The organism is Streptomyces sp. DI166, assembly GCF_900091315.1.
GTDB lineage: Bacteria > Actinomycetota > Actinomycetes > Streptomycetales > Streptomycetaceae > Streptomyces > Streptomyces fuscus.
This window is the reverse complement of record NZ_FLSP01000045.1, coordinates 1-56,239: the sequence shown is the minus strand read 5'-3', so window position 1 is coordinate 56,239 and position 56,239 is coordinate 1. Positions and strand designations below refer to the sequence as shown.

The following is a 56,239-nucleotide window of genomic DNA, read 5'->3' as shown; positions in this document are numbered from 1 at the left end:
AGTTCGTCCATGGCCGTCAGCGCGCCTTCCGCGTCGGAGGAGCGCAGCGCGGCCCGGGCGTCGGGGCGGGGCAGCAGCCAGTACAAGGCGTTGCCGATGGACTCGGCCAGCGGCTGCCAGCCGCCGACCACGGCGAGACCGAGCACCCCGAGCATCTCCTGCCGGGTGAGCCGGGGGTCGGCGGCGAGCCGGGCGAGCGGGGACGGCGGGGCCTGCTCGGCGTGCGCGTCGAGGAACCGGGTCAGCTCCCCCATCGCGGCCCGCCCCAGCCGGGCGACGGGCGGCGGCGCGAGCGGGTCGAGGTTGACGGAGACGGCCCGGGCCAGCTGGGCCAGCGTCCCCCAGTCGTCCTCGCCGAGCCCGAACAGCCGCCCCAGTACGGCCGTGGCCAGCGGTACGCCGAGCTGCTCCACGGCGTCGTCGAGGGTGCCCGCGCGGGCCGCCCGGTCGAGCACCGCGTCGGCGTCGGCGGCGACGGCGTCCTCGACCGAGGCCAGCGCGGCCGGTCCGAGCAGCAGCGCGCCCGGGGCCCGCAGCCGGGCGTGGTCGGCGCCGTCGGTGGTGAGCATGGAGACCGGCAGGTCGTCGTCGCGGGCCCGCTCGCGCTGGCCCGCGGCGGCGGAGAACGCGGGGTCCTTCAGCAGCGCGACACAGTCGGCGTGCGAGGTGACCAGCCACATCCCGCTCATCGGGTCGCGGTGCACCGGCGCGTGGGCGCGCAGCCAGTCGTACGCCGGATACGGATCGATGCGCCCGGCCGGGGAGAAGGGGTGGGCGATGCCGGAGGGCAGCCCGGGTGTCGTCGTCATCGTCGATTGCTCCTTCCCGGACTCAGCGCACCCGCGGGCCGCGCCAGCCGAAGGTCAGGGTGGTCGCCACCAGACCGCCGACCGCCCACAGGGCCAGCACGAGTGCCACGCGCCCCAGTTCCCAGGAACCGGCCGGTTCCACGACGGTGAAGGAGTCGGGCAGGAACACCGAACGGAAGCCCTGCGCCATCCACTTCACGGGGAACAGCGCGGCGGTGTTCTGCATCCACAGCGGCAGCTTGTCGAAGGGGTAGAACACGCCGGAGATGAACTGGAGCACCATGAACACCGGTGTGACGACGGCGGACGCGGAGCGGCTGTTGGGGATGACCGCGCTGTAGGCGGTCCCGGCGAGCGCGCAGGCCGCGGTGCCCAGCGCCAGGCACCAGCCGAGGGTGGCCCAGCGCTCGGCGGTGTGCGGCAGTTCGAGGTCGAAGGCGGTGGCGGCGATGCCGATGAGCAGGACCGTCTCCAGGGCCGTGGTCACCACGACCCGGACGATCTTGCCGATGAAGTAGGCGGTCTTCGGCATGGGCGTGAGCGCGAGCCGCCGGACCAGTCCGGTGTCGCGCTCGACGGCGATGTTGATGGCGAGCCCGGAGAAGGCGGTGCTCATCACGCCCGCCGCGATCACCCCGGACATGAAGACCTGCCGGAAGTCGGTGTCGGTGCCCTCCACCTTGCCGGAGAAGATCGACGCGAAGACGACGAGCAGGATCACCGGGAAGAACAGGGTGAACACCAGGGACTGCTTGTTGCGGAAGAACGCCTTCAGTTCGACGCCCGACCGGGCGGCGCTCGCTCTGACCAGGGCCCGCGCCCCGAAGGTCACGGCACCTGCCCCGGGCGGCCCGTCGGCGGACGGCGCCGGCGCGGCGGGCTGAGCGGTGGCGGCGGCCTCGGTCAGGGGCATGCGACGGTCTCCCTGTCGATGAGGTTCAGATAGATCTCTTCGAGGGTGGGCCGGTGCACCCGCAGTTCGGGCAGTTCCGGGCTGCCCGCCTCGCGCGCCCAGGGCAGCAGCACGGAGAGCACCCCGGAGGGTTCCGAGGTGCGCAGGGTGACGGTGTCCGACGTGTCGTCGTGGGCCGTCTCGGTGCCGGGCGGCAGCGCGGGCAGCGCGCGGTCGCGCAGCGCGGCCGTACGGCGGAAGGAGACATGGGTGCGGGTGTTGTCCCGGCCGCCCAGTTCGGACAGCGGGGCGCAGGCCGCCAGCCGTCCGCCGACGACGACTCCGGCCCGCTGGGCCAGTTCCTCCGCCTCGTCGAGGTAGTGCGTGGTCAGCACGGTGGTGCGGCCGCGGTCGGCGAACCAGCGGACCAGTTCCCACGCCTCCCGGCGGGCCACCGGGTCGAGCCCGGTGGTGGGCTCGTCCAGGAAGATCAGTTCGGGGTCCCCGACGACGCCCACGGCGACGTCGAGGCGACGCTGCTGGCCGCCGGAGAGCGCCAGGGCCTGGGTGCGGTGGTGCCGGCCGAGACCGACCATGTCGAGCACCTGCTCGGTGCGCAGGGGCGCCGGGTACATGGCGGCGAAGTGGCTGACGACCTCCCGCACGGTCAGATCCGCGTAGGCGCCCGCCGTCTGGGGCACCACGCCGATCCGCGCCCGCCATTCCCGCGGGTCCTCGGCCGGGTCGTGGCCGAGGACCCGCACATCTCCGCTGGTGCGCTGCCGCACGCCCGTCAGGATGTCGACGGTCGTGGTCTTTCCCGCGCCGTTCGGCCCGAGCAGTGCGAACACCTCGCCCCGATGGATGTCGAGGCTGATGTCCCGCACCGCGTGGACGTCACCGTAGTCCTTGGAAAGACCGCGGACGGAGACGGGATGTCCCGTCGGCGCAGTGGGCATGGAACCCTCCAGCGAAGTGGGAACGGTTGCGTGGGGCTGCCGATCAGGTGCAGCAGCAGCAGGGGCAGCAGCAGTAGTTGCAGCCCGCGGCGACGTCGGAGAGGTCGCCCTCGCTCAGTTCGGCGGCGTCCACGGCCGGGGTGGCCGGGACATGGAACTCGTAGCGGCCGGTCTCAAGACCCTGCTCCCAGAGGCCGACCTGGACGTCCAGGTTGCCCTCCTCGTGGCCCTCGGGGGCCTGGGTGACGATGACGACCTCGGCGTCGGCCGGGAGTTCCAGGCCGGCCTCGGCGAGCGCCGTGCGCGGCTCGGACTGCAGCCGGGCGGCGAACGACTCGTCGGACCAGGAGCTGATGAGGACGCGGGTGTAGGCGTTCACGAACTCTGCCCGCTGCTGCGGATCGAGGGCCATGTGAACTCTCCCTTCCTTACGTTTTTCCGCGCTTGGTCGGCGCGCTTTGCGATTCGGTCGTTGTGCCGGCGACGAGAAAAGATTCACACGCTCCGAATCGCCCCGCCAAGACGCAAAGAGACGTAATCCAACCCTCCTGGAAATGTGAGTACTTCGGCCGCGGAAACGTGAGTATCGCGCCGTTTCGGGTAAGCATTGAGCCTGTCCGGTACGGGAGTTACTGTGGCCCCGACCGGCCGTGTCACCGAAGCGGTCGGCGCCACCAGGCGAAACGCATACTCTCATGCCGCGCCCCGTCCGGAAGGCAGGCGGAGCGGGACAGCGGGAATTCGCCCACCGATTACGGAATTACGCACGCCGATACGTACTGCGGAACCGCACATACGTAATGGGGCCTACGTATCCCGGGCCCACCATCCACGGAGGTTCACGTGAAACCCAGCACCGCCGCCGCGGGAACTGTCCCGCCGGGGCCCGAGAAACCCGTGGACATGGCGCGCATGCGGGCCGACCCGCTGGAGTTCGTGACCCGCATGCACCGCGAGTACGGCGACATCACCAGCCATCTCGGCGACGGCGAGCGGGTGTTCATGCTCCACCGCCCCGATCTCGTACGGCACGTACTGAAGGACAACGTCGCCAACTACACCAAGGCGAACACCCCGGACGACGCGATGCTGCGCCCGCTGCTCGGCAACGGTCTGCTCACCAGCAACGGCGAGGAATGGGCCCGCCAGCGCAAGCTGTGCGCACCGGCCTTCCGCCGTACCGCCGTCACCACCTTCGACGGGATCATCACCGAGGAGACCGAGGCCCTGGTCCGGCGCTGGCGGCCCGCCATGCGCGAGGGCGCCGTCCTGCCCGTCGAGCACCACCTCACCTCGCTGACCCTGGCGATCCTCACCCGGGCGGTGCTCGGCGTGGACCTGGGCACGGCGGGCGAGGGCTTCGGCCGTGCCGTGGACGCGGCCAACCGCTTCATGGGCCACTACGTACCCGACCCCGACCCGGACCCCGAGGACACGGCGCTGCGCCGCCGCGGATACGTACAGGCCCGCACCTTCCTCCAGTTGATCGCCCGCACGGTGATCGCCTCGCGCCGCGCGGCCGGAGCCGGGGCGGCCGACGCCTCCCTGCTGGACGCGATGATCGGGCAGCTCGACGACGACGCCCTGCGCGACCAGGTGCTGACGCTGGTGATGGCGGGCCACGAGACCACCGCCAAGGCGCTGACCTGGACCCTGTACCTGCTGGACCGGCACCCGGAGGAGGCCGACCGGGTCCGCGCCGAGGTCGACCGGGTGCTCGGCGACCGCACGCCGACCGCCGCCGACCTGCCCGCCCTGGAGCACTGCCGGCGGGCCGTGGAGGAGGCGATGCGGCTCTACCCGCCGGTCTGGCTGATCTCCCGCCGCGCGGTCGGCCCGGACAGCATCGAGGGGTACGACATCCCGGCCGGGGCGCTCGTCTGCGTCAGCCAGTGGGTCCTGCACCGCCACCCGGACCACTGGGAGCGGCCCGATGCGTACGTACCCGACCGGTTCGCCGGCACCTCCGCCCTGCCGAGCCATCTGTACCTGCCCTTCGGCGGCGGCGAGCGCACCTGCATCGGACGCCATCTCGCCCTGGTGGAGGCCACGTTGGTGCTGGCCGTCCTGATGCGTTCGGCCCGGCTGGAAGTGGAGCCGGGCTTCCGGGTGGAGCCGGAGGCCCTGGTGACCCTGCGCCCCAAGTACGGCATGCGAATGACTGCGAGGCCCCGATGACCACCACTCCCGCCCGTCCCGCCGCCGGTTCCTACGATCCCGCGGCCACCACCTCCGGCGGCCTGGCCGGTGAACTGGCCCGGCTGGAGGCGCAGGCCGCGCTCTCCTTCGACGAGGAGCTGCGGGTCCTGCGCGAGTCGGGCGTCGACGAGTCGTGCGGCCCCCTCGTCGAGATCGGCGCCGGGTCCGGGGCGGTCACCCGGCGGCTGCGCGCGGCGCTGCCCGGCCTGCCGGTGACCGCCGTCGACGTCGACGGCGACCTCCTCGCGCACGCCGAGGGGTGCGGCGCCGACCTGATCGTCGCGGACGGCGCCGACCTGCCGCTCCCCGACCGCTTCGCGGGCTGTGTGCTGCTGCGGTACGTACTCCAGCACCTCGCCGACCCGCTCCCGATGCTCACGGAGGCGCTGCGCGTGCTGCGTCCCGGCGGCCGCATCGTGGTCACCGAGGTGGACGCCTCCTGCTGGGGGCTGGCCGACCCGGCCTTCCCCGAACTCGCCTCCGTGCACGCCAAGCTGACGCAGGCCCAGGCGTCGGCGGGCGGCGACCGCATGATCGGGCGGCGGCTGACCCGGCTGCTGCGCTCGGCCGGGTACGCCGAGGTGGCGCTGCGTCCCTTCGCGACCACCAACGACGACCGGCCCACCGAGGACTTCGCCCCGCACCTGGGCCCCGGCCGTCTGCAGCCGCTGGTGGCCTCCGGGGCGCTGACCCTCGCCGAGTTCGCGCTGGCCGCGGACCGCTGGAACCGCTTCCGCAAGGACACCGACGCCTACGTGATGCTGCTCGGCCTGACGGCCACCGGCATCGCACCCCGCTGACCACTGCACCACCGCCCACGCACACCACGGATTGGACCAAGCCCGCCATGAACCCCAACCTGCGCATCTTCCTGACGATCTTCTGCTACATCAGCGCCGTGATGGGCGTGGTCACCGCGGTGCTCAACGCCAGCCAGAAGCCCGCCGAGACCACCGCCGCCGTCGTCTCCGGCGTCATCGGCGTGGTGTTCCTGTTCGCCGGCCTGGCCCTGAGCCGCCGACCCCGGCACTGACTGCGACCCCCGGACGGGACGGCGTGATGTTCTCCTTGGACGCGGTGGGCCACTTCTTCCTCGCCGCCGCCGTCGTCCTCGCCGTGTCACGGGGCGCCGGAGCCCTCGTGGCACGGGCGGGCCAGCCGCGGGTCATGGGCGAGGTGGTGGCCGGCATCGCCCTGGGCCCCTCGCTCCTGGGCGCGGTGAGCCCGCGCCTCGCGGGCCTGCTGTTCCCGCCCGAGGTGCTGCCCATGCTCTTTGGCCTGGCCCAGCTGGGGCTGGCCCTGTTCATGTTCGCGGCCGGTCAGGAGCTGTCCACCGCGCGGCTGCGGGGCACCGGCAGGCAGGCCCTGGCGATCAGCCAGGCGTCGCTGCTGGTGCCGTTCGCGGCGGGCGCCCTGGTGGCGCTGCCGCTGCACGGCAGGTACGCGCCCGACGGGGTGCCCCGGGCCGCCTTCGCGCTGTTCGTCGGCTGCGCGCTCAGCATCACCGCGTTCCCGGTGCTGGCCCGCATGCTGGAGGACCTGGGCCTGACCCGTACCCGCCCCGGCCGGCTGAGCCTGTACGCGGCGGCGGTGGGCGACGCGGGCGGCTGGCTGGCGCTCGCGGCGATCCTGGCCTTCTCGCAGGGCTCCGGCCTCGGCCAGGCCCTGGCGCGCACCCTGGCGGCGGTCGCCGTCGTCGCCGTGTTCCTGGGACCGGTGCGCCGTCTCGCCGCGGGCCCGCTCGCCCGCTGGACGGAGCGGGCCGAGCCGGGCGCGGCCGGCACCGCGCTGGTGGTGGCGGTCGGCTGCTCGGCGGCGCTGACCGCGGCCGTGGGGATGCACCAGCTCATCGGCGCCTTCCTGGTCGGCCTGGTCTGGCCGCCCGGCCACCGCCCCGGCTCCCGCGCCGCCGCCACGGCCCTGATCGACACCGCCAGGACCGTCCTGCTGCCCTTCTTCTTCCTGGGCTTCGGACTGGGCGTCGACCTGGGCGCGCTCCGGCCGACCGCGGGCACCTGCGCGGTCCTGGGCCTGCTGCTGGCCGCGGCGGTGCTGACGAAGACCGGCGGTCCCGCTCTGGCGGCACGGCTGACCGGTCTGCCGCGCCGGGAGTCCTGGGCCGTCGGCATCCTGCTGAACACGCGGGGCCTGACCGAGCTGGTCGTCCTTGAGATCGGCCACGAGGCCGGGCTGATCGACTCCAGCCTGCTGGCCCTGCTCACGGCGGTGGCCCTGCTCACCACCGCGATGACGGCACCGCTGCTGGCCGGGACGGGAACGCGTCCGGACCCCGCCCCAGCGCCCCGCGGGGCCCGCGGCACGGCGAGAGCCCGCCCCGGCACCCGGCGCTGACGGCCGGTGCCCGGACGGGCTCTCGTGGGCTTGCGCGGGGCGTGCCGGTTACTCCTCGTCGCCCTCGGGCTTGTCGGCGTCGTTGATCTCCTGCTCCAGGCCCAGCTGCTCGACCAGCCACTTGTCGAACTCGATGGCGGCGCGCACCCAGCTGACCGTGGAGGACACGAAGTGCTCCAGGCTGACGCCGGTGCCGATCAGCATCTGCGCCTCGCCGATCAGGCGGACGGTGCCGTCGTCGTGGGTGTGGGTGTAGAGCTTGGGCCACAGGGTGCGCCGGTTCCAGTCGTCGATGGACTCCAGCAGCTGCGGCTTCTCGTCGATCTTGTGCGGGCGGTCGTAGAAGGTCCGCACGGAGAAGACCTGCTGCTCTCCCTCTCCGCGGAACATGAAGTAGGTGCGGAACTGCTCCCACGGCGCCGCGAGGTCACCCTCGTCGTCGACGACGTACTTCAGCTCCATCTGGTCGAGGAGCTGCTTCACGAGGTCCTGATCCGGGACGACGGGGCCCGCCGGTCCTTGGGGCTGCGGCTCGGGCTGGCCCCCGAAGTTCGGAATCGAGGACGGGTCGATGCTCACCGTGTTTTTCCCTTCGTACGGATCCCGCCATCCTCCCCCATGCGGGGAGGGGGTGGCAAGCCTTGACGGGGCCTGTCAGCCTTCGGCTGACAAGATCTGGCCGGTATGGAGGGCGGGGGACATGTACAGGACACTCAAAACGGGGCCCGGACGGACCAGATGGGGGATCGTGGCCGGGATCCTGGCGCTTCCGGTCCTGGCCATCGGCGGGCTCATCGCGCTGATCGTGTTCTACGTACTGTTCCAGGCCGACCACGACGGATACGCGGGGCAGAACGTCCCCTGCGCCGACGTGCTGCACTTCGGCGGCGCCGAGCTGCCCGAGAGTGCCGAGAACATCGGCCCCTGCACGGAGCAGGGATTCCAGGAGCTGCGCTACGTCGCCCGCTTCCGCATGCCCCGCGCCGAGGTGACGGACTGGCTGATCTCGACCTACGACGCCGTCCCCCAGCAGGGGCCCTGCGGGTCCCTGGAGGCGGATCTGTGCCTGACCGAGGAACACCCCGACGGCCACCCCGACGCCGGGGCGGGCACCGTCACCGTGCAGGTGAAGTACAAGGACTCCGAGACCGCGCGGGTCAGCTTCCTCGCCTCCACCGAGTGACGGCGCCCGGCCGTGTTACAGCGTCTTCCCGGTCGCCGGGCCCACGATCAGGCCGTCGCCGAAGGTGTCGACCCGGACCGTGTCCCCGTCCTTGATCTCGCCCGCCAGGATCTCCTTGGCGAGCCGGTCGCCGATGGCCGTCTGGACCAGGCGGCGCAGCGGGCGGGCGCCGTAGGCCGGATCGTTGCCCTCGTCGGCGAGCCAGGCCAGGGCCGCGTCGGTGACCTCCAGGGTGAGGCGGCGCTCGGCGAGCCGCTTGGCCAGCCGGTCGATCTGGAGGCGGGCGATACGGGACAGCTCGTCCTTGGTGAGCGCGGAGAAGACCACCAGGTCGTCCAGGCGGTTGAGGAACTCCGGCTTGAAGGACGCGCGCACGACCTCCAGCACCTGCTCCTTCTTCTCCTCCTCGCTGCTGATCGGGTCCACCAGGAACTGGCTGCCCAGGTTGGAGGTGAGCACCAGGATGGTGTTGCGGAAGTCGACCGTGCGGCCCTGGCCGTCGGTGAGCCGTCCGTCGTCCAGCACCTGGAGCAGGATGTCGAAGACCTCGGGGTGCGCCTTCTCCACCTCGTCCAGCAGGACCACGGAGTACGGGCGACGCCGCACCGCCTCCGTCAGCTGGCCGCCCTCCTCGTAGCCGACGTAGCCGGGCGGGGCGCCGACCAGGCGGGCCACGCTGTGCTTCTCGCCGTACTCGGACATGTCGATGCGGACCATGGCCCGTTCGTCGTCGAAGAGGAAGTCGGCGAGCGCCTTGGCCAGTTCGGTCTTGCCGACGCCGGTCGGGCCGAGGAAGAGGAAGGAACCGGTGGGCCGGTCCGGGTCGGCGATGCCGGCGCGGGTGCGCCGTACCGCGTCGGAGACGGCCTGCACGGCCTCCGACTGGCCGATCAGGCGCTTGCCCAGCTCCTCCTCCATGCGCAGCAGCTTCTGCGTCTCGCCCTCCATCAGGCGCCCGGCGGGGATGCCGGTCCAGGCGGCCACGGTGTCGGCGATGTCGTCGGCGCCGACCTCCTCCTTGACCATGGTGTCCTTGGCGGCCTCCTCCTCGGCCTGCGAGGCGGCGGCCAGGTCCCGTTCCAGGGAGGGGATCTCGCCGTACAGCAGCTTGGAGGCGGTGTCGAAGTCGCCGTCGCGCTGGGCCCGTTCGGCCTGGCCGCGCAACTCGTCGAGCTTCTCCTTGAGTTCACCGACCCGGTTGAGGGACTGCTTCTCCTTCTCCCAGCGTGCGGTCAGGCCGCGCAGCTCCTCCTCCTTGTCGGCGAGGTCGCGGCGCAGCCGCTCCAGGCGCTCCTGGGAGGCGGGGTCGGTCTCCTTGCTCAGCGCCAGCTCCTCCATGCGCAACCGGTCGACGGCGCGCTGGAGTTCGTCGATCTCCACGGGCGAGGAGTCGATCTCCATACGGAGCCGGGAGGCGGCCTCGTCGACCAGGTCGATGGCCTTGTCGGGCAGGAAGCGGGAGGTGATGTACCGGTCGGAGAGGGTGGCCGCGGCGACCAGCGCGCTGTCGGCGATCTGCACCTTGTGGTGGGCCTCGTAGCGGCCCTTGAGCCCGCGCAGGATCGCGATGGTGTCCTCGACGGTCGGCTCGGCGACCAGCACCTGCTGGAAGCGCCGCTCCAGCGCCGGGTCCTTCTCGATCCGCTCGCGGTACTCGTCGAGCGTGGTGGCTCCGACCATGCGCAGCTCACCGCGGGCGAGCATGGGCTTGAGCATGTTCCCGGCGTCCATGGCGGAGTCGCCGCCCGCACCGGCGCCGACGACGGTGTGCAGCTCGTCGATGAAGGTGATGATCTGCCCGTCGGAGTCCTTGATCTCCGCGAGCACGGTCTTCAGCCGCTCCTCGAACTCACCGCGGTACTTGGCGCCCGCGACCATCGCGCCGAGGTCCAGCGCGACCAGCCGCTTCTCCTTCAGCGACTCGGGCACGTCCCCCTTCACGATCCGCTGGGCGAGCCCCTCCACGACGGCCGTCTTGCCGACGCCGGGCTCGCCGATGAGCACGGGGTTGTTCTTCGTACGGCGCGACAGCACCTGCACGACCCGGCGGATCTCCTGGTCCCGGCCGATGACCGGGTCGAGCCGGCCCTCGCGCGCGGCGGCCGTCAGATCGGTACCGAACTTCTCCAGGGCCTTGTACTGGCCCTCCGGATCGGCGGTGGTCACCCGGCGTCCTCCCCTTGCCTTCCTGAACGCCTCCAGCAGCTTCTCCGCGGTGGCCCCCTGCCGGGAGAGTACGTCCCCGGCCTGGCCGCCCTTGGCGGCGATACCGATGAGCAGGTGCTCGGTGGACAGGTACTCGTCACCGAGGTCCTTGGCCCTGGCCTGCGCGTCGGCGATCACGGCGAGCAGTTCCCGGTTGGGCTGCGGCGGGGCGACGGTGGACCCGGTCACGCTGGGCAGCCCGGCGAGCACCTTCTCGGCGCCGGAACGCACGGCGGCCTGGTCGGCCTCGACGGCGGCGAGCAGGTCGGTGATGTTCTCGTTGTCCTGGCCCTGGAGCAGAGCCAGCAGCAGATGGGCCGGCGTGAGGTCCGGGTGCCCCTCGGTCAGCGCCCGGTTACCGGCCGCGTTGATCGCTTCCCGGCTCCTGTTGGTCAGCTCTGCGTCCACGTGTGCGCTCTCCTCCTGTTCGACAGCCCTGTCCACGCTGACTCATCCAACGTACACAAAGTTGAGTCTATTCCACTCAAGTATGTGCCGGGAGGCTTCCGCGGACTAAGTTCCGGCACCATGACTCACTCCGTGGACCCGGGCGCGCCCGACACCCCGTTCCTCAGCTTCTGGCGGGAACGGCACCTGTGCACGCTGACGACGCTGCGACCGGACGGCAGCCCCCATGTGGTGCCGGTGGGCGTGACCTACGACCCCGGGGCACGGCTGGCCCGGGTGATCACGAACAAGAACAGCAGGAAGGTGGCCCATGTCCTGGCCGCCGGGCCGGACGGGGCACGGGTCGCGGTGTGCCAGGTGGACGGCGGGAGGTGGGCGACGCTGGAGGGGCGGGCGCGGGTGCGCACCGAGCCGGAACGGGTCGCGGACGCCGTGGAGCGCTACGCCGAGCGCTACGAGCGCATGCCCGCCCCCAATCCGGACCGCGTGGTGATCGAGATCGAGCTGGAGCGGGCCATGGGACGCGGCTGAACCGCCCGCCCGTCGACTTCCGGCCACCGCGGATTTTGGTTGATAACCGGAAATGTCCCGCAAAACACAGCGGCGTCACCGTGTTCAGGTCACGGTGACGCCGCTGCGGGGGGAAGCACCTGAGCGATCTTTTACGACGGGGGAATCGCGTCAGGCACTGCGGGGGGTGGCTGAGATGGTCCGGGGTGCCGGGACCCCCGGGTCCACCACTTGCTGGTGGTCCCGCTGGTCCAGGTTCACAAAGATCATTCCGTAGCGGATGGCGCATCGCACGGGCTGCGGCGCGCCCCGGGGCCGGCGCAGGCACCGGTAGGCCCGCACGTCCTCGTCCTCGTCCCGGGTGACGACGACCGGTTCTCCGAAGACGGTCACCATCAACGAGTCACCGGGGTGGGGGATCGCGGTGACAAGATCGATGAAGTGCCATCCGGAGCGGTAGGCGGTGGCCATTTCGCGACGGAAGGTTCGGTCGTCGGGTGGGGTGGTCATGCCGGAGCACTCCAGCTGCTGTCGTCCGTGCTCCAGGAGCTGTCACCGGGCGCCTTGGAGGAGCTCCACGAGCTGTCACCCGGCGTCTCGGAGGCCGCGACGACCCAGCTACTGTCCCCGGCGACGGTCACAGTCGCGGTACGCCAGCTGCTGTCCGCCCGGGCATCGCCCTTCGCCCCGGCCAGGCCACCCAGCACTCCAACAGCCACAACGGCGGAGAAGGCGGCGGCAAGCGCCGAGCGAAGCATCTTCTTATGCATAGTCGGCTTCGTCCTCATCTGAAGGTCACCTCTCCCCCGTCGTTTAAGACGATGGCCCATTCCGGCACGTCATGGCCACACGATCGGTGCATCATGTTCCTGCACGTTCAGGACCCTGGGGGGTGGAGAATTGGCCACGAATGAGACTAAGGGGACACATCCTCACGCGCTGACGGAGCTTTGCGACGAAGGCCGTCGTCTCTACGGCAACGCACTCCGGACGGGACGGATCACCCGCGCGGACGTCGAACCCGCGCCCTGTCTGATGGAGTTCGCCCTCCTTCATCCCGACCCCGATGACGCGAACTGGCTGCGCCCGGTCCCCCCGTCGGTCGCGCTGGCCCAGCGGATGAACCCGATCGAGCGCGAGATCAGCGCACAGCGCCGGCTGTCGATCGAACTCGCCGAAGCATTCGAGCCGTTCATGACGCTCAGCGCGCAGGCACCGGCCACCACCCACTCCATCACCGTGCTGGAGGGCATCGAGCGCATCAACGCCGCCCTCGACCTGGCCACCGCCCAGTGCACCACCGAGATGCTCACGGTCCAGCCGATGCGCCGCCGCCCCGAGCACACCCTGAACCAGGCCCTGGAGCGCGACCGCCCGCTGATCGAGCGCGGCTGCCGCATCCGCACCCTCTACCAGCACCCCGCCCGCTACAGCCCCGAGACCCTCGCCTACGTCTCCCAGTTCACCGACGGCAAGGTGGAGTACCGCACCATCGACGAACTCGTCGAGCGGCTGATCATCTGCGACGAGACCGTCGCCTTCATCCCCACCCGCTCCGACGGCGAGGTCGCGCTCGAACTGCGCCACCCCGGACTCGTCCGCTACCTCATCAAGGTCTTCGAGTTCATGTGGGGCCGAGCCGTCCCGCTGAGCACCGGCGCCCCCTACGAGACCGACACCGACGGCATCACGGAGATCCAGCACTCCATCGCCAAGCTGCTCGTCGAGGGCCACGTCGACGAGGCCATCGCCCGGCGCCTGGGAATGAACGTACGCACCTGCCGCGCCCACATAGCCAAGCTCGCCACGGCCCTCGGCAGCGGCAGCCGCGCCCAGCTCGGCTATCTCATAGCCCAGTCGGGCATCCTCGACCAGGACCGCACGGTGCCGGGACAGGACAGCCACCTGTGATGGTGGAGCACCGGCACGCCGCGCAGGAGGACATCTGCGCCGAGGGGGTGGCCCTGTACAGCCGTGCGCTGCACGAGGGCCGGGTCCCGGCGGGCGAGGCGGCGGACCTGCCCTGCCTGCTGCGGGCCGGGCTGCTCCACCCCGACCTCGACGACACCCGCTGGTTACGCCCGGTCGCGCCCGTACTGGCCCTGCCCCGCCTGCTGCACACCATCGCCGAGGACGTCGCCCGGCAACGGCGGGCCGAGGCCCGGCTGGTGGAGGTCTTCGCACCGCTGGTCCGGATCGACAGCAGACGCACCGGAGCGCAGGGCACCCCCACCATCAGCGTGCACAGCGGGCTCGACCGCATCCGGCAGACCATCACCGCGATAATGGCCGACAGCTCCGGCGAACTGCTCGCCATCCAGCCGCACATCAGCCACACCCAGGCCGCGCCCGACTCCCGGGCCGACGCCCTCACCCGCGACCAGGAGTTCCTCGACCGCGGCGGCCGCATCCGCACCATCTACCAGCACACGCTGCGCCACTCGCCCTCCGTCCGGGCCCGCTACGAGCAGCTCAAGGGCGACGCGGAGGCCCGCACCCTCGACGAGGTCACCGACCGTCTGCTGATCATGGACCGTTCGGTGGCCTTCATCCCCGCGAACGCCAACCGCTCGCTCGCCCTGGAGATCCGCCAGCCCGCGCTCGTGGAGTTCCTCGCCACCGCCTTCGACCGCCTGTGGCGGCTGGCCACCCCGCTGTACCCGGAAGGGTTCCCGCAGCGCCCCCCGGACGGCATCACACCCCGCCAGCGGGCCATCGCCCGCCTCCTGGTCGAGGGGCACACCGACACCGTCGTCGCCGACCGCCTCGGCATGAACGTCCGTACCGCCCGCGTCCACATCGCCAAGCTCGCCTCCGCCCTGGGCAGCGACAGCCGGGCCCAACTCGGCTACCTCATCGCGACGTCGGGCATCCTCGACCAGCAAGGAGTGGCCGAATGACCGCGGCGCCGCACCCCGAGCACGGCGTGGAGGACCTGTGCGACGCGGCCGCCGAGCTGTACGAACGGGCCCTGCGCGAGGGCCATGTCGGCATCGCCGACGCGGCGGGCGCCCCCTGTCTGACCGAACTGGGGCTGCTCTACCCCGGTATGACGGCCCCCGGCCGCCTGGAGCCGCTGTCCCCGGCGGTGGCCCTGCACCAGATGCTGCGTACGGCCGAGGAGCGGGTCGCGGAGGAGCGCCGCAGGGAGGAGCGGCTGGCCGCGCTGTTCGAGCCGCTGATGCGCGTCGACGGCCCTCCGGGGCGTGCCTCGGACCTGCCCTCGGTCACCGTCCTGAGCGGCCTGGACCGTATCGCCGGGACCATCGCCGCGGCCATGGCCGCCGGAGCCATGGAACTGCTCGCCGTACAGCCGCACGTCACGCACACCCAGTCGCCGCCCAGCGCGCACGCCGAGGCCATGGCCCGCGACCAGGCGCTGCTGGACCGCGGCGGCCGTATCCGCACCCTCTACCAGCACACCCTGCGCCACGCGCCCACCGTCACCGCCCGGTACGAGCGGCTGCGCGGGAACGTGGAGGCGCGCACCCTGGACGAGGTGACGGAACGTCTCATCATCCTGGACCGCACGGTCGCCTTCGTCCCGGCCAGCGCCGACCGCACCCTCGCCCTGGAGATCCGCCACCCCGCGATCGTCGCCTTCCTCGGGACCGTCTTCGACCGCCTGTGGCGGCTGGCCACGCCCATGTACCCGGAGGCCGTCCAGCAGCCCGTCCACGACGGCATCACGCCCCGCCAGCGGGCCATCGCGGCGCTGCTCGTGGAGGGCCACACGGACGAGGTCATCGCCAACCGGCTCGGCATGAACGTGCGTACCGCCCGGGTGCACATCGCCAAGCTGGCGGCGACGCTGGGCAGCGACAGCCGGGCCCAGCTCGGCTATCTCATCGCCCGGTCCGGGATCCTCGGTCGGGCAGGCTCATAGCGGGCGAGGGCAGCCCGTCCGCGGCCTGCGCCGGTCCGTCCGCGGCCTGCGCGGGCCCGACCAGGCCCACCTGTGCGATCCGCACGCCCAGCTGGGTGCGGCTGGCCGCGCCGAGCGTCTCGGAGAGCCGGGCGATATGGGCCCGGCAGGTGCGCACGCTGATGCCGAGGCGCTCGGCGATGACCGCGTCCTGGTGGCCCTCGGCGAGCAGCGCGGCAATCGAGCGCTCGCGGTAGGAGATGCCCTCGATACCGGTGTCCGGCAGCGGCGCGGTGAGCGGGATCGCCAGGCGCCACAGCCGCTCGAAGACCGTCACCAGATACTGCACGAGCGCCGGCTGGCGGATCTCCAGGGCGAGGGTGCGGTCGGCGTTGGCCGGGATGAAGGCGACCGTGCGGTCGAAGAGGATGAGCCGGTCGATGACCTCCTCCAGGGTGCGGGCCTCCACGGCGTCGCCCATCAGCTCCAGGTAGGTGAGCAGTCCCTGCCCGTGCCGGGCCACATGCGTGTACAGGTCCCGCATCCGCACCCCGCGGGCGCGCAGCGCCATCGCCCGGTGCAGGCCCTCGGTCAGCTCGTGCTCGGGGCGGATGCCGCCCGGCTGCACGGTGAGCACCTCGGTGGTGCAGGCCTCGGTGGCCGCGTCCATCGCGGCCTGGATCCGGGAGAGCCCGTCCAGGACCCGGATGGCGCTGCCCTCACCGGCGGAGTTCTGCGGCAGCGGGCCGAGTCCGGCGTACCACTCGAAGGCGGCCACCGCCGAGCCCATCCGCCGCTGGCTGGCGCTGACCTCGTCGTACACCCCGCGCAGCAGCCGGGTCATCACCTCCTGCGGGGAGGTCGGCAGCAGCCAGGCCATGTCGTCCGGGTCCGGGTGGAGCAGGGCCAGCTCCACCAGACAGGGCACCTCTTCCACGTCCGCGCGGGGCACCCGGCCGCGCCGCACGGCGCGGGAGTACACCCGGTCCCCGACCTCGCACAGTCGGTCAGCACCGTGTGGGTGCTCGTCCATCCCGTGCCCGGCCATCGCCCATCCCACCCCCGGTTTCCGCGTGTTCCGCAGCGCAACTATGCGCGGACGAAGCGTGCTCCGCAACACGCCTCAGGGACTGAGTCAACCCAAATTCGGCCGCTTTGCCAGGGTTTGGCGCCGGACATGTGATCACGCATTCCGGACATGCCGAGGGGGCCCGGTCCGAAGCGGAACCGGGCCCCCAGGCGTGTCCGGGGCGACCGCGGGCTACTTGAGGTCGATCGCCTCGCAGGCGGCCTTGTACTTGCCGGCGCAGATCTCGCTCAGCTTGTAGATGCCGTCGTTGACGACGGTCTCGCTGATGTTCTCCGTCGTCAGCGCGACCACGGGGACGAGCTGGGCGGGGATGTCCTTGTGCGTGGGGCTGTCGACGCGGTCCGCGGTGAGCGAGTCGAACTTGATGTCCTTGCCCTGGACCTTGGCGACGGCCATCTCGGCGGCCGCCTGGGCCTCCTCGGGGTAGGACTTGTAGACGCTCATGTACTGCTCGCCGGTGATGATGCGCTGCACGGCGTCGAGTTCGGCGTCCTGGCCGGTGATGGGCGGCATGTCGGTGACACCGGCGGCCTTGAGGGCCTTGATGACACCGCCGGCCATGCCGTCGTTGGCGGCGTAGACGGCGGCGATGTTGTCGACACCGATCTTCGCGATGTCCTGGGTCATGTGCTCCTGGGCGTTCTCCGGCTTCCAGTCCTTGACGTCGTGCGTCGCGGCGATGGTGACCTGGCCGTTGAGCTCGGAGAGCGCGCCCGACTTGAACTGCGCGGCGTTCGGGTCGGTGGGCGAGCCGTTCATCATGACGATCTTCGTCGAGGTGTCGACGTCACCGCCGAGCGCGGCCATCAGGGAGCGGCCCTGCACCTCGCCGACCAGCTCGTTGTCGAAGGAGATGTAGGCGTCGATCGGGCCCTGGGCCAGGCGGTCGTAGGCGATGACCGGGATCCCGGCCTGCTTAGCCTTCTCCACCGTTCCGGCGATGGACTCGGCGTCCACGGCGTCCAGCAGGATGACGTCGACCCGGTCGTCGATCATCTTCTGCATCTGGTTGGTCTGGGTGGCGGCGCTCGCGTCGGCGTTGGAGTAGACGACCTCGCCCTTGTTCTCCGTGAGCTCGGCCACCGTGGCCCGGACGATCGGGTGGTCGAACTTGTCGTAGCGCGTGTTCGCCTTCTCCGGCAGCAGCAGCCCCACGGTGATGTCATCACCCTTGGTCGGGCTCGCGTCCGCACTGTCGCCCGTCACACCCAGGGCGCCACAGGCGGAGAGCGAAAGGGTCAAAGAGGACGCGGCCACGCATATGGCGATACGACGCATTGGGGAGCTCACTTCTGGTGCCTTCCGGACGCGGGCGCAGCATTGCGACCCAGGTGACTGAAAAGCCAACGCGGCACCGCCCCCCAGCGTCAAGCGGAATCACTTAACGAGTGCGCAACACCACGCTCCGCTTGGCTTGTGAAGGTCTGACGGAATCCCCTCCAACTGGCCTTTACCTCCCCTCCGTACAACCATCGCGCCCCCTCGGGAGTCGTGATCACGTCAGTGCACGACCTCCAGAGGACCGAATGAACCCAGCCAGAGGCACGGCGGCCGTCGCCGTGCTCGCCACCGCGGCCGGCCTGATGACCGCCGCCGCGGCCCCCGCTTCGGCGGCCGTCACATGCGCCTCACCGGTGTTCAAGCGGACGTTCTACGCGAACACCACCTTTTCCGGCACCCCGAAGAAGACCGACTGCGACAGCGCGATCGACCAGAACTGGGGCACGGGCGCCCCGGCCTCCGGACTGCCGGGCAACTCCTTCGGCGTCCGCTGGACCGTGACCCGCGACTTCGGCTCCGGCGGGCCGTTCCGGATCAGCGCGTCGGGCCTGGACGGCATCCGCGTCTACGTCGACGGCACGCGGAAGCTCAGCCTGTGGAAGAACGGCTCGGCCACGGTGTCCAAGAACGTCGACCTGACCCTCGCCAAGGGCAAGCACACCCTGCGGATCGACTACGTCAACTGGACGGGCTCCGCCAAGGTCAAGTTCTCCTACGCCCCGCGTACCTCCGCCTCCGTCGACAAGGTCGCCCCGCTCAAGCCCACGGGCGCGGCCGTCGCGTACGACAGGGCCACCGGCAAGGCCAAGCTGACCTGGGCGAAGAACAAGGAGATGGACCTGGCCGGGTACCAGGTCTACCGCCGCGAGAAGGGCGGCACCTACCCGTCGGCCCCGCTGGCGACGACGACCTCCGCCTCGTACACGGACAGCACGCTGCCCGTGACGGGCGCCGCCTACGAGTACACGGTCCGCGCCCACGACAAGGCCGGCAACAAGTCCTCCGCAACGGCGTCGCTCCCGGTCACCACGGCCGACCGGACGCCGCCGGCGGTACCGGGCGGCCTGACCGCGGGGTCCGAGGCCGAGGGGCTGAGCCTGAACTGGTCCCCCGTCACGGGCGCCGCGTCCTACCGGGTCTACCGCTCCACGACCCCCGACGGCACGTACACGCGCCTGGCGACCACCACCGCGGCCACCCACATGGACACCACGGCCGCGGAGGGCTCCGCCTACACCTACCGGGTCACCGCCCTGGACTCGTCGGGCAACGAGTCCGCCCGCTCCGCCCCGGTCACCGCCCGGCGCGCCGACCTGACACCGCCACCGGCGGTCACGGGCGTCCAGGTCACCCCGACCGAGTACGGCTTCCACATCACCTGGCACCCGAACCCGGCCCCGGACCTGGCGAACTACGTGGTCCGCCGCGGCGAACTCCTGGGCGACGAGGAGGAGCAGGTCTGCTCCCTCTACCCCGGCTACTACGTCGGCCCGGACACCACGTCGTACCGCTACGAGACCGTCCCCGACGGCGACGTCTCCTGCTTCATCGTCGACGCCATCGACGACGCCGGGAACTCCTCCTTCACATGGACGGGCGAGGCCCAGATCGTCGTGGCGACGGAACTGGACCTGACGCGGTAGAACCCTGACGTCGTGGAACGACGGGAGGCCGGGCCCGCTCGCGCGGACCCGGCCTCCTTTCACTGTCCCTGCCTCACCACAGCGACACGTAGGGCGACATCGCCGGGTACCAGGCGAGCGCCAGACACGGCAGCAGACACACCCGCACCGCCGTCAGCGACCAGCCCACCCGCCGGGGCCACAACTGCTCCCTCGACACCAGCGCAAGGGTCAGCACCAGCGACAGGGCGAGTCCTATGCTCGACCACTTCATGTAGGGCACGTCCGCGAGGAACACATACGGGTCGTCCCGCCAGGTCCACAACGTCCTGGCCACGAGCAGGGTCGCGATCGCCTCCGCGGCGACGATCCACACCCTGGGTCCGGGGCGCATCAGTACCACCGCGGCTTCGGCCGGTAGATCCAGATCTTCATCTTGGGCTCGGCGTTCTTCTGGGCAGACAGGCTGCGGTACTTGTAGTTCTTGTTGTGCTGGGTGACGTAGATCTTGCCGTTGCTGATCTTGCTGATGATCGAGGCGTGGTCGATCTTCCCGTCGTTCTTCCAGTCGTAGAAGACGATGTCCCCGGTGAACGCGTTGCTCGTGTTCCGCTTGGAGTCCAGCATGTGCCGTTCCATGAACGTTTTGAGATAGGCCGCGTTGATCCAGGTGTACGTCTCGTCGTGGAACCAGTTGCTCGGCTTGCGCCACCAGTAGCTCTTGCTCTTGTGGTCCTCGTCCCCGGAGCCCTTCATCTTGACGCTGCCGCCGTAGTGGATCGCCCGGGAGACGAAGTTGGTGCAGTCCTGGCTGTACATGGCCGGCGCGTTCCAGTTGCTCACGGCCCAGGTGGCCGCTCCCGTGCGCAGGTAGGTACCGGTCTGCAGGGCGTCGGCGGAGACCGTGGTGACCCCGGTCTCGCTGCCGTCGTCCGTGGAGTCGCCGTCGAACTCCGAGGCGTCGAGCCCGTCCGGCAGGACGTCCGTCTCGACGGAGTGGGCGAAGTCGGCGAGCGCGGCGGGCGTCGGCCGCACCACCGCCTCCTTGGCCGAGGCGACGACCGCGGAGAGCAGCACCGGCTTGGTACCGGCCGAGAAGGTGTAGCGCACCTCGGTCACGCCGGTCTGCTCGGTCGGGTCGGCGGTCTCGGTGCTGACGTCGGTCACGATGGTGTCCCGGGTCTGCACCTTCGCCCGCAGCACGACGGTCTGGCCGTCGGCGGACGGCATCGCCAGGACGTCGCTGAACGTCGCGTCGGGCGCGACGTTGTCCGAGTCGTCCTCCGAACCGGACACCCGCTCGCGCAGCAGCAGTTCCTGCTCTGCGGCGAGGCGTGCGACGAACTGGGGGCCGTACGCGCTGCTCGCCGCGGCGGTGTTCGCGTCGACATGGCTGCCCTGGACGAGACCGCCCCTGGCGGCGTAGTAGGCCTCCAGAACCGCCGCGTACGCGTTCGTGCCGCCCGGCACGGCCGCCGGGACGATGCCGGCCGAGGTGGCTGTCGCGCCGGTGCCGTAGGTGTTCCGGCCGGTCACCTTGAAGGTGTACGTGATGTCCCCGGCGTCCGCGTCGAGGCCGTCGAAGACCGCGGACAGGCCGGTCGTGGTCTTCGTGCCCACGGTCGTCCCGTCGGAGGCCACCGCGGTGACCGTGTAGGTGACGGTGTCGGTCGGCTCGCCGACGAACTCCGCCGCGGACCAGGTCACCAGGGCGCCGTTCTCGCCGGGCACCGCCCTGAGGTCGGTCACCGCCTCGGGCGGGGTGCCGGTGGTGCCGGAGGGCGCGGGCTCCTCGGCCACGTCGACGGTGAACGTCTGGAGCGCGGTGTACGCGGAGCAGAGGCCGTCCGCGCAGGCCCGCATCTTCCAGCGGTAGGTGGAGCCGTCGGCCAGCAGACCGGACGGCACCTCGGCGACGGCCCGGTCGCCGTCCTGGACGGAGGCGGTGAGCGGCTCGCCCACGGGCGCGCCCGAGGCGTCGTAGAACAGGTACTCGGCCGACACCGAGCCCCGGCCCGCGGCCGTGACGACCCCGGTGAGCAGCGGGGTGGTGGTCTGGGTCGCGCCGGTGGCGAGGTCGCCGGGGACCTCGGGCACAGGGGCCTTGGACGTGTCGACCGTGAAGTTCTTCCAGGCGCTCCAGGCCGTCGAGTGGTCCGTGCCGTCGAAGCTCCGGGCCCGCACCCGCAGGTGCTTGCCGTTCGGCAGCGGGTTGGAGTCCGGTACGGCGAGCGCGGCGGTCTCCCCGGTGTCGACGTACGGCGTGTCCGCGGTGAGCGTGTACGTCGTGTCGTTGTACGCCGGGTTCGGCTCGATGGCGTACTGCGCGCGCACCCGCTGCGGCTCGCTGTCGTCGACCAGGGCCGAGAGCACCGGAGTGGTCGAGGTGACCACGCTGGTGCCGGTGACCGGTGCCAGGGACGGTGCGGCGGGCACCTCGGGGTAGGTGTTGTAGGTGATCGTCAGATGCGGTTCCGTCGCGCCGTTGCCGCCGGAGACGTAGTTGGCGGAGTGGAAGCGCCGCCAGGTGTAGGAGTCCTTCTCGTCGACGCCGCGGACCAGCAGCCCGTGGTTGGCCGTGCCGCTCGTCCACGCCTGGACGATGGCGTCGATGTCGAAGTTCAGGTTGCCCGCCGGGCAGTCCGCCGAGAAGCCCTTGGCCCCGGTGTTGACGACCTGTCCGGTGGTGGTGGACGCGGGCGGGTCGGCCCAGGTCACGGCGGACGGCGTCCATGCCTCGGTCACCCGGCGCACGGCGGTCCCTGAGCCACCAGTGCAGGAGGAGGACCAGTACGAGTACAGGGCCAGGTTGGTGTCGATGACGTGGACGCCCTGGTACGCCGACACGTCGAACTTCAGGAACGAGCGCGCGACGGTGGAACCGCCGTTGTACGTGCCCGACTTCAGCTCGGTCGAGGAGACCTGGGAGTCGGGGTAGTTGGTGGCCACCCAGGTGTCGGTGGTGGCCGACAGCGTGCTCGTCGGGTCGACGGTGACCGGGTAGGTCAGGTCCTGCGCGAAGAAGCCGGCGTCCGGGCGCAGGACGAGGGTCTGCGAGCCGTCGGCGGCGGTCTCGATCTCGGTGTCCACGGGTGCGAGGTGCTTCGGCTCCCCGGACCGCTCGTCCACCGAGGAGTCCCACATCATCGGTGCCGGGGCCTCGGCGACCAGCTTGCCCGCGCCGTTCTTCAGCAGCAGGTGCCCGGAGTCCGCCTCGGAGAGGGTGAGGCCCTTGAGGGTGACCGGGATGCGGTAGGTCAGGTCCTCCGTCGGCGCCTCGTCGAGGAGCACGTTCTGGGAGAAGCCCTGCTTGAGGGCGGTGACCGTGAGGGTCTGTCCGTCGCCGAGGTCGTAGGAGGCGGTGTCGTCCTTCACCGTCGGCGTGGGAAGGGTCTCCTCCCATCCCAGCGCCATGACGGCGCTCCCCTTGGCGACGGAGGCGAGCTTGCGGTCACCGCCGTCGGAGACGGTGATGTCGGCGGCCGCCGCCTGCGGCTCCAGTGCCGGGCCCTCGTCGGCGAGTTCGGTGTCGATGGGGCTCCAGGAGCCGTCGGCCTCCTGGATCCGCACCGGTCCCGCGTAGGTCTCGGCGGTCAGGGTGCCGTCCGGGTTCACGTACACCGAGGAGGTCTCTGTGCGCTGGGAGAGCAGCTCGATGCGGCGGTTCTGTATGTGCGCGTTGCGCCGGGCCGCCTGCTCCTCGCTCAGCCCGAGCAGCTCGGCTATGTCGGGCTCGCTGTCGCCGAGCGTGACGGCCGTGGCGGGGCTGTTCACGATCTGGTCGGTGTCCGGCGCCGGCGGGGACGCCAGGTAGGGGTCACCGGTGAGGAAACCGGCGAGGGTCAGCGCCGCGGTGGCCTGAACCCACCGTCTTCGGCTGGTGCGTTGCACTCCAACTCCTTTTCAGAGCCCCCGTGTTCCCGAGGGGCGGAGTGCGAGGTATACCGGTGATCTTGGCCGGATGGTGATCCCGTGACTGAAAAGTGATCATGATCGGTGGGAGTCGTGGAGAAAACATGACGAAGGGGCCGCGGGTCACCAAGACCCGCGGCCCCTTGCGCGTACCGTACGCGCGTCAGTCGTTCTGCTGGCGTTTGGGGCGCCAGACCACCAACGCGCTGGTCTGCTGGACTTCCTGATACGGCACCAGATCGCGGCGGTACGAGGCGTGCACCGCCGCCTCGCGCTGCTGCATCGCCGCGGCGGCGCCGTCGAGCGCCGACTGGAGTTCGGCGACCCGGGCCTGGAGTGCGGCGACCTGGTTCTGCAGTTCGATGATCCGCTTGATGCCGGCCAGGTTGATGCCCTCGTCCTGCGACAACTGCTGCACCGTGCGCAGCAGTTCGATGTCGCGGGCCGAGTAGCGACGGCCCCGTCCGGCCGTGCGGTCCGGAGACACCAGGCCCAGTCGGTCGTACTGGCGCAGCGTCTGCGGGTGCAGGCCGGAGAGCTGGGCCGCCACCGAGATGACGTAGACCGGGGTGTCCTCGGTCAGTTCATACGGATTGCGTCGACGGCCGTCCATCTGGCATCAAGCTCCCTTCGCGGCCTGGAACAGCTCCGCCCGCGGGTCCTCGCCCGCGGTCGCCTCGCGATACGCCTCCAGCGCGTCACGAGCCTTCCCCGTCACGTCCTTCGGGACACGCACCTCCACGGTGACCAGCAGGTCCCCGCGTGTGCCGTCCTTGCGGACCGCGCCCTTGCCGCGGGCGCGCATGGTGCGGCCGTTGGGCGTGCCCGGAGGCAGCTTCAGGGTGACCGGCGGCCCGCCCAGGGTGGGCACCCTGACCTCGCCGCCGAGCGCCGCCTCCGCAAACGTCACCGGCACCGTCACCGTCAGGTTGTCGCCCTTGCGTCCGAAGACCGGATGGGAGTCCACATGCACCGTGACGTACAGGTCACCGGACGGACCGCCCCGCTCGCCGGGCGCGCCCTTGCCGCGCAGCCGGATGCGCTGGCCGTCGTTGACCCCGGCCGGGATGCGCACCTGCATGGTCCGCGAGGACTTGGCCCGGCCGCTGCCCTTGCAGATCTCGCAGGGGTTCTCGGCGATCAGGCCGCGGCCCTTGCAGTCCGGGCAGGGGTCGGTCAGCGAGAAACCGCCGCCCGAGCCCCGGGCGACCTGTCCGGTGCCGACGCAGGTCGGGCAGACCCGGGGGTTGCCGTTCTTGTCGCCGGTGCCCGAACAGGCCTTGCACGGAGACTGCGAGGACATCCGCAGGGGCACCGTGGCGCCCTCGATGGCCTCGGTGAAGGTGAGCGTGACCTCGGTGTCGATGTCCTGGCCGCGCCGGGGCTGCACCCGGCCGGTGCCGGACGAACCCCGGTTGAACAGTCCCCCGAAGACGTCACCGAGCCCGCCGCCGAAACCGCCGGCGCCCGCGCCGCCGCCGCCCTGGGCACCCCCGAAGAGGTCGCTCAGGTCGAAGTTGAAGGAGCCGCCGCCCGCGCCCGGCCCCGGCCGGAAGCCGCCGTTGCCGAACAGGGCGCGGGCCTCGTCGTACTCCTTGCGCTTCTTGGGGTCGCCGAGGACGTCGTTCGCCTCGGAGATCTCCTTGAAGCGCTCCTCGGCCTTGGCGTTGCCCTTGTTGGCGTCCGGGTGGAACTCGCGCGCGAGCTTCCGGTACGCCTTCTTGATCTCGGCCTCGGTGGCGTCCTTGGGGACGCCGAGGACCTTGTAGTAGTCCTTCTCGATGAAGTCCTTGGTGCTCATCCCCGACGTCCCTCCTTCCTGCTGTGATCAGCCCTCTTCAGAGCCGTTGTCCTTCTCCTCGCCGGCCTCGGAGGCGTCCTCGGCCTTGACGTTCTGCGCGCCCGGCTGGGGCTCGGCGACAGCCACCCGCGCGGGCCGGATGGTGCGCTCGCCGATGCGATACCCCGGCTGGAGGATCGCGACGCAGGTCGTCTCGGTGACGTCCGGCGCGTAGGAGTGCATCAGCGCCTCGTGGATCGTCGGGTCAAAGGGCTCGCCCTCCTTGCCGAACTGCTGCAGACCCATCTTCGCCACGACGGTCTCCAGCGACTCCGCGACGGACTTGAATCCGCCGACGAGCTCGCCGTGTTCCCGCGCGCGGCCGATGTCGTCGAGCACGGGCAGGAGTTCGGTGAGGAGGTTCGCGATGGCGATCTCCCGCACCGTGATCCGGTCCCGCTCCACGCGGCGGCGGTAGTTCTGGTACTCGGCCTGGAGCCGCTGGAGGTCCGCGGTGCGCTCACCGAGCGCGGTACGGACCTGGTCCAGCTGGGCGATCAGACCGGGGTCCGGTGTGGTCGTTGCTGCTGCGTCCCCGGCCGGGGCCGCCCCCTCGGGGGTGGCGGCCTTCGGCTCGGCGTCGTCGGGGGTCGCGCCGGAGGGGACGTCGGGCTTCTCCTCGAAGCCCGGGGTCTCCTCGGTCACGCGGCACCGTCCTTGCGCTCGTCGTCGACGATCTCGGCGTCGACCACATCGTCGTCGGCTGCCTTGGCACCGGCGTCACCGCCGCCGGGGGCGGCCTGTCCGGCCTGGGCGTCGGCGTACATGGCCTGGCCGAGCTTCTGCGAGACCGCGGCGACCTTCTCGGTGGCGGTGCGGATCTCGGCGGTGTCCTCGCCCTTGAGCGCGGCCTTCAGCTCCTCGACGGCGCCCTCGACCTCGGTCTTGATCTCGCCGGGGACCTTGTCCTCGTTGTCCTTGAGGAACTTCTCGGTCTGGTAGACGAGCTGCTCGCCCTGATTGCGGGTCTCGGCGGCCTCGCGGCGCTTGTGGTCCTCCTCCGCGTACTGCTCCGCCTCCTGGCGCATGCGGTCGACCTCGTCCTTCGGCAGCGAGGAGCCGCCGGTGACGGTCATCTTCTGCTCCTTGCCCGTGCCCAGGTCCTTGGCGGTCACGTGCATGATGCCGTTGGCGTCGATGTCGAAGGAGACCTCGATCTGCGGGACGCCGCGCGGCGCCGGCGGCAGACCGGTCAGCTCGAACATACCGAGCTTCTTGTTGTACGCCGCGATCTCGCGCTCGCCCTGGTAGACCTGGATCTGCACGGACGGCTGGTTGTCCTCGGCCGTGGTGAAGATCTCGGACCGCTTGGTCGGGATCGTGGTGTTGCGCTCGATGAGCTTGGTCATGATGCCGCCCTTGGTCTCGATACCGAGGGACAGCGGGGTCACGTCGAGGAGCAGGACGTCCTTGACCTCACCCTTGAGGACACCGGCCTGGAGCGAGGCGCCGATGGCGACGACCTCGTCCGGGTTCACACCCTTGTTGGCCTCCTTGCCGCCGGTCAGCTCCTTGACGAGCTCGGCGACGGCGGGCATACGGGTGGAGCCACCGACGAGGACGACGTGGTCGATCTCGTTGATGGAGACACCGGCGTCCTTCATGACGTTGAAGAACGGGGTCTTGCAGCGCTCCAGCAGGTCCGCGGTCAGCTGCTGGAACTGAGCGCGGGTCAGCTTCTCGTCGAGGTGCAGGGGGCCCTCGGCGGAGGCGGTGATGTAGGGCAGGTTGATCGAGGTCTCGGTGGACGAGGACAGCTCGATCTTGGCCTTCTCGGCGGCCTCGCGGAGGCGCTGGAGGGCCATCTTGTCCTTGGACAGGTCCACGCCGTGACCGGACTGGAACTGCTTGACCAGGTAGTCGACGACACGCTGGTCCCAGTCGTCACCACCGAGGTGGTTGTCACCGTTGGTGGCCTTCACCTCGACGACGCCGTCGCCGATCTCCAGCAGGGACACGTCGAAGGTGCCGCCACCGAGGTCGAAGACGAGGATCGTCTGGTCGTCCTTGTCGAGGCCGTAGGCGAGCGCGGCCGCGGTGGGCTCGTTGACGATACGAAGGACGTTCAGACCGGCGATCTCGCCGGCCTCCTTCGTCGCCTGGCGCTCGGAGTCGTTGAAGTAGGCCGGGACGGTGATGACCGCGTCGGTCACCTTCTCGCCCAGGTAGGCCTCGGCGTCCCGCTTCAGCTTCTGGAGGATGAACGCGGAGATCTGCTGCGGGTTGAAGGGCTTCCCGTCGAGCTCGATCTTCCAGTCCGTGCCCATGTGGCGCTTCACGGAACGGATGGTCCGGTCCACGTTGGTGACCGCCTGGCGCTTGGCCACCTCGCCGACGAGCACCTCACCGTTCTTGGCGAAGGCGACGACGGACGGCGTGGTCCTGGCGCCCTCGGCGTTGGTGATGACGGTGGGCTCGCCGCCCTCCAGAACGCTGACGACGGAGTTAGTCGTGCCCAGGTCGATGCCGACCGCACGTGCCATGGTTGATTCCTCCAGCTGACTTGAGTGGAACGGACTCAAGTGTGCATGAGCCGTCGAGCGCGGTCAACAGACCTGAGTCTGTGAGGCTCAACTCTTATCCATTCCTTACACGCAACTGGGCTCCGACCTGCACGGACGCGGTCCGCCGAGACTGCGGACGCTTCACTCTCAAGAGCAGAATCACGACGATCAGGGCACCCGCCGCCACCCACAGCACCCCCGTGGGAGCCATCCGGCCGAGGTGCACCAGCACGCCCACGACCACCGCGGCCGAGGCCGCCGCGCCGAGCACCACGGTCGCGCCCTGCGGGGTCAGCCCGAGCCGCCGCAGCCGGTGCGCGAGATGGTCGGGGCCGCCGCGCAGCAGCGGGCGCCCGCCGAACCGCCGGGCCAGCACCACCAGCAGCACATCGGCGCTCGCCACCGCCGTCAGCGCGAACAGCACGCCCGCACTCGCGGCCCCCTCGTGCCCGGCCCGGGTCACCACGGCCGCCGCGGCGAGCGTGAACCCGGCGAACAGGGAGCCGCAGGCGCCGAGCCCCACGCGCGCGGGATGCCAGTTGTGCATCAGGAACCCGGTCAGCGCGGCGGCCAGCACGCTCAGCAGCACCGCGAGCCCGTCCAGCACCTCCGCCGCAGCGCAGACGCCGACCCCGAAGGCGGTCACCGTGCCGACGGTGGCGGCGAGCCCGTCGGCGTGGTCCAGCGCCCGGAAGGCCAGCGTCACGGCCATGATCCAGCAGACGGCGGCGATGCCGCCCAGCGCCCCGGTCTCCGTGTACGGCACCGCGCACGCCGCCGCCACCGCCGTACCGCCCAGCAGGAACCGCGCCTTGACCCGGCGCGCGTCGGCGATCAGGCCGAGGGCGCCGACCGCCGCGCCCGCGATCAGCAGCCGGACGACATCGGCGCCGAGCGGGGCGGCGCCCGTCCAGTCGCCGGCCACCGCCACCAGGCAGGTGACCGGCACGACGGCCGCGCCGCCGCCCAGCGGCAGGGGGCGCTGCCGGCGCCGGTCGAGCAGTTTCAGGCGCAGGGCGGGGGCACGGACCAGGGCGGTGAGGACGGCGGAGAGGAACAGGGCGGCGGTGGCGGCGGCGATCCCGTAGAGCACGGATCCAAATTAGTGCTGAATGTACTAATTTGGCGTGAATAACACGATCGGTTCTTAAGGCGACCCTCAGCGACCCAGATCACCCCGTCGCTGGCTACAGTGCGACCGAGGATGCGGGTAGTCTCAGAGGACTGCATAAGTTACCGCTTAGTAATGTCGCCTCGCAGGCCCGAGGAGCCCCGAAATGCAACTCGCCGCGATCATCGTGTCGATGGTCCTCATGGCAGTCGGCGTCGCCCTGTTCGGCCGTGCCATCCTGCAGCTCGTCCGCTTCATGATGCTCGGCCAACCGCTGCCGGCCGGGGCCCGGACCAACGACCCCGTCGTGCGGACGATCACGGTGGCCAAGGAGTTCCTCGGCCACACCCGGATGAACCGCTGGGGCATCGTCGGCGTCGCGCACTGGTTCGTGGCGATCGGCTTCTACACGCTGCTGCTGACCATCGTGAACGCCATCGGCCAGCTCTTCCAGGCCGACTGGCTGCTCCCGGTGATCGGCGAGTGGGCGCCGTACAACGTCTTCGTCGAGTTCATCGGCACCATGACCGTGCTCGGCATCGTGGTCCTCATCGCCGTCCGGCAGCTGTCGCGGCCGGGCGGGGCGGGCCGCAAGTCCCGGTTCGCGGGCTCCAACACCGGCCAGGCCTACTTCGTCGAGACGATCATCCTGATCGTCGGTGTCTGCATCTTCATGCTGCACGCCCTGGAGGGCGCCCAGCACCACGTGGACAGCTACGAGGCGTCCTTCTTCATCTCGTACCCGGTGGTCTCCGCCCTTGAGGGCCTGGACCTGTCCACGCTGCAGAACCTCACCTACTTCTTCGCGGCCCTGAAGATCGCGGCGTCCTTCATCTGGATGATCACGGTCGCCCTGAAGACCGACATGGGTGTGGCCTGGCACCGCTTCCTCGGCTTCCCGAACATCTGGTTCAAGCGCAACGCCGACGGCGAGCCCTCGCTCGGCGCGCTGCTGCCGATGACCTCCGGCGGCAAGCCGATCGACTTCACCGACCCCGGCGAGGACGACGTCTTCGGTGTCTCCCAGGTCGAGCAGTTCTCCTGGAAGGGCCTGCTGGACTTCTCCACCTGCACCGAGTGCGGCCGCTGCCAGTCGCAGTGCCCCGCCTGGAACACCGGCAAGCCGCTCTCCCCGAAGCTGCTGATCATGTCGCTGCGCGACCACGCGCACGCCAAGGCCCCGTACCTGCTCGCGGGCGGCGGCAAGACCATGGAGGGCGAGGAGAAGGCGTCCGAGGAGCAGCTGGCCGGTGTGCCCGCCGCCGCCCTCGCCGAGGCCGAGCGCCCGCTGATCGGCACCGCCGAGGAGAACGGCGTCATCGACCCGGACGTGCTGTGGTCCTGCACCACCTGCGGCGCCTGCGTCGAGCAGTGCCCGGTGGACATCGAGCACATCGACCACATCGTCGACATGCGCCGCTACCAGGTGATGATCGAGTCCGCGTTCCCGTCCGAGGCGGGCACGATGCTCAAGAACCTGGAGAAGAAGGGCAACCCCTGGGGCCTGGCCAAGAAGCAGCGCCTGGAGTGGACGAAGGAAGTCGACTTCGAGGTGCCGGTGGTCGGCAAGGACATCGAGGACCTCTCCGAGGTCGAGTACCTGTACTGGGTCGGCTGCGCCGGCGCCCTGGAGGACCGCGCCAAGAAGACCACCAAGGCCTTCGCGGAGCTGCTGCACATGGCGGGCGTCAAGTTCGCGATCATGGGCGGCGACGAGAAGTGCACCGGTGACTCCGCCCGCCGCCTCGGCAACGAGCCCCTGTTCCAGGAGCTCGGCATGGAGAACGTGGCCGCGCTGAACATGGCGTTCGGCGAGGAGATGGACGACGAGGGCAAGGTGACCGAAGAGTCCCGCAAGCCCAAGTCGGCCAAGAAGATCGTCGCCACCTGCCCCCACTGCCTGAACACCCTCGGCAACGAGTACCCGCAGATCGGCGGCGACTACGAGGTCATCCACCACACCCAGCTGCTGCAGCACCTGGTGGACGAGGGCAAGCTGGTCCCGGTCACCCCGGTCGAGGGCATCATCACCTACCACGACCCCTGCTACCTGGGCCGCCACAACAAGATCTACACGCCTCCGCGCGAGATCATCGCCAACGTCCCGGGCCTCAGGAACGAGGAGATGCACCGCCACAAGGAGCGCGGCTTCTGCTGCGGCGCCGGTGGCGCGCGGATGTGGATGGAGGAGCGGATCGGCAAGCGCATCAACAACGAGCGCGTCGACGAGGCCCTCTCCCTCAACCCGGACATCGTCTCCACCGCCTGCCCGTTCTGCCTGGTCATGCTGACCGACTCGGTGAACGGCAAGAAGAACGACGGCAAGGCCAAGGAGTCCATCCAGGTCGTCGACGTCGCCCAGCTGCTGCTGGAGTCGGTGAAGACGCCGGTCGACCCGGAGGGCCAGGCCGCCGAGGAGAACGAGCCGGAGCCGGAGCCGGTGAAGTAGCCCGCCCACGGCACCGTGGGACGCCCCCTGCCCGACCGGGCGGGGGCGTTTCCCTTCCCCGTGGTCTCCCCGCTCGTCCACACCGGTTCCCCCTCGGTCACACTGGGGAGAAGGACCCCACCCAGGAGAGGCACCGCAGATGATCATCTTCGGCACCAAGGGCTACCTGTACCAGCTGGCGATCCTCACCCTGGTCTGCGGACAGTGCGGCAACCCCGCCGCGCACACCCTGCGCAAGCGGGTCACCAAGTTCACGCTGTTCTTCGTGCCGCTGTTCCCGGTGTCGACGAAGTACTCCACCCAGTGCACCTTCTGCGGCCTCGAACAGAGGCTGACGAGGGAACAGGCGGAACAGCTCCAGGCCCAGTCCGCGGGAGCCCAGCCGTACGGCCAGCCGCAGCAGCAGCCGTACCAGTAGCCGTACGGCCGGCCGCCCCGGCTCAGGCGGTGCGCACCCCGCGCGCCAGCATCCCCAGCAGCGAGGCGTTGACCAGCCCCGCCGCCACCGTCCCGGCGACGAACACCAGCGAGCCGAGCCACTGCGCCCCGCCGACGGGCACCGCGAGCAGCAGGGCGCCGAAGCCGAGCGGTGCCGTGGCGAAGACCGGCCAGATCGCGGCGAATCCCGGGTCCGGGGAGATGTGGACCGCGTACAGGAAGAACCCGATCGCCACGGCGACCAGCGCGAGATAGCCGCGCGAGAGCCAGTTGTCCGTGGCGGGCGCCAGCAGGGCGCGCAGACGTGCGGAGCGTTCCATGTCCGTTGTTCCGTTCTCCGAGTCGTTCACGCGTGCCGCTCGGCGCGCATGCGGTGGGCGAGGGCGCCGGCCACGGCGGCGTTGACCAGCGCGCTCAGCAGCAGCCATACGGCCGCCAGGACGCCGGCGAGCGTGTCGCCCACCGGCGGCACGGCGATCGCCAGGGTCGACAACGGCGCCGTGAGCAGCAGCGGGACCGCGCCGAGGAGGTTCTCCGGGAGGGCCAGGCCGACGGCCACGCCCGCCGCGAGGAGCGCCCAGTAGGCACGCGCGGCCCAGTTGTCCGTGGCGAGGGTCAGCAGTCGGCGAGGTAGTGAGTCCTTCGGCGGCATCGCGGGTCCCCCCTGGCGTCGGTCCGTGTCCAGGTGGATTCCTGGTCGGTGGATCCTGTCCGGTGGATCCTGTCCGGTGGATCCTGTCCGGTGGCTTCCACAGTGGACCGGCGCGGGCGCCGCGGCATGAGTACACGTACTCAAGGAAGTTCCCCCGAACTCACGTACAACCTTTGAGCACCAGTACGAGTCTCTTGATCGCCGTACTGGACGCACGCCGTGGGACAACTCCGGCGAACGCGACCGACGGCACCCCATTGACTGCGGATGTCCCCCCGACATCCCCGCATGCCGCAGGAGAACCCGCATGCACCAGCCCCTGCGCCTCGCCCTCGCCGCGGCCACCGCCGTCGCGCTTACGGGCGGGATGCTGACGTTCACGGCCGCCACCGCGACGGCCGCGAACTCCACCGCCGTCCCCAAGGCCGACTTCAACGGCGACGGCATCGGCGATGTCGCCTTCTCCGCCGACGGCGCCTACGTGAGCGGCAGGAAGCAGGCCGGCCAGGTGGTCGTCCTCTACGGCACCGCGACCGGCGTGTCGGCTGCCAAGCGCCACACCATCAGCCAGAACACCACCGGCACCCCGGGCTCCTCCGAGGCCGGCGACCGCTTCGGCTACGACACCGCCTACGGCGACTTCAACGGCGACGGCTACGACGACATCGCCGTCGGTTCCGCGGGCGAGGACGTCGGCAGCGACAAGGACGGCGGCACCCTGGCGATCCTGTGGGGCTCGGCCTCCGGCATCACCGGCAAGGGCACCACCGTCGCCGACCCGGCCCCCTCCAAGCACGACCGCTGGGGCGAGAACCTCGCCGCCGGCGACTTCGACGGCGACGGGAGGACCGACCTCGCGGTCGGCACCAACGTGGCCACCATGTACGTCTTCAAGGGCGGCTTCACCACCGGCGGCGCCACGGGCGGCAAGTACACCGTCAAGCCCCCGATCATGGGCTCGGACGCGGGCGGACCGCTCAACCTGTCCGCCGGTGACGTCAACGGCGACGGCCGCACCGACCTGGTCGTCGACGGCTTCGAGACCGAGACCGAGTACGGCTGGAACCGCAACTACTACCTCCCCGGCACCGCCACCGGCCTGTCCACGACCGGCCTGAAGCAGCTCAAGCCCGGCATCATCACCGCCATCGGCGACATCAACGCCGACGGCTACGGCGACATCGTCAGCGGCGCCCAGTGGAACCCCACCCTGGAGGACGGCACGACCGTCCCGGACTCCGCCAAGGGCGGCAAGGTCTGGGTGACGTACGGCACCGCGAGCGGCCCCGGCACGGCCACCGGCATCACCCAGGACACCGGCAACGTCCCCGGCACCTCCGAGGGCAACGACTTCTTCGGCTACGAGCTGGACCTCGGCGACATCAACGGCGACGGCTACCTCGACCTCGGCATCGGTGTCGCGGGCGAGAACATCGGCGACGACGTCGACACGGGCACCGTCACGGTCCTCTACGGCACCGCGAGCGGCCTGAACACCACCTCCGGCGCCCAGTCCTTCTCCCAGGACTCCGCGGGCGTCCCCGGCTCCAACGAGGACAACGACGGCTTCGGCATCGACCTCAAGGTCGACGACGTCAACGGCGACGGCAAGGCCGACCTGGTCGTCGGCTCCGCCGAGAACGCGGGCAACGGCGCGGTGACCTACCTGCCCTCCAACGGCACGAAGATCACCACCTCCGGCTCCCGCGCCGTCTCCCCCAGCACCGCGGGCGTCGCCACCACCGGCTCCCCGTACTTCGGCGCCAACTTCGCCGACTGAGCACCCGTACGGCCGTTCACGGGCCCGCGCCCCGGGGTGCGGGCCCCCGCGACCGGAGCACCCTGTCGCTCGACGCGGCCGGCGCGGGCCTGAAGGACAACGCGACGTTCGGCTGGATCTTCGGCAAGTGACGTACCGAGCAGGACCGACCAGGACGGACAGGAGTTCCTCCTCATGACCAGACGCACGGCCGCCGCGCTCGCGACCGCTCTCCTCGCGACCGGTGTGTCCCCGCTCCTCATGACCGCCCCCGCCTCGGCGGCGGTCGCCAAGCACTACGACGACTTCAACGGCGACGGCCACCGCGACGTGGCCTACGGCGGCGTCAACTACGGCGACCGCTCCGGCGGCACCGTCACAGTCGTCTACGGCACCGCGAGCGGCCTCGACACCGCACACCCCAAGTCCATCCACCAGGACAGCCCCGGCATCCCCGGCACGGACGAGGAGGACGACCAGTTCGGCGCCTCCCTGGCCAGCGCCGACCTGAACAAGGACGGCTACGCCGACCTGGTCGTCGGCAACCCGACCGAGCACGTGGGCAGCAAGCGCTACCGCGGCTCGGTGACCATCGTGTGGGGCTCCGCCTCCGGCCTGTCCGGTGGCACGAGTGTGACCCCGAAGTCCGGCGCGCACGGCCACTTCGGCAGCGATGTCGCCACCGGCGACTTCACCGGGGACGGCTCGCCCGACCTCGCGGTGATCGGCGGCTCGGAGGCCTGGCTGTACCGCGGCTCCTTCAAGAAGTCCGGCGGTACCGGCACCGTCTCCAAGATCGACAAGGTGGACGCGGGCTGGTACTCGTACGGCCTCGCGGCAGGCAAGGTCAACGGCGACGGCAAGACCGACCTGGTGATCCTCGGCGAGCAGTTCGTCAACAACCAGCCGGTCCACCGCGCCTGGTACCTCAAGGGCAGCTCCGGCGGCCTGACCTCGGGCCCGTCCAAGACGGTCACCGCGACGAACGCCGTGATCGGCGACTTCGACAAGAACGGCTACGGCGACATCGCCTTCGGCCGCCCCGACTCCCACGACGGCAAGGGCTCACTCCTGGTCTGGCGCGGCACGTCCTCGGGCCCGAGCGGCTCGATGATGTACAACCAGGCCAGCTCCGGGGTCGCCGGCAGCCCGGAGGCGGACGACAACTTCGGCTACGCCCTCGCGGCCGGGGACGTCGACGGCGACGGCTACGCCGACCTCGCGGTGGGCGTCCCGCACGAGGACGTCGGCGGCAACGAGGACCAGGGCGGGGTGACCCTGTTCCGCGGCGGCCCCGGCGGCCTGACGGGCACCCGCTCCTCCTGGATCCCGCAGACGGTCACCGGCCCGGCGCAGGAGTACGCCGCCTTCGGGCACACCGTACGACTGCGTGACGTGACCCACGACGGCAAGGCGGACGTGGGGATCGGCGGCGGCGCGGACACCTCGGTGGTGCTGCGGGGACCGTCGGTGACGGGTGGCTTCACCCTCCCGGGGTTCAGCGGCCCGTTCACGCACTGAGGCGGGGAGATCCGCGGGAAGGTATGCCGGGAGCTCCGCAGAGAGGTCTGCGGGCGACGGTTGAGCGAGCGCCCCCGGAGCCAACCCCCAATCCCCCCTTAGGGGATGTCACAGCTCGGCCGCAAAGCCGAGCCCGAAACGCCGGGCCCGGCACGTCACTCTCCGGGACCAGGTACGTTCGAAGACGTGGCTGGATTCAGGATGGGACGCGGAGGCCGGGACAACCGGACCCCGCAAGGGCAACCGCAGCAACCTCCGTACGGGCAGCAGGCCCCGTCGTACGGCTACCCCCCGCAGGGAGCCGGGTACGGAGGTCAGGCCGGCCATGGCGCCTACGGCGGCCATGGCGGCCACGGCGAACCGGAGTACTTCGGCGACGGCGGACACCACCCGCACGCCCACGGCGGCGGCCCGGACCCGTACGCGGCGAACAACCCGGGTCACACCCAGGCGTTCTCGGTCCACGACGACCCCTACAACCAGGCCCAGACCTACCAGGCGGGCGCGGCCCCGGTCGGCCCTCGCCTGCACTGGAAGGACCTGCTGAAGGGAATCTTCCTCTCCCCGGACCGCACGTTCCTCCAGATGCGGGACTACACGGTCTGGGGCCCCGCCCTGATCGTGACGTTCCTCTACGGCATGCTCGCGGTCTTCGGCTTCGACGAGGCCCGCGACGACGCGATCAACGCGACCCTCTCCAACGCGGTCCCGATCGTCCTGACGACGGCCGCCGCGATGATGCTGTCCGCCTTCATCCTGGGCGTGGTCACCCACACCCTGGCCCGCCAGCTCGGCGGCAACGGCGCCTGGCAGCCCACGGTCGGCCTCTCCATGCTGATCATGTCCCTCACGGACGCCCCCCGCCTGGTCGTCGCCATGTTCTTCGGCGGCGACGCGGGCTTCGTCCAGATCCTCGGCTGGGCGACCTGGGTGGCGGCCGGCGCCCTCCTCACGATGATGGTCTCCCGCAGCCACGACCTCCCCTGGCCAAAGGCCCTGGGCGCGTCAGCGATCCAACTGGCGGCACTGCTGTCGATCGTGAAGCTGGGAACGTTCTAGAAGCCCCCGGAACGCAGAAAGGACTCCCGCACGTATACCGCGCGGGAGCCCTTCCTTTTCGCTTCCTTCTCATCGCCAGGCCCTGTCAGGCGTCGAGAACCTGCCCTTTCCGCTTCACCGCGGGGGGCTCGACACTCCACGGGAAGTTGATCCAGTCGTCCGTCCGCTTCCAGACGTACTCGCACTTCACGAGGGAGTGGGACTTCTCGTAGATGACGGCGGAGCGGACCTCGGCGACGTGGTCGAGGCAGAAGTCATGGACCAGCTTGAGCGTCTTGCCGGTGTCGGCGACGTCGTCGGTGATCAGGACCTTCTTGTCGGAGAAGTCGATGGCGTTGGGGACGGGAGCGAGCATGACAGGCATCTCCAGCGTGGTCCCCACCCCGGTATAGAACTCGACGTTCACGAGATGGATGTTCTTGCAGTCGAGCGCGTAGGCGAGTCCGCCGGCGACGAAGACGCCACCGCGGGCGATGGAGAGCACGATGTCGGGCTCGTAGCCGTCGTCGGCGATGGTCTGGGCGAGCTCGCGTACGGCGGCGCCGAACCGTTCGTAGGTGAGGTTCTCGCGTACGTCGCTGCTCATGCTCACACCTGCGTCCGGTGGAAGTTGAGGTAGGACCGGGAGGCGGTGGGCCCGCGCTGCCCCTGGTAGCGGGAGCCGTAGCGCTCGCTGCCGTAGGGGAACTCGGCGGGCGAGCTGAGCCGGAACATGCACAGCTGCCCGATCTTCATCCCCGGCCAGAGCTTGATCGGAAGGGTGGCGAGGTTGCTCAGCTCAAGGGTCACGTGCCCGGAGAACCCGGGATCGATGAACCCGGCGGTGGAATGCGTCACCAGCCCGAGCCGCCCCAGCGAACTCTTCCCCTCCAGCCGCGACGCGAGATCGTCGGGCAGGGAGATGACCTCGTACGTGGAGGCGAGCACGAACTCACCGGGGTGCAGGATGAACGGCTCGTCCCCCTCGGGCTCCACCAGCCGCGTCAGGTCGGCCTGCTCGATGGAGGGGTCGATGTGGGGGTACCGGTGATTCTCGAACACCCGGAAATAGCGGTCCAGCCGCACATCGATGCTCGACGGCTGCACCATGGATTCGTCATAGGGATCGATCCGTACCCGCCCGGCGTCGATCTCGGCCCGGATGTCCTTGTCTGAGAGAAGCACGTCCCGAGGATACGCAAGGCGCGCGGACCGACCGAATCGGACGGCACCGCGCGCCTGGTACTCCCTCTTCCTACCGCTTCTCCAGGGCCACCGGCACGACACTGCGCAGCCGGGCACAGCGCGGACACCGGACCAGCCGTCCGGGACCGAGCCGCTCGGCCTGCTGCATCGGGAACGAGGCGGTGCTGAACACGTGCCCATCGGCACACTGGACGACGGTGCGCTCCATCAAGTCCTTTGAGTCCCTTCCCCAAGAGCCGCACCCGGCTGCTGCCCGCCGGGTGACGAAGCCCCACATTACGGGATGAAAGGGACGCCCCTCCAGGCGGCACTCCGATCCCGCCCAGACCCTCTACGCGCCCCCCACCGTACGCCCCAACTCCGGCCCCCCGCAGCCGCATCCCACCCCTGAAAACCAGTCAGGCCCCCGGGGTCCGAGCACCGGGGGCCAGCCATGAGGTAAAGTGAGCGAGCAGTCGGACACCGACTCCGGTCGGCGTCTTACGCGGGTGTAGTTTAATGGTAGAACATCAGCTTCCCAAGCTGAGAGCGCGAGTTCGATTCTCGTCACCCGCTCCACGAAGAAGGCCCAGGTCAGAGACCTGGGCCCTTTTGCTGTCCGATGCGATCAGTCGCCGCGTGCCAGATTCGTGCCAGAACGCTGATCATCCGACTCGGCCGCAGCAGCTTCCTGGCGTGCCTTGCGTACGGTCGCGTCGAGTCCGGCAGCAACTTCCTGCTGTCGTTCGTCGTCGGAGTGCTGATAGATCAGCGCCGCCTTCTCGGAGGACTGCCCTGCACGCACCATCGTGTCCTTGAGAGTGGCGCCCGACCGGGTCGAGAGCGTGTGCCCGGTGTGACGAAGGTCGTAGAAACGGAAGCCCGCGGGAACACCGACGACCGTGCGGGCCTTGCGCCACTTACGCCCGAAGGTGCTGCGGCGGAAAGGAGCACCCTTCTCGCCGAGGAAGACCAGACCATCGGGCCCCTTACCCGCGAACAGCTCCATGTGGATCCGCAGCTCCGGGCGCAGGAACTCAGGGAGATGGATAGTCCGGGTACCGGCCGCTGACTTGGTGTCGCCAGGGGCGCGACGACCGTTCGTCCGTTCAGGTTCGGCGACACGTACTGTGATCTTCAGGCGCTCGACGTCGACGTCCCGGCGGCGGAGGCCGGCCAGCTCCTCGGGGCGGAGCGGACCGTACGCACCGAGGTAGACCATCAGGCGCCAGCGCGGACCGAGCTGATCGGCAAGGGCGTCGACCTGAGCGACGGTGGCGATGCGCCGTTCGGCCGCCTTCTCCTTCCCCGCGCCCTTGATCCGGCACGGGTTGCGCTTGATCAAGTCGTCGTCCACGGCCGTCTCCATGATGCTCTTGAGCAGCCGGTAAGCCTTGGCGGTCGTGGTCTTGGCCCTGGTCGTACGAAGGCGCTCGGCACGCCATTCGCGGACCAGAGGCGCGGTGATCTCGTCGAGGTCGGACTCACCGAAGACGGGAAGTATGTGGTCGTCCAGAAGGTAGCGGTACAGGTCCTCGGTCAGAACCGACAGCTCCCGCTCCTCCACCCACTTCTCCGCGTAGACCTTGAAGTTGACCGAACCCGCATCGGGGTCTCGCCAGTCTCCGCGCCGGATCTCTGTCTGCTTCTCGGCAAGCCAGTCGTCGGCGTCCGCGATCGTCCCGAAGGTTTCCGGTGCCGGTCGCATCACGCCGTCAGGGCCCGGATAGCGCGCTTGATAGCGGCCGGACGGCAGCTTCCTGATCGCTCCGAAGCGGCGCCTCCTCCCCTTCTTGTTGGCCATCAGGCAGCCCTCCCGTACCTCGGGCGGGGTCGCCTCAGCGGCTCGACCGTGCGGGACCTGATGAACTCCTCAAGCGCGCTCTGCGGGATACGCACGTGCCGACCGATCTTCACGTACCGGATGCGCCGTTCCTCGATCAGCCGCCGGGGAAAGCGCGCGGTCGTGCCGAGCAGCTCGGCCACCTGGTCGACGGACAGGTACCGGTCGTTCATGTGGTGGGTTCTCCTTCCGTTCCGGGGGCGGGTTCGAGAGATGCGGCCAGCCAGGCTTCGGCGTCGGACAGGCCGGTTCCGGCGAACGCCCAGTGGGCGAGGACGTATGTCGTCGTCTCGGGTTCGTCGGCGGTTGCTTGGGCGCGGCGCCATTCGGCGCGGGCGTTGCGGAGCGCGCCGAGGGTGGTCGAGTAGCGGCGGGACTTGGTGGAGAAGTGGCCGCGGAAGCCGAGCATGTGGGCCCAGGCGCGCAGGCGGAGGTGTTCGAGGCTCTTGCGGGCGCCGAGAGTCCAGGCAGTGCGGATCAGGCGGCGGGCGTGGTCGCTGATGTCGAGCTGGGCGAGTTCCGCGGCGAACTTCAGCGGGCGGTCGAGGGCTCCCGTCGCCGTTTCGGCGCCCTTGGTGGCGTACTTGGCGATGTACGCGGCGACCGCACGCTCGGTCAGCTCCTCGCCGCCGGTGAAGTCGGCGGAGCGGATCGTGCGGATGTCGAGTTGGCGGCCGAAGGTGAAGGTGTGGGCCCGGCCGTCGATGGTCGGGCCGTCCACGCGGACCTTGGTCGCGGCGGCCTTGATGGCGTCGGTGAGGAGTTCGGCGGTTGCCCAGGGTGGGGGTGGGGTGTTGCCGCCGCCGGGGCCGTCAAGGCGTATGACGGCGTGGAAGTGGACGGCGCCGCGCTTTTGGTACTCGGCGACCTTGGCGAAGGAGACGCGGGCGTGTTCGCGGAACCGCCGCTGGGAGAGGCCCGCGCGCTTGGCGACCTCGCGGCGCAGGTAGGTGGAGAAGCGGCGCCAGAGCTGTCCGGCGTGGGCGTTCCAGAGGACGGCTGCTTCGTAGTCGTAGGTGTCGGGGTCGAGCGGTGTGCCGAGGGCGGTTTCGTCCTGGTCGTGGTGGGTGCCGCAGCGGCAGGGGCGGCCGGTGGAGGGGCAGTTGTGGACCGGGCCGAAGCTGGGGGCGGTGAAGGTGGCGAAGACGCGGGGGTGGGCGGCGACCTGTTCGGGGGTGCCCTTGCCGCCTCGGAGTCCGGCGGTGATCAGGTGGAAGGTGTCGCGGCGGTAGACCTCGGCGCAGGCCGCACAGCGGGTGGTGCGGCGGTTGTTGCAGCGGACCAGGAGCTGCGCGGCGGGGAGGGCGGCCGAGTCGAGGTGGCGGAGGACGCGGCCGATCTCTCCGGTCGTGGTGTCGATGTCGTACTCGGTGCGGTGGCCGTCGAGGCGGATCGGGTGGGTGCAACCGCCCAGGGTGGAGAGCTGGCGCACGATACCCGGAAGTTTGCCGTCCGAGGCCAGGTTCGCGAGTTCCGGCAGTGGGGGCGGGGTTGTGCGGGTGAAGATGGCGTTCTCCTTCTGGTTGCTGGTCTGGGAGGGAAGGCTGCGGGGCGGCGGATGCTTGGCGGTGTCGCGCCGCCCCGGAGCCGGGCGCCGGTCAGCGCCGGTTGTATTCGCGGAGCAGGGAGCGCAGGACTACGGCGGCGATCGCCACGGAGATGGCCGAGACGGCGACGGCGGTCAGGAGCGCGGTCAGGACCACACCGCCCGTGATCACGGCTACGGCCGTTCCGGCACTGATCGAGACTGGCGGCAGCGAGCGGCGTACGGGCGCGGGGTCGGTCGGCGCGTGGATGTGGGCGGGCGGCGGAGTCGGGCTGTCGGGGTACTTGGGCAGGAACACGGCGGACCCTTTCTCATCTACTCGTCTAGTCATGTGAGCCGTTTATGACGTCCACGCCGGAACGCGTGCCGGACTCGATGGCGGGGGCGAGGAAGGTGTCGGAGAGCCAGAAGCCGAAGAGGGCGATCAGGACGACGATCCAGACGCGGACGCCGAGGAACTTGACCGCTCCCCAGGCGAAGAAGCCGAGGACGACGACGAGCGGCAGGCTGACGGTCACGGGTGACGGAGTCCTTTCAGCGGACGGGGCAGCGGTGGGTGCGGGCAGCCAGCTCGGCGGCGGCCCGGCTGTCGTAGTCGGCGGAGAAGCCGCAGCGCGGGGCCGTGCAGGCGGCGGTGTGGGTTTCGCGGCCCCGGTTGTCGTATGAGGTGCCGACCTGGACGGGACCGATGCGGACGACGTTGCGGAAGCGGCGGTTGGGGGTCATGCGGGGCTCCTTTCAGAGCTGGGCAGCGATGGCTTGGGCGAGGGGCGGCGGTGCGCCGAGGCGGGCCGGGAGGGTCGGGGTGTCGATGGGCGTGCCGGTGCGGGCGCGGTGCTCGGCGGCGACCTTGCGGGCGTGTTCGAGGAGGGCGGCCGGGACGGGGAGGGCGGAAGGTTCGGGCGGTGTCTCGATGGCCGGTTGCGCGGGTGGTTCGTCGTCCTGGGGTTGGGGGGCGGAGTGGGCGAGGAGCGTTCCGCCGAGGAAGGCGACGGCGGGCCAGCCCGCGACGAGGATGCGCAGCCATGCCGGCACCTGGCTCATGTCGAGCAGTCCGGCGGTGGCGACGTTCGCGCCGAGGGATGCGGCCAGCGCGATGACGAACCAGCACCACCCCGCCGTCTTCACCTCACCGGAGCGGAGTCGACGCCAGGCGGCGACGAGCAGCAGGTCGACGCTGACCGGGTAGGCCCACGCTTTCCACCCGTCCTGTCCGGCCGCCGAGGCGACGTCGTGCAGGTGGGCGAAGGACAGCGCGGCGGCGATGACCGCTTGGACGAGCACCGCGTCGACGCGGGCCAGGTGGGCGCGCATGGTGCGGCTCCTTTACGGATTCGGGCAAGGGAGGGGTAGGGAGTTGGCGTGGGGCTGTCACGCCGACCGGGGTGGGGCGGGCCAGGCCCGCTACGGCCGGAAGGGCTTCAGAGCCGGGAGGTCGGGCGCCATGTGTGCCGTGTTCCGGCAGGCCTCGGCCGCGTCGCCGAGGGAGAGGTACGGCGTGCGGATGCGGGACCAGCCGCCGGAGGTGTCACCGGCTACGGCCAGGCCGGGCCGTTCGGGGGCGATGGCGCAGGCGGCCATGACCGCTTCGGGGGCGATGTCGCCGAGGGCCATCTTGGCGGAGGCTTCGTCGTTGACGCGGTGGCAGACACGTCCGGTGAGTTGGGCGCGGAGCATGGTGGCGCCCTTGCCGAGTTCGGCGCCGAAGCGCTGGCCGCAAATTTCCAGGTAGATGCCTGCGGCGCGACCGAGTTGGGCGAGGCGGATGAGCTGGGTGACCATTTCGTCGCGGCGTTGCTCGTCCTTCTTCGTCGCCACGAGGAAGAGTTCGGCCACCTCGTCGACGAACAGGACGATGGGGACCGGGCGATGGTGGGGCGGCAGTCCCCAGATATCGGAGGTGACCTCCTCGTCCGGGGTGCTGGGGGCGATGCCCTGTCGGTCCTTGATCAGGTCGTAGCGGTTCTCCATTTCCTCGACGAGGGCGGGCAGGAGGTCTGCGGCTTCGTCCGGGTCGGTGGCGAACGCTGAGAGCCGAGAGGCGAAGGGGGCCAGCTCGACGCCCCGCTTGCAGTCGATGCCGACCAGGGCGAGGGGCTGTGGGGCGAGTCCGGTGATGAGGTGGCGCAGGTACATCGACTTGCCGGACAGGGTTGCGCCGAGGGTGAGTTGGTGGGGGATCGTGCGGTAGTCGCGTATGAAGGGTGTGGCGTCCTCCCGTAGGGCGACGGGCACCTTCAGCAGTCCGGCGCCCTCGATCTTGCGGGGCATCCGTACCTGCCGTAGCACGTCGTAGCCGACGAGCCGCAGGTCGACGACGCCCGGCCGGACGGTGGAGACGTACACGGCGTGGACGCCCCAGGCGTGCCTCAGCCGTTCCGCCGAGGCGGCCACGTCGGCGGGTTCCTGGCCGGGGGCGAGGCGGATTCGGAGCCGTAAGCCGGTGGAGGTGGGCCGGATCATGCCGCGTCGGGACCGGCCGGACCTCGCGGCGGGTGGTGGCCTTCACGGCGAGGGCCCTCAGCCGGGAGGGGGCCACGGTCAGGCCGCAGGCTTCCATGACCGAGCCGTACGAGCTGAGCAGCCGGGCGGTGGAGAGCGGCAGGCCGACCGTCGACCAGTACGCCGCCGGGTACTTGGCGCGGGCGTAGGCGGCCCCGCCGCCGAGCGCGGCGAGGGGACCACCCACTTCCAGGAGCGTGGCTATGCCGGTCATCAGGCGGCGGCCCCCATGGAGGCCGGGAAGGCGGCCGGGGTGACGGCTGCGGCCCGGTAGGCGATGCCGTGGCGCTGCTGTCCGTTGAACACGGACTCCCACGGGCGGGCGACCAGGCCCGGCAGGGAGACCGGGGCGCCGAGGGTCAGTCCCTCGGAGACACCGCTCTCCGGGACGGTGACTTTGATGAGCGAGGACTCGCCGCCCTCGATGTAGACGACGCCGATCGTCATCAGCGCCTCACCGCTGGTGGCGTCCTTGGCGATCTCGCCGGTCTGCCGGTCACGGACCTTGGGCTCGGGAGCCTCGGTGAGCAGGATCGTGGCGGCGGAGGTCTCAACGCGGATGGTACGCAAGGGAGTTCCCTTCCTATCTACTCGTCTATACATGATGCGCCCAACGAACCCGACTGCCGGGAAGGTGTGGATCACTCTGCCACTCAACTTGCCCACTCGTCTATACGAGTACGCGTGTTGGGCTGTACGAGTCCGGGAATCGCCCCCACGCACCGCCGCAAAACGTGACGATCAGGTCGCCGGAAGCTGGTACGACAGCACGTATGCGTCAGCCGCCATCACGGTGTCGCAGACCTCGACCGCTCGCCCCTCGGTGTCGAAGGCGGTCCGGATGAGGTGGATGACGGGTACGCCGGAGGCGAGCCGGAGTGTCTTCACCTCGGCGGGCGAGGGCATTCGGGCGCGGATCTCCTCCTCGAAATGGTCGAGCCGGTGGCCGAGTTCTTCGAGGCGGGCGTAGATGCCGCCGGGTCCGGGGTTGGGTTCGGCGATCTGCGTGCCGCGGGCGATGTCGAGGGGGAGGTAGGAGGTGGCGAACTCGACGGGCCGGCCGTCGAGAAGGTAGCGACGACGCCGGGCCAGAACCCGCCGTACGGAGCCGAGGCGGGCGGAGATGTCCTGGGTGGCCTTCTCCTCCTTCACTTCCAGGCTGTCGACCTGGGGGTGACTTCCGGCGGCATCGGCTTCGACGATGAAGGCGGACTTGCCCTGCTCGCGGTGGCGGCGGGCGAACCGGTCGGAGGCGAGGCGGCGTACCGGCGGCCGGGGCCGGACGAAGACGCCCTTGCCGTGCTCGGCGTGGACCAGGCCCTCACCCTGGAGGATGGAGAAGGAGTTGCGGACCGTCATGCGGGACACCCCGTAGTGGTCCACCAGCTCGGCCTCGGAGGGTAGCTTCTCGCCCTCCTTGAATCGCCCACGGTCGATGGCCTCGCGCAATTGGTCGGCGATCTGCCGGAAGACCGCACGATCGCTCGTGGGGTCGAGATCACCCAAGAGGCCCGAAGGAAGAGGGCTCACGTGTACTCCTTTAGGTATCTAGACGAGTGGGCGAGTGTTGTTGCTACGGTGGAGAGCCTAGCCAGCCGAGAGGGCCGAGGAACGTGAGCACTGAACGCCCGCACTCCGTGAGCGTGGCCGGAGTCGTCGTCGACGACCAGGGCCGGGCCCTTCTCATCCAGCGCCGGGACAACGGCAAGTGGGAGCCTCCGGGCGGCGTCCTCGAACGCGAGGAAACCATCCCCGAGGCCCTGCAACGCGAAGTCCTCGAAGAAACCGGCATCAAGATCGCGCTTCCCGCGACCCTGACCGGCGTCTACAAGAACATGGCGGGCCTGATCGTCTCCCTCGTCTTCCGGTGCGAGGCCGCCGACGGTGTGCCCACCACCGGAAGCGAGACCCGCGCCCTGCGCTGGGCCACCCGCGAAGAGGTCACCGAACTCGCCGACGAGGCGTACGCGATCCGCGTCACCGACGCACTCGACGCGACGACCCCGCCGGCCATCCGCGCCCACGACGGCGTGAAACTCGTCTAGCCCGAACCCGCTGCACATGGCGGCCTACCAGCATGAAAGAACTTGTATGCACGAGTATATGAGTACAGCCCGCGTCTGGGGACTCACTTGCCCGGGATTCCCGGAAGAGGTCAGCAGAGCCCGCCGGTGGACGCGGGACATCCTGCGGGACTCTCCGTTAGCCGACGACGCGGAACTGATCGTGAGCGAGCTGAGCACGAACGCGGTGCGGCACACGGCGAGCGGGGCGGCGGCCGGGAGCTTCCATCTGGCGGTGGCTGTGTCGGCGCGAGTGGTTGCGGTGTCGGTAACGGACGACGGGGGTGCGGAGACTGCACCGGAGTTCGGGCAGGTCGGCCAAGAGGACCAGGACCAGGAGGCCGAGCATGGGCGGGGGCTGGGACTGGTCGGGAGCCTCGCACACCGGGTGCTGATTCGGAGGGGCGATGGGGGCTGCACGGTCACGGCGGAACTGGTCACGGGTGGGCCGTGGGGAGGGCAGGGATGCTGAGGGCGGGGGTCCGGCGGGGCTTTTGGTGCGAGTGCTGGACGGAGGACGTGGATAGCGGCCGGGGGCCGTTCCTTCTCGCTTCCTTCGACGCCGGCTCGGCCCAGCAGGCGGACCAGTGGGTCGCGGTGACGCTGCGGACGATCACACCGATGCTGGACCCGGAAGCCAGCGACGAGGCATGGGAATGGCTGTACGACGGCCGCGTTGATACGCGTCAGGCCCTGCTGCGTACAGAGCCCTGCACGGTGACAGTCACGCAGGCCCACACCCGAGTGACGTGGACGATCCGCCCAGCGCTCTTCCTGCCGCTCGCACACCGCCAGGACGCCGAACTCCCATCCTGCGCATACGATTTCAAGCCCCAGCAGAGCGTGTCGAGTCTCAGTTGATGGTTGACGGGTTGGCGTCGGGTGATGCTTGACGTCTTCCCTAGACGATCTTCCGGCGGTTGTGCTCGCCGGACTTGCGGACCACCACCTCCTTCCTGGTGACACGCGGGACGGTGGTGATCAGCTCCTGGCCGTGGAAGACGCGGATCGTTTCCTCGTCCAGGTGGGCGGTGACGACCTGGTGGGCATAGCCGCGGCCGAGCTGGATGCGCTGTCCGGCGACCATGAAGCCTCCGACGCTGCTGACCGTCCGCTCCGCGATCTGTTCGGCGGGCGGTGGCAGCTGGGGAGGTGGCCCGGCCGGACGGCCCCCTTGCAGACGTCCGCAGGCCGAGGCCGGCAGTGGGCTGGGCAGGGTGACCTTCAGGACACGCTGCTCGTCGAGGACCTGCAGGACTCTCCCGTCGAGCCGGAGGGTGACCCGTTGTCCGGCGAACGGCCAGCCGATCAGGACCTTGTCGCCGCCCAGGCCGACGTAGCCGACCGCATTCACGGTGCGGTCCACCTCCACCGGCCCCTTCGTGTCCTTCGCCGGGCCGGGGTCGTCCGCCCATGGTCCGGCGGGTCGGGCGCCTCCGCCCGCCAGCAGGGCTTTGAGGTCCCGGCCGGACAGCTTCGAGGGCAGGGTCTTGTGCCGGCCGCCGCCGATGAGGACGTGCAGGCGGTTCACGTCGATCCGCAAGGTCACCGTGGTGCCGGCCAGCGCCGGGCCGAACCAGATCTGCTGCCCGCGCAGGCTCAGGTTCCCCGAGGCGGGCACCACCCGTTCCAGCTCGATGGCGCCGACCTCGCCCTGGGCCATCGGCCAGGCCACGGCCGCCGACTCAGCCGCAGGGGCTGGAACGTCCGGGCTCGGGACCGGGTCGAGGCGGGCGGGCAGGACCACCGGCAGGGCGTCCTGCTCGGACCGAGGCCGGGGGACGAAGCGACTGGCCGGGACGGCCATGGCCAGGGCCTGGTGCGGCCGCATCCGGTTGTAGTCCTCCAGCCAGGCATCCACCACCGCCTGCGCCGCCCCCAGGTCGATGAACGGCTCATGGTCGTCGAGGAGTTCACGCCGCAGGGTCTGGTGGAAGCGTTCGATCTTCCCCGTGGTCGTCGGGGACTGCGGGCGGGTGAGCCGGTGAGTGATGCCGTTCTCCCGGCAGATCCGGTCGAACATCGTCTCGCCCGGCTTGCCGGGACCGAAGCGGGCGGTGAACTGCTTTCCGTTGTCCGTCAGCACCTCCTCCGGCACTCCGAACCGCACCAGTGCCTCACCGAAGGCCGAGCAGACCGCCCGGGCCGTGGCCCGCTGCACCACTTTCGCGATCACCATGAAGCGGGAGTGGTCATCGATCCCGGTGACCATCTTGCACTCGCTGCCATCGGCCAGCAGGAGGCCGCCTACGATGTCCATCTGCCACAACTGCATCGGACGGTCCCGCTGCCAGCGCTTGTAATCCGACCGCTTCCGGCGCCGCACCCCCGGCTCGATCAGCCCATGGCGGACCAGGATCCGATAGACGGTCATCCGCGACGGAACCGGCGTGACGGCACCGGACCGCTCCAGCACGAACGCGATCCGCCGCGGACCCCACCTCGGATGCTTACGCCGCAGCTCACACACCGCCGCCTCCACCTCGGCAGACGCCTGATGCGGACACGACGCCGGCCTACGCGACCGGTCCGCCAGCCCAGCCAGACCCGAGGCCTCATACCGGGACTTCCACCCGCTCACCGTCTGCCTGGACACCCCCAGCGACGCGGCGACCTCCGTCACCGTCGCACCCGCCAGCACCGCAAGCACAGCCCGATATCTCTGCTCGACAACCGACAACTCCACCAGCGCCAATCCCGGCCTCCCCACACGCACCGCAACGACGCGCACAGAAAAGCCGAACACGGCCGCTGTCAACCATCAGCTGGGACCGAACTGTCAAGCATCTACCGGGACCGGACAGCCCCAGCAGAGCGACTGAGTTACAACTTTCTCTACGGGTTCAAGTCGGCTCGCTCCGCTCGCCGCGCGCGGCCCGGCCCCCGGCCGGGCCTGCGCTCCTGCCTCCGTCCCGCTCCAGCCCGGCCGGCGCCCGTACCGCGCACACAGCAAACAGCCGCCTGATGCCAGAGAAGGGATACATCGTGGCTGGGGCGGTCGGCTACACGGCTTTACGCAGCCACTTTGGCGCGAGCCTCGAAGATCATGGCCCCAACGTCGTGCTTTACCGGGCGGGTCCACAGACTGCCCGACGCGCCGGAAGCGTACAGGGCCATGATCACTCGCGCCAAAGCAGCTCCAGCCCAAAGCCGCTCCGCCGACCGCGCTCTCCGTGTCAACGCGGACCTGAGGCAATCTCAGTAATCCGTCGCAGCAGCGGACAGATAAAGCTGCTCCACGTCGCTCGCTCCCTTAATAGCTTCTCGCACCGAGGGGCTCTTTAGGTCGAGTACTCGAAGCCTCTTGTCTTTCGTCTCAGCCACAGCCTCGATGCGGTGGAATTCAGTGCCGTACTTCTCAGTGAAATCCACCAGACCCACCAGCTTCGGCAGAGCATCCCGGAGATGGAAGCCGTGCGGATCGACAATAGAGACCTTCACGTCGGAGAGATCACCATGGAAGAAGATGAAGTCAGGGCACATACGTCGCCAATCACCCTTGCCGTCCTTGTAGGCGATTGCGAGCGAATCCTCCGAGGCACGTCCCGGGTTCCTATACCAAGCCAGGAATCCTGGCTGCCCCATCTCCGACTCCAGAACCTTCGTTTCCCACTGGTTGAGCGATGAAATAGGGAAGTCGCCGTTCTCGTCAGCCATAAGATGACCAGGCTTAGCTGCAACCTTGTTGCCGTCCGCATCCTCTGTTTCCTCGGACCGAACTTTGGGCCGTGCAACTTCGGTGCGCTGCGGATCTACTGACATCGCGACGATGTCGTCATAGACGGCCTTGCGTTCGTCCGACAGCCCCTTGATGGCTACACGGAACTGAGAGAGCCACTTGGTCGCCAGGGCGTCAGCCTCACGATCGATAGCCTCCTGGACACCGTTGACTTGCGCCAAGGCAGCGACTTTTACGTGAGCATCAAAAAGCCCGTCATCGTCATCATCCTCCACTGCAATGTGGTCGGCATACTTGCGCGCTAGATCCGGGGACAGGATACGTTGCGCAATCTTGAAGTCTGAATCCACAGAGCGCTCGTCCGCGATCTCAGTGAATGTCTCCGCTACAGTTACATTTTTGTTGTGCACCGAGGCCACGAGGGTCTCGCCCCTGACATCCAATATGCCAGCCGTTGCAGCTTGCACCTGCTCCTTATAGCGAGCCATCAAGCCATCGAGAACTGCGAACAGTTCCGCGTAGGCAACCTTCCGGGCGTTAGACAAGAGGTGGTCGCGAGAGAGAGCCTGGGCAAGTGCAGTGAGTCGCTTGGTGGGCTTTGCTGCTTTACGCGGAAGGGTCTGGGACGGAATAGCATCAAACGCATCCCAAACTTCCGCCGGGATGGCCTGATTGACGACCATGTCGACCGGCTTGTACAGCACGCGGCGTCCCTCGCCTCCGCCGGAGCCTCCAGAGCCGTCTTCGCCGTCTTCACCAGGCCTCTTTCCGAGGAGAATCTCGGCGACCCCAGTGGCGGTTGCGCGATTGAAGAAAGGAAGGACGCACTCGACGGAGTTGAGGCGATCGTTACCGGTAATGCGACGCGCTAGTGGAGTCCGAACCATGCGACCCAAAAGCTGTGTAATATGCGTCTTGTCTGAAGCCGGGCGAAAAGATACGAGCACCTCAGCCCGAGGGCAGTCCCAACCTGTGGAGATAGCGTCCTTGGCAAGGATGACTCTGATGTGCGACCTATCCTGGACCTTCTCCGGCGCTACATACGGAATCACGTAATCGCCCAGCTGAATGTTGGCGTGTTCTCCGAATACATGCGCGATGCTGCCGGCGGGCAGTTCTGGCCACTCTTCCCGGATAGTATCGATGGCCGATACCAGCAAGCTATCTGAGGGGGTGTTAGGGACCTGCACCACTAGGAGCGGTACAACTGGGTCCGACGTCGTGCCTTGCTCTTCGGCGTATTGCTTCCACTGCAGGGTTGACTCGCGTACTTTTCGCGTCCCTCGCTTGAGAAGGACGGTGTCGAATACACCTGATTCCGAGGGGAAGTCGAGACGAATATCGTCTTTGAGGAGGCCGGACTCCTGGATCAAAGCTGGGTCAACCTCGTAGTCCGGGTAGGTGAAGCGCCCTTGCGCCTGCGACATCGCTTCCGAGAACCGTTCAATTGTCGCAGAAATGCCCCACACCACCGGGACCGGGGGCACCCCGCTACCCCCGTTGATCAGGCGCTTCACAATAGTGGTCCTGTCCTCGCGGTCGCTTTTAGTGAGCTTCCGCATTCCCTTATGCGCCTCGTCAAGAATCAGATAGAGAGTCAGGCGGTCATCCTCAATGGTGTTCTTGATTGTCTCCCAGATGGTAAAGGCACGCAGGTCCGGCGACACCGAGCGCTCAACTAGAGGCGTCTGCTCGTCCTCTGCCGCTCCCCTAACAAGCAGCGACGTCTTCGAAAGCTTCTGTGAATTGAGAAAGTACACCTTCCCCGATTCGAACTTCTCTCGATTGAAAGTGTTCTCGATGACCTGCAGTTGGGAGTGCGCGATGCGGTCACCTGCCGCCTCGACTAGCCGCAAGCGAGTCTGCTCGTTGAGAGACGGATCGTCCGTGAACCACAAAACTACCGCACCGGGGTCGGCTTCAAAATCCCAATCGTCATTACCGAGGAACAGAGATTCGATAACCGCGGCAGCCATGACGGTTTTACCAGCACCAGTAGTGGCTGCGAGAGAGAAGGAGACGTTACGGCCTTTCCGATGGAAATCCTCACGGGCGTCAGAAAAGTAGGTCAACATTTGACCCACAGCGTCGTTCTGGTACTCCTTCAGAGTAAATCGCATCGTACAATCACTCCCTGCCCGTGTTGATCGTGAAATTCGTCAGGTAAGACTCGTACAAGCGCACTGGTTCGACATGACCTGGAAGCTCGGAGCAGACCATCTGGAAGCTACGGTCGTCGTCAGTGACGATGAATGCCATTCGTACGCTGTCGACCTCTGCAAGAGCGGTCAGAAAGTCGTGCGAGTAATCCATGTCGAATAGCACGCCGTACACGTCGGTGATATCAAAATCATCGCGGGCCTTCTCTATACGGCGCCCTTGTGCTCCAGCCTTAAGCCAAAGCAGTGGCGCCACAGCCTCGAAAGAACGGTGATGTGCAACTGCTCGCGGAGCTTCATATGTCATCGTGAAGAATTCGATGTTCTCATCGAAGCCATCCGACATGGGAAATTGGTCGACGAACCTGTATTTCCCTTTAACCGGCTTTCCTTCAGGGGTCAAACCTGTGACTGCCGCTTGTAGTCGCGGTTTAGTGATGAAGTCGCAGATACCGAGTCGCTCCCATTCAGCATCGCCGGGTCGCAATCCCTGTGCTCGCAGCCGAGCCTGCTCGTTCGCTGAAACCTCGTTATTTGTGATGATGATGCTGGATCGGGATCCTCCGTCTTGGCGATTAAGACGCATAACGGCATGGGCCGTAGTGCCAGAGCCGCCGAAGAAGTCAACGACAAGAGCATTTTTCTTGGGGCCGACGACGAAGCGCAGGATGTCCTCAACGGCAAACAGAGACTTAGGGTACGGGAAGTGGCGCTTCGGAATAAGCGCTGACAGAATACTTGTACCACCGATCTCAGCATTGTGTGACGCCATATTCCACACCCGCTTCGGCGGAGTGACGACTGAGCTGTCAGGCGTGACGTGTCCCTCTACGGCGCCATCCGCAGCTCGCCCAGTGATAGTGATTTCTCCCTTGCGGATGCGCTCAATAGTGCCACTGGGCAGGTAATAAACCGTACCCTTTGCCGTGGCCGGCTTCCAGTTCTTAACCCGCGCGAAGCCGTTAGCCCAATTTTTTCTCAGAACTTCAGGAGTCAACCCCCACAGCATTTCCGTCCCGTCAGGCTTTAGTGGCCAGAGTGCGACAGTACCCGCAGGGGTGGGAACGGCAGATCGATCGACGTCATCATCGATCGGATCACCGATAGAGTGCAGAGTCCCATCCTCACGGGACACGAAGATAGGATAGAACTGATTAGGCCGTGAACCGCGGACGCTGGATGGCTCCCTACGTCGCAATCCGAGCCATTCGATTGGCTTGGGAGTAGCTTGCTCCTCCTCGGCGGCTTCGTCTTCCTGTGTTTCCTTATATGACGGGAGCATGTTACTTTCCCACGGGTGAATTTTCGCCTCCCCGAAGGTCAAGAAGAAGATATGCTCCTCGACTCGTGAAAATTTTCCGCGCCGCACTGCTCCCTTTGCACTAATGACAGACGTCACCATCTGAATGGCGGCCTCTGGGAAGGTCTGTTCGAGCAGCAGACCCAGACGAAGGACTTCTTTCTCATCGATTGTTACAATAAGGGCAGATGACTCTGGATTAAGGAGACGCTTCGCGAGTTTTAGGCGCCGCTCCATGAAAGCCAGCCACTTTGAGTGGGCGTAGTCGTCATCCGGATCTACGTAATCGTTATTGTACTTCCAATCATTGTCGCGAGTATTGTATGGGGGGTCGATGAAGATGGCGTCTACCTTGCCCTCATGAGTGAAGAGCAAGGTCTGCAGTGCGTGATAGTTCTCCGCGTTGATAACAGAATGGAACGGCTTTTCTCCACCTCGCTCAACTTTGCCAGTAGAAACGAGGCCGGGGAAAATGGCGTCACGAAACTCCGCTACGACGACGAGATCATCTACGGAGCGGGTTACGGTCTCAACCTCCGCATCGGAGGTGTCTTGACGAGTGAGGGTGGCGACGCGCCCACTCTCAGTACGCGTGAGACCAACGACTCTCCAGATGCGCTGATCGACTGACTTGGGAGGCGCCCCTCGCTCGGCTAGGAAACGCACCTTGTCGCCCTTGCGAACCGGCCGCCCTGGCAGGTCAACCGTCTCAGGCACGTGGCGTTCGAAGTTGAGTCCGAAGCGGCGACGCCGGCCTAGCGCTTCCACCTCCCTCGCTAGGTCGACAGCCAGCTGCGGATCCTTCTGCCCAACTTGCCGCAGGAGGTTGCTCAACGTCGACACTCGGTCCTGTCCTTCCCGCCGTCCACTACTTGCTTCCATGGCTTCACCAGCGCATGAAAGGCTATCGGCTGCACAGCGCGCGGAGGGCAGGTTGGAGCAGACGCAGGTCCCAAGCCTTAGCGTCAGCGCTAGCGCACTGCGTGGACTATGTGTGGACGAGGCCGAGGCTCTGGTCCGTTGACTGCCTTGTGACCTGCACCATCGTGGTCCTCGCTAACGGCCTCCGGAGCCGTGCGCATCACCCCAGAGTGTCAACGAGAGTCGCTGTTGACACTCTGGGGTGATGCGCACGACCATAATCACGCTCGCTGGTCTGTTTATGCCTCGATGCTGATTGGTTGCCGACCGGATTCGGCCCCTTGTCACTCCTCCTCGGGGTCTGGGAGGGCGTCGAGCATTGCCTGAGCATCGGGTTCGACTTCCACACTCGGGTCATGCTTGACGGCGTACAGCTCAGAGCGCCTGAGCTTTCGCAGTTGCTCCAAGGTGAGGGGCCCCTCGCCGCCCTCTATGTACGCCATCAGAAGCTCGGCGGAGAGTTGGTCCCTCTCCAGTCTGATCATGCGCTTGCGGTACAGGGTCATCGCCATCTCATGCATGACCAGTAGATCCCTCTCATCCACTTCCCGGAGTACGGAGAGAATGGATCGCAGGCGCTCAGGCACGGTGTCGTCGGGTCGGACGCCGCACCACTGCTCGGCCACCATTTCCGCGACTCGGCGCTGTGGAACCTGCAGGGCCTTGGCAAGGTACGGGAACAGGCCCGGCTCCGGAGGATTCTCGATCTGGTTCCACCGCACCTTGTTCCACCAGGTCACTGACCGCTTGAAGTCGCAGTCGTGAGCCATCTCCTGGTACGTCTTGCCTGAATGGGTGTTGAGCCGGGCCACCCGCTCACTGAATGCGTTCGCCATGGCGAGAGCATCATCTCAGGTTTATGAGTTGTCAACTCTCGTTGATGCCAGCTGGGTTCTCTGGTAACGCACTTCACCCAGCACCGCTGGATCGTCCCAACAGGGACCGCCGCGCAGCCCCACCGTCGGGGCTCACTGCGGTCGGCCAAGGCTCAGCTCCTCCTGGACCCTGCTCCGCCACGGGACGTTCGAGCGTGCCATTCGCGTGCCAGATCCTGCAGAGAACGACGGGGAACCGCGGGAACTTGACTCAGGTACGTCGAGACTCTAGCGCCACCCCAACGCAGGTCAACGCACCAACAGTCGCCAAGGAACCCAAGCTTCCCAAGCTGAGAGCGCGAGTTCGATTCTCGTCACCCGCTCCATGCGAAACCCCCAGGCCAGTGGCCCGGGGGTTCTTTGTTGTCTAGACCGGTGGGCGGAGTGCGCACCACATCCGCACCATTACGGCCAGCCGCCGACTTGACTAGCTCACCTGAGGCAGGACCGGAGCCAGCCCAAGTTCCCTCGCGATCGAGCGCAGGAACTGCTTGCGCGGCTTTCGGTACGTTGAACCCCTTCTGCATGTCCTCGGCAGCGGCTCGGTTCAGGCGGCTTCCCTCGGCAAACACCCCGAGCGCTCCAGCATCGCCCTTCTGCGAGAGCCAGTGCAGGCTGATCGTGGTCTCGAACATGGTGCGGAGCAGGATCAGTGCCTCATGACCGTATCCGTGATCGACGAGATACAGGGATGCCTCAGCAAGACGGTGCACCTCGTCGCACCATCCATGCCCAATGAGAACGGACCGGTACTTGCGCTGCTTCGTCTCGATAGGTCCCGCCGCCCGGCAGTCGGCGACCATCCTTCTCGACGGCCTCACGGTACTGCTCTGGAGGGACGCTACTCATGTACCTTCTCGTCTCGAATGGGATGAATAAGGCTACTTGAGTATGAACAGACTGGTTCGCGAATAATTGCCCAAACACAGAGTGCCGCTCTGGGTCGCCAACCGCCATACGTGAGGGGAGCGTTGGAAGCCCTCCCCTCACGGTGAAGCCGACAGACTTCACGAGACGGCGTGTTGAGCTGGGTCACACTTCTGCCTCGTCCGCTCAGCGCGGACCATGTCGTCGAGCCCGGCCGCCGCGTCACGCTGCCGCTCTTCATCGGAGTGCTGATAGATCAGCGCGGCTTTCTCGGAGGACTGGCCGGCGCGGACCACCGTGTCCTTGAGGGTGGCGCCTGAACGGGTCGAGAGGGTGTGTCCGGTGTGACGAAGATCGTAGAAGCGGAAGCCGCCTGGGAGACCGACTACGGCACGGGCACGCCGCCACTTCCGGCCGAAGGAGGTGCGGCGGAAGGGAGCTCCCTACGCCCCGCCGAAGACCAGGCCGTCAGGCCCCTTCCCGGCGAACCATGCGAGGTGTTGCTTTCACCTCCTTGTGGAGGAAGGCCGGAAGGACGACGGCCCGGACACCGCGTCGGACTCGGTACCGCCGGGAGCACGCTTGCCGTTGGTCCGCTCAGGCTCGGCGGCACGGACGCGGATCACCAGGTTGTCGAGGTCGACGTCACAGCGACGGAGGCCGACCAGCTCCTCGGGGCGCATGGGGCCGTACGCGCCGA

At 68.8% G+C, this 56,239-nt stretch carries 53 protein-coding genes, 1 tRNA gene and 2 pseudogenes (1 of these 56 cut by a window edge); 19 read left to right on the top strand and 37 right to left on the bottom strand.

The window, feature by feature from the left end:
• The 4 genes in view from GA0115233_RS22135 to GA0115233_RS22120 are tightly spaced (at most 43 nt apart) and all read right to left on the bottom strand, a layout consistent with a single transcriptional unit that may run on beyond the window.
• On the bottom strand, positions 1-809 hold the 5' portion of the coding sequence (locus GA0115233_RS22135) for a cytochrome P450 (protein WP_093722014.1). It extends 415 nt beyond the left edge of the window; the window shows 809 of its 1,224 coding nt (coding positions 1-809); the start codon lies at positions 807-809; its stop codon lies beyond the left edge, outside the window.
• Positions 810-831: 22 nt separating this feature from the next.
• Entirely contained in the window at positions 832-1,722 is an 891-nt protein-coding gene (locus GA0115233_RS22130) for an ABC transporter permease (RefSeq protein ID WP_093722013.1), read from the bottom strand.
• Positions 1,713-2,660 (bottom strand): ABC transporter ATP-binding protein, encoded by a 948-nt coding sequence (locus tag GA0115233_RS22125; protein ID WP_093722012.1) that lies wholly within the window; start codon positions 2,658-2,660, stop codon positions 1,713-1,715. Before GA0115233_RS22125 ends, GA0115233_RS22130 begins: the two co-directional genes overlap by 10 nt.
• A 43-nt stretch (positions 2,661-2,703) precedes the next feature.
• On the bottom strand, positions 2,704-3,072 hold the full coding sequence (locus GA0115233_RS22120; RefSeq protein ID WP_093722011.1) for a hypothetical protein: 369 nt from the start codon (positions 3,070-3,072) through the stop codon (positions 2,704-2,706).
• A 431-nt stretch (positions 3,073-3,503) separates the two neighbouring features.
• Between GA0115233_RS22120 and GA0115233_RS22115 the strand changes: the two genes are divergently transcribed.
• Genes GA0115233_RS22115 through GA0115233_RS22100 form a run of 4 tightly spaced genes read left to right on the top strand, consistent with a single transcriptional unit; the run spans position 3,504 to position 7,211 of the window.
• The gene (locus tag GA0115233_RS22115; protein WP_141689552.1) at positions 3,504-4,838 is read left to right on the top strand and encodes a cytochrome P450; all 1,335 of its coding nucleotides are present in this window, start codon (positions 3,504-3,506) and stop codon (positions 4,836-4,838) included.
• A complete protein-coding gene (locus GA0115233_RS22110; RefSeq protein WP_093722009.1) occupies positions 4,835-5,659 on the top strand; it encodes a class I SAM-dependent methyltransferase in 825 nt (274 codons plus the stop codon). The genes GA0115233_RS22115 and GA0115233_RS22110 overlap by 4 nt, the downstream gene beginning before the upstream one ends.
• Positions 5,660-5,706: 47 nt before the next feature.
• The gene (locus GA0115233_RS22105; protein ID WP_093722008.1) at positions 5,707-5,892 is read left to right on the top strand and encodes a hypothetical protein; all 186 of its coding nucleotides are present in this window, start codon (positions 5,707-5,709) and stop codon (positions 5,890-5,892) included.
• 26 nt (positions 5,893-5,918) lie between these two features.
• Complete coding sequence (locus GA0115233_RS22100) at positions 5,919-7,211, top strand: cation:proton antiporter (RefSeq protein WP_093722007.1); 1,293 nt, start codon at positions 5,919-5,921, stop codon at positions 7,209-7,211.
• A 48-nt stretch (positions 7,212-7,259) separates the two neighbouring features.
• Here the strand turns inward: GA0115233_RS22100 and GA0115233_RS22095 are convergent, their stop codons facing one another.
• On the bottom strand, positions 7,260-7,790 hold the full coding sequence (locus GA0115233_RS22095) for a YbjN domain-containing protein (RefSeq protein WP_093722006.1): 531 nt from the start codon (positions 7,788-7,790) through the stop codon (positions 7,260-7,262).
• Between the two features lie 121 nt (positions 7,791-7,911).
• Here GA0115233_RS22095 and GA0115233_RS22090 point away from each other — a divergent pair, with 121 nt between their 5' ends.
• Positions 7,912-8,394 carry a hypothetical protein gene (locus GA0115233_RS22090; RefSeq protein ID WP_141689551.1) on the top strand — a complete coding sequence of 161 codons (483 nt, stop codon included), beginning with the start codon at positions 7,912-7,914 and terminating at the stop codon, positions 8,392-8,394.
• A gap of 15 nt (positions 8,395-8,409) precedes the next feature.
• On the opposite strand, the gene clpB is transcribed toward GA0115233_RS22090, so the two are convergent.
• Complete coding sequence (gene clpB, locus GA0115233_RS22085; protein ID WP_093722004.1) at positions 8,410-11,007, bottom strand: ATP-dependent chaperone ClpB; 2,598 nt, start codon at positions 11,005-11,007, stop codon at positions 8,410-8,412.
• 120 nt (positions 11,008-11,127) lie between these two features.
• Here clpB and GA0115233_RS22080 point away from each other — a divergent pair, with 120 nt between their 5' ends.
• A complete protein-coding gene (locus GA0115233_RS22080; RefSeq protein ID WP_176711897.1) occupies positions 11,128-11,538 on the top strand; it encodes a pyridoxamine 5'-phosphate oxidase family protein in 411 nt (136 codons plus the stop codon).
• A gap of 150 nt (positions 11,539-11,688) precedes the next feature.
• Here GA0115233_RS22080 and GA0115233_RS22075 read toward each other — a convergent pair whose 3' ends face one another.
• Positions 11,689-12,027, bottom strand: a complete 339-nt coding sequence (locus GA0115233_RS22075) for a hypothetical protein (protein WP_093722003.1) — start codon at positions 12,025-12,027, stop codon at positions 11,689-11,691.
• Between the two features lie 390 nt (positions 12,028-12,417).
• On the opposite strand from GA0115233_RS22075, the gene GA0115233_RS22065 reads away from it, so the two are divergent.
• Genes GA0115233_RS22065 through GA0115233_RS22055 form a run of 3 tightly spaced genes read left to right on the top strand, consistent with a single transcriptional unit; the run spans position 12,418 to position 15,403 of the window.
• Positions 12,418-13,428: a helix-turn-helix transcriptional regulator gene (locus tag GA0115233_RS22065; RefSeq protein ID WP_093722002.1), complete on the top strand. Its 1,011-nt coding sequence runs from the start codon at positions 12,418-12,420 to the stop codon at positions 13,426-13,428.
• Complete coding sequence (locus GA0115233_RS22060; RefSeq protein ID WP_093722001.1) at positions 13,428-14,417, top strand: helix-turn-helix transcriptional regulator; 990 nt, start codon at positions 13,428-13,430, stop codon at positions 14,415-14,417. Before GA0115233_RS22065 ends, GA0115233_RS22060 begins: the two co-directional genes overlap by 1 nt.
• On the top strand, positions 14,414-15,403 hold the full coding sequence (locus GA0115233_RS22055; RefSeq protein WP_093722000.1) for a helix-turn-helix transcriptional regulator: 990 nt from the start codon (positions 14,414-14,416) through the stop codon (positions 15,401-15,403). The genes GA0115233_RS22060 and GA0115233_RS22055 overlap by 4 nt, the downstream gene beginning before the upstream one ends.
• Here GA0115233_RS22055 and GA0115233_RS22050 read toward each other — a convergent pair.
• Together GA0115233_RS22050 and GA0115233_RS22045 are read right to left on the bottom strand one after the other, a co-directional pair.
• The gene (locus GA0115233_RS22050; RefSeq protein ID WP_093721999.1) at positions 15,363-16,430 is read right to left on the bottom strand and encodes a helix-turn-helix transcriptional regulator; all 1,068 of its coding nucleotides are present in this window, start codon (positions 16,428-16,430) and stop codon (positions 15,363-15,365) included. The genes GA0115233_RS22055 and GA0115233_RS22050 overlap by 41 nt on opposite strands.
• Before the next feature lie 213 nt (positions 16,431-16,643).
• Entirely contained in the window at positions 16,644-17,750 is a 1,107-nt protein-coding gene (locus tag GA0115233_RS22045; protein ID WP_093721998.1) for a substrate-binding domain-containing protein, read from the bottom strand.
• Between the two features lie 248 nt (positions 17,751-17,998).
• Between GA0115233_RS22045 and GA0115233_RS22040 the strand changes: the two genes are divergently transcribed.
• Positions 17,999-19,396: a fibronectin type III domain-containing protein gene (locus GA0115233_RS22040; protein WP_093721997.1), complete on the top strand. Its 1,398-nt coding sequence runs from the start codon at positions 17,999-18,001 to the stop codon at positions 19,394-19,396.
• A 73-nt stretch (positions 19,397-19,469) separates the two neighbouring features.
• Here the strand turns inward: GA0115233_RS22040 and GA0115233_RS22035 are convergent, their stop codons facing one another.
• The 7 genes from GA0115233_RS22035 to GA0115233_RS22005 form a co-directional block, all read right to left on the bottom strand.
• A complete protein-coding gene (locus GA0115233_RS22035; RefSeq protein ID WP_141689550.1) occupies positions 19,470-19,769 on the bottom strand; it encodes a hypothetical protein in 300 nt (99 codons plus the stop codon).
• Positions 19,769-23,266, bottom strand: a complete 3,498-nt coding sequence (locus GA0115233_RS22030; RefSeq protein ID WP_093721995.1) for a DNRLRE domain-containing protein — start codon at positions 23,264-23,266, stop codon at positions 19,769-19,771. The genes GA0115233_RS22035 and GA0115233_RS22030 overlap by 1 nt, the downstream gene beginning before the upstream one ends.
• 184 nt (positions 23,267-23,450) lie before the next feature.
• The gene (locus tag GA0115233_RS22025; protein ID WP_093721994.1) at positions 23,451-23,900 is read right to left on the bottom strand and encodes a heat shock protein transcriptional repressor HspR; all 450 of its coding nucleotides are present in this window, start codon (positions 23,898-23,900) and stop codon (positions 23,451-23,453) included.
• 6 nt (positions 23,901-23,906) lie between these two features.
• On the bottom strand, positions 23,907-25,088 hold the full coding sequence (gene dnaJ / locus GA0115233_RS22020) for a molecular chaperone DnaJ (protein WP_093721993.1): 1,182 nt from the start codon (positions 25,086-25,088) through the stop codon (positions 23,907-23,909).
• Between the two features lie 27 nt (positions 25,089-25,115).
• The gene (gene grpE, locus GA0115233_RS22015) at positions 25,116-25,772 is read right to left on the bottom strand and encodes a nucleotide exchange factor GrpE (RefSeq protein WP_093721992.1); all 657 of its coding nucleotides are present in this window, start codon (positions 25,770-25,772) and stop codon (positions 25,116-25,118) included.
• Positions 25,769-27,610, bottom strand: coding sequence for a molecular chaperone DnaK (dnaK, locus tag GA0115233_RS22010; RefSeq protein WP_093721991.1), 1,842 nt, complete (start codon positions 27,608-27,610; stop codon positions 25,769-25,771). The genes grpE and dnaK overlap by 4 nt, the downstream gene beginning before the upstream one ends.
• Positions 27,611-27,704: 94 nt before the next feature.
• Positions 27,705-28,724: an MraY family glycosyltransferase gene (locus GA0115233_RS22005; protein WP_093721990.1), complete on the bottom strand. Its 1,020-nt coding sequence runs from the start codon at positions 28,722-28,724 to the stop codon at positions 27,705-27,707.
• Positions 28,725-28,908: 184 nt separating this feature from the next.
• Here GA0115233_RS22005 and GA0115233_RS22000 point away from each other — a divergent pair, with 184 nt between their 5' ends.
• Positions 28,909-31,191, top strand: coding sequence for a (Fe-S)-binding protein (locus GA0115233_RS22000; protein WP_093721989.1), 2,283 nt, complete (start codon positions 28,909-28,911; stop codon positions 31,189-31,191).
• A gap of 139 nt (positions 31,192-31,330) precedes the next feature.
• The gene (locus GA0115233_RS21995; RefSeq protein WP_093721988.1) at positions 31,331-31,609 is read left to right on the top strand and encodes a zinc-ribbon domain-containing protein; all 279 of its coding nucleotides are present in this window, start codon (positions 31,331-31,333) and stop codon (positions 31,607-31,609) included.
• A 22-nt stretch (positions 31,610-31,631) separates the two neighbouring features.
• Here GA0115233_RS21995 and GA0115233_RS41840 read toward each other — a convergent pair whose 3' ends face one another.
• Positions 31,632-31,949, bottom strand: coding sequence for an SCO4225 family membrane protein (locus GA0115233_RS41840; RefSeq protein WP_255310304.1), 318 nt, complete (start codon positions 31,947-31,949; stop codon positions 31,632-31,634).
• 26 nt (positions 31,950-31,975) lie between these two features.
• Complete coding sequence (locus GA0115233_RS41835) at positions 31,976-32,281, bottom strand: SCO4225 family membrane protein (RefSeq protein ID WP_255310303.1); 306 nt, start codon at positions 32,279-32,281, stop codon at positions 31,976-31,978.
• 307 nt (positions 32,282-32,588) lie between these two features.
• Between GA0115233_RS41835 and GA0115233_RS21985 the strand changes: the two genes are divergently transcribed.
• The 3 genes from GA0115233_RS21985 (at position 32,589) to GA0115233_RS21975 (ending at position 36,620) form a co-directional block, all read left to right on the top strand.
• Positions 32,589-34,061: a VCBS repeat-containing protein gene (locus GA0115233_RS21985; protein WP_093721987.1), complete on the top strand. Its 1,473-nt coding sequence runs from the start codon at positions 32,589-32,591 to the stop codon at positions 34,059-34,061.
• 174 nt (positions 34,062-34,235) lie between these two features.
• Positions 34,236-35,561: an FG-GAP and VCBS repeat-containing protein gene (locus GA0115233_RS21980; RefSeq protein WP_093721986.1), complete on the top strand. Its 1,326-nt coding sequence runs from the start codon at positions 34,236-34,238 to the stop codon at positions 35,559-35,561.
• Positions 35,562-35,666: 105 nt separating this feature from the next.
• The gene (locus GA0115233_RS21975) at positions 35,667-36,620 is read left to right on the top strand and encodes a Yip1 family protein (RefSeq protein ID WP_093721985.1); all 954 of its coding nucleotides are present in this window, start codon (positions 35,667-35,669) and stop codon (positions 36,618-36,620) included.
• Positions 36,621-36,705: 85 nt separating this feature from the next.
• On the opposite strand, the gene GA0115233_RS21970 is transcribed toward GA0115233_RS21975, so the two are convergent.
• From GA0115233_RS21970 to GA0115233_RS41140, 3 genes are all read right to left on the bottom strand, one after another.
• Positions 36,706-37,206, bottom strand: a complete 501-nt coding sequence (locus tag GA0115233_RS21970; protein ID WP_093721984.1) for a phosphoribosyltransferase — start codon at positions 37,204-37,206, stop codon at positions 36,706-36,708.
• Between the two features lie 2 nt (positions 37,207-37,208).
• Positions 37,209-37,784, bottom strand: a complete 576-nt coding sequence (gene dcd, locus GA0115233_RS21965) for a dCTP deaminase (protein ID WP_093721983.1) — start codon at positions 37,782-37,784, stop codon at positions 37,209-37,211.
• 70 nt (positions 37,785-37,854) lie between these two features.
• Complete coding sequence (locus GA0115233_RS41140; protein WP_176711896.1) at positions 37,855-38,013, bottom strand: hypothetical protein; 159 nt, start codon at positions 38,011-38,013, stop codon at positions 37,855-37,857.
• Positions 38,014-38,289: 276 nt separating this feature from the next.
• On the opposite strand from GA0115233_RS41140, the gene GA0115233_RS21960 reads away from it, so the two are divergent.
• A tRNA-Gly gene (locus GA0115233_RS21960) sits at positions 38,290-38,363 on the top strand.
• A gap of 49 nt (positions 38,364-38,412) precedes the next feature.
• On the opposite strand, the gene GA0115233_RS21955 is transcribed toward GA0115233_RS21960, so the two are convergent.
• The 10 genes and pseudogenes from GA0115233_RS21955 to GA0115233_RS21910 form a co-directional block, all read right to left on the bottom strand.
• Complete coding sequence (locus GA0115233_RS21955) at positions 38,413-39,588, bottom strand: tyrosine-type recombinase/integrase (RefSeq protein ID WP_093721982.1); 1,176 nt, start codon at positions 39,586-39,588, stop codon at positions 38,413-38,415.
• Positions 39,588-39,800, bottom strand: coding sequence for an excisionase family DNA-binding protein (locus tag GA0115233_RS21950; RefSeq protein ID WP_093721981.1), 213 nt, complete (start codon positions 39,798-39,800; stop codon positions 39,588-39,590). The genes GA0115233_RS21955 and GA0115233_RS21950 overlap by 1 nt, the downstream gene beginning before the upstream one ends.
• The gene (locus GA0115233_RS21945) at positions 39,797-41,107 is read right to left on the bottom strand and encodes a replication initiator (RefSeq protein ID WP_093721980.1); all 1,311 of its coding nucleotides are present in this window, start codon (positions 41,105-41,107) and stop codon (positions 39,797-39,799) included. Before GA0115233_RS21945 ends, GA0115233_RS21950 begins: the two co-directional genes overlap by 4 nt.
• A gap of 118 nt (positions 41,108-41,225) precedes the next feature.
• Positions 41,226-41,471, bottom strand: a complete 246-nt coding sequence (locus GA0115233_RS21940) for a SpdD protein (protein WP_093721979.1) — start codon at positions 41,469-41,471, stop codon at positions 41,226-41,228.
• A gap of 25 nt (positions 41,472-41,496) precedes the next feature.
• Positions 41,497-41,691, bottom strand: a complete 195-nt coding sequence (locus GA0115233_RS21935) for a hypothetical protein (RefSeq protein WP_093721978.1) — start codon at positions 41,689-41,691, stop codon at positions 41,497-41,499.
• Between the two features lie 16 nt (positions 41,692-41,707).
• On the bottom strand, positions 41,708-41,899 hold the full coding sequence (locus GA0115233_RS21930; protein ID WP_093721977.1) for a mobile element transfer protein: 192 nt from the start codon (positions 41,897-41,899) through the stop codon (positions 41,708-41,710).
• Between the two features lie 12 nt (positions 41,900-41,911).
• Positions 41,912-42,487 (bottom strand): DUF2637 domain-containing protein, encoded by a 576-nt coding sequence (locus GA0115233_RS21925; protein WP_093721976.1) that lies wholly within the window; start codon positions 42,485-42,487, stop codon positions 41,912-41,914.
• A gap of 90 nt (positions 42,488-42,577) precedes the next feature.
• A pseudogene (locus GA0115233_RS21920) lies at positions 42,578-43,889 on the bottom strand (FtsK/SpoIIIE domain-containing protein).
• Positions 43,889-44,245, bottom strand: a complete 357-nt coding sequence (locus GA0115233_RS21915; RefSeq protein ID WP_093721975.1) for an SCO3933 family regulatory protein — start codon at positions 44,243-44,245, stop codon at positions 43,889-43,891. Before GA0115233_RS21915 ends, GA0115233_RS21920 begins: the two are co-directional and overlap by 1 nt.
• Before the next feature lie 171 nt (positions 44,246-44,416).
• Positions 44,417-45,205: a GntR family transcriptional regulator gene (locus GA0115233_RS21910; protein ID WP_093721974.1), complete on the bottom strand. Its 789-nt coding sequence runs from the start codon at positions 45,203-45,205 to the stop codon at positions 44,417-44,419.
• A 107-nt stretch (positions 45,206-45,312) separates the two neighbouring features.
• On the opposite strand from GA0115233_RS21910, the gene GA0115233_RS21905 reads away from it, so the two are divergent.
• From GA0115233_RS21905 to GA0115233_RS21895, 3 genes are read left to right on the top strand one after another with little or no spacing between them, the layout of a single operon-like run.
• Positions 45,313-45,720, top strand: a complete 408-nt coding sequence (locus GA0115233_RS21905) for an NUDIX hydrolase (RefSeq protein WP_093721973.1) — start codon at positions 45,313-45,315, stop codon at positions 45,718-45,720.
• Positions 45,721-45,766: 46 nt separating this feature from the next.
• On the top strand, positions 45,767-46,210 hold the full coding sequence (locus GA0115233_RS21900) for an ATP-binding protein (protein WP_093721972.1): 444 nt from the start codon (positions 45,767-45,769) through the stop codon (positions 46,208-46,210).
• On the top strand, positions 46,204-46,599 hold the full coding sequence (locus GA0115233_RS21895) for a hypothetical protein (protein ID WP_093721971.1): 396 nt from the start codon (positions 46,204-46,206) through the stop codon (positions 46,597-46,599). The genes GA0115233_RS21900 and GA0115233_RS21895 overlap by 7 nt, the downstream gene beginning before the upstream one ends.
• A gap of 40 nt (positions 46,600-46,639) precedes the next feature.
• Here GA0115233_RS21895 and GA0115233_RS21890 read toward each other — a convergent pair whose 3' ends face one another.
• From GA0115233_RS21890 to GA0115233_RS42410, 6 genes and pseudogenes are all read right to left on the bottom strand, one after another.
• Complete coding sequence (locus GA0115233_RS21890; protein ID WP_093722021.1) at positions 46,640-48,418, bottom strand: IS481 family transposase; 1,779 nt, start codon at positions 48,416-48,418, stop codon at positions 46,640-46,642.
• A 518-nt stretch (positions 48,419-48,936) separates the two neighbouring features.
• Positions 48,937-51,537 carry a DEAD/DEAH box helicase gene (locus tag GA0115233_RS21885; protein WP_093721970.1) on the bottom strand — a complete coding sequence of 867 codons (2,601 nt, stop codon included), beginning with the start codon at positions 51,535-51,537 and terminating at the stop codon, positions 48,937-48,939.
• 7 nt (positions 51,538-51,544) lie between these two features.
• Complete coding sequence (locus tag GA0115233_RS21880; RefSeq protein ID WP_093721969.1) at positions 51,545-53,719, bottom strand: site-specific DNA-methyltransferase; 2,175 nt, start codon at positions 53,717-53,719, stop codon at positions 51,545-51,547.
• Positions 53,720-54,081: 362 nt separating this feature from the next.
• Positions 54,082-54,633: a hypothetical protein gene (locus tag GA0115233_RS21875; RefSeq protein WP_093721968.1), complete on the bottom strand. Its 552-nt coding sequence runs from the start codon at positions 54,631-54,633 to the stop codon at positions 54,082-54,084.
• A 353-nt stretch (positions 54,634-54,986) separates the two neighbouring features.
• The gene (locus GA0115233_RS40675; protein ID WP_141689549.1) at positions 54,987-55,475 is read right to left on the bottom strand and encodes a DUF5677 domain-containing protein; all 489 of its coding nucleotides are present in this window, start codon (positions 55,473-55,475) and stop codon (positions 54,987-54,989) included.
• 570 nt (positions 55,476-56,045) lie between these two features.
• A pseudogene (locus tag GA0115233_RS42410) lies at positions 56,046-56,239 on the bottom strand (hypothetical protein); the annotation flags it as partial.

Excerpts from the sequence above, each read along its gene's own strand:
- GA0115233_RS22045 (WP_093721998.1), bottom strand. The coding sequence starts at position 17,750 with ATGCGTCGTATCGCCATATGCGTGGCCGCGTCCTCTTTGACCCTTTCG.
- GA0115233_RS21900 (WP_093721972.1), top strand. The coding sequence starts at position 45,767 with ATGCACGAGTATATGAGTACAGCCCGCGTCTGGGGACTCACTTGCCCG.
- GA0115233_RS22050 (WP_093721999.1), bottom strand. The coding sequence starts at position 16,430 with ATGGCCGGGCACGGGATGGACGAGCACCCACACGGTGCTGACCGACTG.
- GA0115233_RS21885 (WP_093721970.1), bottom strand. The coding sequence starts at position 51,537 with ATGCGATTTACTCTGAAGGAGTACCAGAACGACGCTGTGGGTCAAATG.
- GA0115233_RS22080 (WP_176711897.1), top strand. The coding sequence starts at position 11,128 with ATGACTCACTCCGTGGACCCGGGCGCGCCCGACACCCCGTTCCTCAGC.
- GA0115233_RS21875 (WP_093721968.1), bottom strand. The coding sequence starts at position 54,633 with ATGGCGAACGCATTCAGTGAGCGGGTGGCCCGGCTCAACACCCATTCA.
- dnaK (WP_093721991.1), bottom strand. The coding sequence starts at position 27,610 with ATGGCACGTGCGGTCGGCATCGACCTGGGCACGACTAACTCCGTCGTC.
- GA0115233_RS40675 (WP_141689549.1), bottom strand. The coding sequence starts at position 55,475 with ATGGTCGCCGACTGCCGGGCGGCGGGACCTATCGAGACGAAGCAGCGC.
- GA0115233_RS22055 (WP_093722000.1), top strand. The coding sequence starts at position 14,414 with ATGACCGCGGCGCCGCACCCCGAGCACGGCGTGGAGGACCTGTGCGAC.
- GA0115233_RS22060 (WP_093722001.1), top strand. The coding sequence starts at position 13,428 with ATGGTGGAGCACCGGCACGCCGCGCAGGAGGACATCTGCGCCGAGGGG.
- GA0115233_RS21950 (WP_093721981.1), bottom strand. The coding sequence starts at position 39,800 with ATGAACGACCGGTACCTGTCCGTCGACCAGGTGGCCGAGCTGCTCGGC.
- GA0115233_RS21955 (WP_093721982.1), bottom strand. The coding sequence starts at position 39,588 with ATGGCCAACAAGAAGGGGAGGAGGCGCCGCTTCGGAGCGATCAGGAAG.
- dnaJ (WP_093721993.1), bottom strand. The coding sequence starts at position 25,088 with ATGAGCACCAAGGACTTCATCGAGAAGGACTACTACAAGGTCCTCGGC.
- GA0115233_RS22120 (WP_093722011.1), bottom strand. The coding sequence starts at position 3,072 with ATGGCCCTCGATCCGCAGCAGCGGGCAGAGTTCGTGAACGCCTACACC.
- GA0115233_RS22100 (WP_093722007.1), top strand. The coding sequence starts at position 5,919 with ATGTTCTCCTTGGACGCGGTGGGCCACTTCTTCCTCGCCGCCGCCGTC.
- GA0115233_RS41140 (WP_176711896.1), bottom strand. The coding sequence starts at position 38,013 with ATGGAGCGCACCGTCGTCCAGTGTGCCGATGGGCACGTGTTCAGCACC.
- GA0115233_RS21970 (WP_093721984.1), bottom strand. The coding sequence starts at position 37,206 with ATGAGCAGCGACGTACGCGAGAACCTCACCTACGAACGGTTCGGCGCC.
- GA0115233_RS22090 (WP_141689551.1), top strand. The coding sequence starts at position 7,912 with ATGTACAGGACACTCAAAACGGGGCCCGGACGGACCAGATGGGGGATC.
- GA0115233_RS21985 (WP_093721987.1), top strand. The coding sequence starts at position 32,589 with ATGCACCAGCCCCTGCGCCTCGCCCTCGCCGCGGCCACCGCCGTCGCG.
- GA0115233_RS21980 (WP_093721986.1), top strand. The coding sequence starts at position 34,236 with ATGACCAGACGCACGGCCGCCGCGCTCGCGACCGCTCTCCTCGCGACC.
- GA0115233_RS22105 (WP_093722008.1), top strand. The coding sequence starts at position 5,707 with ATGAACCCCAACCTGCGCATCTTCCTGACGATCTTCTGCTACATCAGC.
- GA0115233_RS21895 (WP_093721971.1), top strand. The coding sequence starts at position 46,204 with ATGCTGAGGGCGGGGGTCCGGCGGGGCTTTTGGTGCGAGTGCTGGACG.
- GA0115233_RS22110 (WP_093722009.1), top strand. The coding sequence starts at position 4,835 with ATGACCACCACTCCCGCCCGTCCCGCCGCCGGTTCCTACGATCCCGCG.
- GA0115233_RS21975 (WP_093721985.1), top strand. The coding sequence starts at position 35,667 with ATGTCACAGCTCGGCCGCAAAGCCGAGCCCGAAACGCCGGGCCCGGCA.
- GA0115233_RS22025 (WP_093721994.1), bottom strand. The coding sequence starts at position 23,900 with ATGGACGGCCGTCGACGCAATCCGTATGAACTGACCGAGGACACCCCG.
- GA0115233_RS21925 (WP_093721976.1), bottom strand. The coding sequence starts at position 42,487 with ATGCGCGCCCACCTGGCCCGCGTCGACGCGGTGCTCGTCCAAGCGGTC.
- GA0115233_RS41835 (WP_255310303.1), bottom strand. The coding sequence starts at position 32,281 with ATGCCGCCGAAGGACTCACTACCTCGCCGACTGCTGACCCTCGCCACG.
- GA0115233_RS22125 (WP_093722012.1), bottom strand. The coding sequence starts at position 2,660 with ATGCCCACTGCGCCGACGGGACATCCCGTCTCCGTCCGCGGTCTTTCC.
- GA0115233_RS41840 (WP_255310304.1), bottom strand. The coding sequence starts at position 31,949 with ATGGAACGCTCCGCACGTCTGCGCGCCCTGCTGGCGCCCGCCACGGAC.
- GA0115233_RS22040 (WP_093721997.1), top strand. The coding sequence starts at position 17,999 with ATGAACCCAGCCAGAGGCACGGCGGCCGTCGCCGTGCTCGCCACCGCG.
- GA0115233_RS21995 (WP_093721988.1), top strand. The coding sequence starts at position 31,331 with ATGATCATCTTCGGCACCAAGGGCTACCTGTACCAGCTGGCGATCCTC.
- GA0115233_RS22075 (WP_093722003.1), bottom strand. The coding sequence starts at position 12,027 with ATGACCACCCCACCCGACGACCGAACCTTCCGTCGCGAAATGGCCACC.
- GA0115233_RS21930 (WP_093721977.1), bottom strand. The coding sequence starts at position 41,899 with ATGACCCCCAACCGCCGCTTCCGCAACGTCGTCCGCATCGGTCCCGTC.
- GA0115233_RS22130 (WP_093722013.1), bottom strand. The coding sequence starts at position 1,722 with ATGCCCCTGACCGAGGCCGCCGCCACCGCTCAGCCCGCCGCGCCGGCG.
- GA0115233_RS22035 (WP_141689550.1), bottom strand. The coding sequence starts at position 19,769 with ATGCGCCCCGGACCCAGGGTGTGGATCGTCGCCGCGGAGGCGATCGCG.
- GA0115233_RS22000 (WP_093721989.1), top strand. The coding sequence starts at position 28,909 with ATGCAACTCGCCGCGATCATCGTGTCGATGGTCCTCATGGCAGTCGGC.